This is a genomic window from Planomicrobium soli, assembly GCF_003014655.1.
Taxonomy (GTDB): Bacteria; Bacillota; Bacilli; order Bacillales_A; family Planococcaceae; genus Planococcus; species Planococcus soli_B.
In genome coordinates this window covers 115,344-173,014 of record NZ_PYAT01000004.1, presented here as the reverse complement: position 1 = coordinate 173,014, position 57,671 = coordinate 115,344, and the positions used below count along the sequence as shown (strand labels likewise).

34 protein-coding genes (3 of these 34 running past the window's edge) are annotated in these 57,671 nt (G+C 42.2%); 5 read left to right on the top strand and 29 right to left on the bottom strand.

All coding sequences use genetic code 11. The annotated features are described in order from the left end of the window. Window positions 1-33, bottom strand: partial view of a S8 family serine peptidase gene (locus B0H99_RS06820; protein WP_106532904.1) — the 5' end (the start) only. The gene continues 2,634 nt to the left of window position 1, outside the view; the window shows 33 of its 2,667 coding nt (coding positions 1-33); the start codon lies at window positions 31-33; its stop codon lies beyond the left edge, outside the window. After that, window positions 1-440, bottom strand: partial view of a S8 family serine peptidase gene (locus tag B0H99_RS17665; RefSeq protein ID WP_146137248.1) — the 5' portion only. 73 nt of this gene lie to the left of the window's left edge; the window shows 440 of its 513 coding nt (coding positions 1-440); the start codon lies at window positions 438-440; its stop codon lies beyond the left edge, outside the window. The genes B0H99_RS06820 and B0H99_RS17665 overlap by 106 nt, the downstream gene beginning before the upstream one ends. Before the next feature lie 268 nt (window positions 441-708). Between B0H99_RS17665 and B0H99_RS06810 the strand changes: the two genes are divergently transcribed. After that, on the top strand, window positions 709-1,644 hold the full coding sequence (locus B0H99_RS06810) for a nuclease-related domain-containing protein (RefSeq protein ID WP_106532902.1): 936 nt from the start codon (window positions 709-711) through the stop codon (window positions 1,642-1,644). Between the two features lie 441 nt (window positions 1,645-2,085). On the opposite strand, the gene B0H99_RS06805 is transcribed toward B0H99_RS06810, so the two are convergent. From B0H99_RS06805 to B0H99_RS06785, 5 genes are all read right to left on the bottom strand, one after another. Continuing rightward, a complete protein-coding gene (locus B0H99_RS06805; protein ID WP_106532901.1) occupies window positions 2,086-4,044 on the bottom strand; it encodes a bifunctional 2',3'-cyclic-nucleotide 2'-phosphodiesterase/3'-nucleotidase in 1,959 nt (652 codons plus the stop codon). A gap of 270 nt (window positions 4,045-4,314) precedes the next feature. Continuing rightward, complete coding sequence (locus B0H99_RS06800; protein WP_106532900.1) at window positions 4,315-7,374, bottom strand: S8 family serine peptidase; 3,060 nt, start codon at window positions 7,372-7,374, stop codon at window positions 4,315-4,317. Window positions 7,375-7,555: 181 nt separating this feature from the next. After that, entirely contained in the window at window positions 7,556-8,017 is a 462-nt protein-coding gene (locus B0H99_RS06795) for a hypothetical protein (RefSeq protein WP_106532899.1), read from the bottom strand. 83 nt (window positions 8,018-8,100) lie between these two features. Continuing rightward, window positions 8,101-11,139, bottom strand: coding sequence for a S8 family serine peptidase (locus tag B0H99_RS06790; protein ID WP_106532898.1), 3,039 nt, complete (start codon window positions 11,137-11,139; stop codon window positions 8,101-8,103). A gap of 135 nt (window positions 11,140-11,274) precedes the next feature. Further along, entirely contained in the window at window positions 11,275-12,294 is a 1,020-nt protein-coding gene (locus B0H99_RS06785) for an acyltransferase (protein WP_106532897.1), read from the bottom strand. 1,213 nt (window positions 12,295-13,507) lie between these two features. Here B0H99_RS06785 and B0H99_RS06780 point away from each other — a divergent pair. The 3 genes from B0H99_RS06780 to B0H99_RS06770 all read left to right on the top strand — a co-directional run bounded on the left by B0H99_RS06780 (window position 13,508) and on the right by B0H99_RS06770 (window position 17,252). Further along, window positions 13,508-14,278, top strand: coding sequence for a C40 family peptidase (locus B0H99_RS06780; protein WP_106532896.1), 771 nt, complete (start codon window positions 13,508-13,510; stop codon window positions 14,276-14,278). Between the two features lie 372 nt (window positions 14,279-14,650). Beyond that, on the top strand, window positions 14,651-15,433 hold the full coding sequence (locus B0H99_RS06775; RefSeq protein WP_106532895.1) for a C40 family peptidase: 783 nt from the start codon (window positions 14,651-14,653) through the stop codon (window positions 15,431-15,433). Window positions 15,434-16,238: 805 nt separating this feature from the next. Next, a complete protein-coding gene (locus B0H99_RS06770) occupies window positions 16,239-17,252 on the top strand; it encodes a C40 family peptidase (protein WP_106532894.1) in 1,014 nt (337 codons plus the stop codon). 623 nt (window positions 17,253-17,875) lie between these two features. Here the strand turns inward: B0H99_RS06770 and B0H99_RS06765 are convergent. The 9 genes from B0H99_RS06765 to B0H99_RS06725 form a co-directional block, all read right to left on the bottom strand. After that, window positions 17,876-19,225: a S1C family serine protease gene (locus B0H99_RS06765; protein WP_245894424.1), complete on the bottom strand. Its 1,350-nt coding sequence runs from the start codon at window positions 19,223-19,225 to the stop codon at window positions 17,876-17,878. Between the two features lie 234 nt (window positions 19,226-19,459). Next, on the bottom strand, window positions 19,460-20,119 hold the full coding sequence (locus tag B0H99_RS06760) for a hypothetical protein (RefSeq protein ID WP_106532893.1): 660 nt from the start codon (window positions 20,117-20,119) through the stop codon (window positions 19,460-19,462). A 226-nt stretch (window positions 20,120-20,345) separates the two neighbouring features. Continuing rightward, complete coding sequence (locus B0H99_RS06755) at window positions 20,346-23,669, bottom strand: peptidoglycan recognition protein family protein (protein ID WP_106532892.1); 3,324 nt, start codon at window positions 23,667-23,669, stop codon at window positions 20,346-20,348. A gap of 193 nt (window positions 23,670-23,862) precedes the next feature. Continuing rightward, the gene (locus tag B0H99_RS06750; RefSeq protein WP_106532891.1) at window positions 23,863-27,627 is read right to left on the bottom strand and encodes an N-acetylglucosaminidase; all 3,765 of its coding nucleotides are present in this window, start codon (window positions 27,625-27,627) and stop codon (window positions 23,863-23,865) included. A gap of 369 nt (window positions 27,628-27,996) precedes the next feature. Further along, window positions 27,997-28,785: a teichoic acids export ABC transporter ATP-binding subunit TagH gene (gene tagH, locus B0H99_RS06745; protein WP_106532890.1), complete on the bottom strand. Its 789-nt coding sequence runs from the start codon at window positions 28,783-28,785 to the stop codon at window positions 27,997-27,999. Window positions 28,786-28,812: 27 nt separating this feature from the next. Beyond that, complete coding sequence (locus B0H99_RS06740) at window positions 28,813-29,619, bottom strand: ABC transporter permease (protein WP_106532889.1); 807 nt, start codon at window positions 29,617-29,619, stop codon at window positions 28,813-28,815. A gap of 351 nt (window positions 29,620-29,970) precedes the next feature. After that, window positions 29,971-32,343 (bottom strand): SH3 domain-containing protein, encoded by a 2,373-nt coding sequence (locus B0H99_RS18140; protein WP_281258865.1) that lies wholly within the window; start codon window positions 32,341-32,343, stop codon window positions 29,971-29,973. A gap of 225 nt (window positions 32,344-32,568) precedes the next feature. Next, window positions 32,569-33,357, bottom strand: coding sequence for a glycerophosphodiester phosphodiesterase family protein (locus B0H99_RS06730; RefSeq protein ID WP_181313594.1), 789 nt, complete (start codon window positions 33,355-33,357; stop codon window positions 32,569-32,571). Between the two features lie 112 nt (window positions 33,358-33,469). Next, entirely contained in the window at window positions 33,470-36,841 is a 3,372-nt protein-coding gene (locus B0H99_RS06725) for a CDP-glycerol glycerophosphotransferase family protein (RefSeq protein WP_181313593.1), read from the bottom strand. Window positions 36,842-37,183: 342 nt separating this feature from the next. On the opposite strand from B0H99_RS06725, the gene B0H99_RS06720 reads away from it, so the two are divergent. After that, window positions 37,184-38,719, top strand: coding sequence for a glycosyltransferase family 2 protein (locus tag B0H99_RS06720; RefSeq protein WP_181313592.1), 1,536 nt, complete (start codon window positions 37,184-37,186; stop codon window positions 38,717-38,719). 67 nt (window positions 38,720-38,786) lie between these two features. Here the strand turns inward: B0H99_RS06720 and B0H99_RS06715 are convergent, their stop codons facing one another. From B0H99_RS06715 to B0H99_RS06650, 13 genes are all read right to left on the bottom strand, one after another. Further along, window positions 38,787-39,728 carry a glycosyltransferase family 2 protein gene (locus B0H99_RS06715; RefSeq protein WP_106532885.1) on the bottom strand — a complete coding sequence of 314 codons (942 nt, stop codon included), beginning with the start codon at window positions 39,726-39,728 and terminating at the stop codon, window positions 38,787-38,789. 53 nt (window positions 39,729-39,781) lie between these two features. Next, window positions 39,782-41,308 carry a DUF6056 family protein gene (locus B0H99_RS06710; protein ID WP_146137246.1) on the bottom strand — a complete coding sequence of 509 codons (1,527 nt, stop codon included), beginning with the start codon at window positions 41,306-41,308 and terminating at the stop codon, window positions 39,782-39,784. Between the two features lie 248 nt (window positions 41,309-41,556). Further along, window positions 41,557-43,953 carry an N-acetylmuramoyl-L-alanine amidase family protein gene (locus tag B0H99_RS06705; RefSeq protein ID WP_106532883.1) on the bottom strand — a complete coding sequence of 799 codons (2,397 nt, stop codon included), beginning with the start codon at window positions 43,951-43,953 and terminating at the stop codon, window positions 41,557-41,559. 364 nt (window positions 43,954-44,317) lie between these two features. After that, on the bottom strand, window positions 44,318-45,346 hold the full coding sequence (locus B0H99_RS06700) for an acyltransferase (RefSeq protein WP_106532882.1): 1,029 nt from the start codon (window positions 45,344-45,346) through the stop codon (window positions 44,318-44,320). Window positions 45,347-45,755: 409 nt separating this feature from the next. Beyond that, complete coding sequence (locus B0H99_RS18135) at window positions 45,756-49,436, bottom strand: S8 family serine peptidase (RefSeq protein ID WP_106532881.1); 3,681 nt, start codon at window positions 49,434-49,436, stop codon at window positions 45,756-45,758. A gap of 505 nt (window positions 49,437-49,941) precedes the next feature. Continuing rightward, window positions 49,942-50,427, bottom strand: a complete 486-nt coding sequence (locus B0H99_RS06685; protein ID WP_106532879.1) for a VanZ family protein — start codon at window positions 50,425-50,427, stop codon at window positions 49,942-49,944. An 89-nt stretch (window positions 50,428-50,516) separates the two neighbouring features. Then, complete coding sequence (locus tag B0H99_RS06680; RefSeq protein WP_106532878.1) at window positions 50,517-51,929, bottom strand: alanine/glycine:cation symporter family protein; 1,413 nt, start codon at window positions 51,927-51,929, stop codon at window positions 50,517-50,519. Between the two features lie 117 nt (window positions 51,930-52,046). Beyond that, entirely contained in the window at window positions 52,047-53,138 is a 1,092-nt protein-coding gene (locus tag B0H99_RS06675) for an amidohydrolase (RefSeq protein WP_106532877.1), read from the bottom strand. A gap of 4 nt (window positions 53,139-53,142) precedes the next feature. After that, complete coding sequence (locus B0H99_RS06670) at window positions 53,143-54,264, bottom strand: mandelate racemase/muconate lactonizing enzyme family protein (RefSeq protein WP_106532876.1); 1,122 nt, start codon at window positions 54,262-54,264, stop codon at window positions 53,143-53,145. Between the two features lie 277 nt (window positions 54,265-54,541). After that, complete coding sequence (locus B0H99_RS06665) at window positions 54,542-55,489, bottom strand: nuclease-related domain-containing protein (RefSeq protein ID WP_106532875.1); 948 nt, start codon at window positions 55,487-55,489, stop codon at window positions 54,542-54,544. A gap of 313 nt (window positions 55,490-55,802) precedes the next feature. Then, complete coding sequence (locus B0H99_RS17805; protein WP_181313591.1) at window positions 55,803-55,958, bottom strand: hypothetical protein; 156 nt, start codon at window positions 55,956-55,958, stop codon at window positions 55,803-55,805. A gap of 41 nt (window positions 55,959-55,999) precedes the next feature. Beyond that, complete coding sequence (locus B0H99_RS06655) at window positions 56,000-57,613, bottom strand: M20/M25/M40 family metallo-hydrolase (RefSeq protein WP_106532873.1); 1,614 nt, start codon at window positions 57,611-57,613, stop codon at window positions 56,000-56,002. 13 nt (window positions 57,614-57,626) lie between these two features. Next, on the bottom strand, window positions 57,627-57,671 hold the end of the coding sequence (locus B0H99_RS06650; protein WP_106532872.1) for an aminotransferase class I/II-fold pyridoxal phosphate-dependent enzyme. 1,116 nt of this gene lie beyond the right edge of the window; 45 of the gene's 1,161 nt are visible here — the last part of the coding sequence; its start codon lies beyond the right edge, outside the window; the stop codon is at window positions 57,627-57,629.

The window sequence follows — 57,671 nt, the reverse complement described above, 5'->3', positions numbered from 1 at the left end:
ATCCCAAGCTTTTGGCATTTGGATTTTCGGCAAGTACCACTGTTTCTTATAGCCGGAATCACTCGGTACGTACGTTTTTCCACCCTGTAATTCGGCTGGACAAATTCGATGATCTTTTCTCCAAGCAGTTGGTTTGCAGCTGTCTCTGATTTGGTGCCTTTCGGAAGTGAAACAAGAGAAAATTTGCCGTTCAACATGCTCGCAACTTCTGTTCCTTCTATTAAACTTAAAGCTTTCTGCTTTTCTTTGGCGGTTGCGCCCCTTTTGAATTCCACAATCACTTCGTTGTTGTCGTATTCTTTTTCTTCATCGAATATGGTGGCTATGCTTTCTTTCGTAAATTCCGGCTCAGCTCCACTTTCATCGGCCGCTGCAACAGTTGAAAAAAGAAATACTAGAAAAATGCTTGCAACTATCAAGAAAGAAAATTTCACTTTCACGCTTCAATCACCTTCCTCATGATTTAGAATTTTTCTTCGGTAACGCCCTTAAATCGGAGGCCTAGCGTTCGGTTCTTGAAAAGGCATAAAAATGGTACTTTCAGCGGATTATTACTTCAAATTCCCCTCCTTTCTCACCTGTCTTTTTACTCATTATGTCTTAATTTTCAGAAAATAGATAGTTGATTTTCTTTGCAAGAGTTTGATTAAAGAAAATTTTTTAAATGGAATAAGGGAATTAAATGGTATACTTTTTCCAAAAGGAGGAATGCTATTGTTTATGAAAGAACGGACGGCTCCACATTTGCTGGAGACTCTGCCACGATTAATGTACCGGCTTCCGAAGAGCCATCGGAGCTGGGAAGATGTTTACTCGGATCATTACAAAGTGAAGGCCGGATTTGGCGGCGAGCAGCATGTGGATGAGATTTTGAGGCGGTCGCGAGTCCCTCTTGTCGTGATTGCCGACTTGCAACTTTCGGAACGGTTTTGCCAAATCGACACGGTCGTGCTGACGCCGGCTTTTGCGTTGATTTTAGAAGTGAAGAATTATTCAGGCAAGCTGCTGTTTAACGAGGCAAGCTTCCATATGGAGCAAGAAACGCGCGACGGGAAAAGGTTAGGTTTCAACTCCCCCGCCACGCAAGTATGGAACGCTCGAGAAGAACTGGCATTACTTTTTGAGCGTTTAAATGTAAAGCTGCCGATCCATACCGCAATTGTTCTCCCCTACTCCTCGACACTGGTCGAAGGAGCTCCGAAAGGAATTCCTGTCGTTTACGGCAACTCGTTAAACTATTTTATCTCAATCCTTCCTCAGACCGGCCAATTGATAACCGCTAAAGAATTAGAGGCAGTCGGCCGACTCCTTATCGATCACCACTCACCTTTCCCTAAGACCGATCTTTCCGAAATTTATTCCTATGAAATACATGATCTGAAAAAAGGCGTGCTGTGTGAAAGCTGCGGCAACTCATGTCGGAAGCTGAGCCAGCGGACTATTATCTGTTTGTCGTGTGGCATGAACTCAGTCGATGGCTACAAGCGCGCACTCGATGACTGGTTCGATTTTGCTTCGCCCGAGATCACTAGCGAGCAGGTCCGCCATTATTTGGGGTTGAAAGACAAGCATGCTGTTGGGTACTTGATGAAGAAGATGGGATTTTGTTTAGGTAAAGGGTCGAGGGTTTATGTTAGGGCATGAGTGATATTTTGTTTTGTTAGCATTCGCTTGGGCGAATGCTTTTTTTATGGGCGGGAGCTTGTATGTGAGTTGCGACTTTTTCCGGGCGAGTTCCAACTTATGGGCAGCGAGTTTCGACTTTCTTGTCTTGAGTTACAACTTGTCCCCGACGAGTTCCAACTTCCCCAAGTGAGAGCTAGCTTGATGATCGGCATTCGCGGCTGCGAATGCCTTCTTTTTGGGGTAGGGCTTTTCGCCATTGGCGGAAAGCTTTCAAATTAGTTTTTTGCTCGCTTGGAATGTGGGTTACAACTTTTCTTGGCCGAGTTCCAACTTATGAGCAGTGAGTTAAAACTTTCTTGCCTCGAGTTACAACTTAGCCATGGCGAGTTCCAACTCCCCCGTCTCTCCCCACAAAAAAAGCCATTCACTCCAAAAGTGAATGGCTTTCTTCTATAATACTTATTTAATTTCTAGTTGGAACTTAGCGAAGCCTTCTGCAGCTGGTGCAAGGTATTTGATGCCGCTGTCTGCTGGGATCACATTTTGGGCTTTTGGTGAGCTTTCGAACGTGAGCGTTGGGCTGCCTTCAATAGCAACGAAGTTCCAGTTGCCGTCAGCAGACGGGTTGATTGTTCCCGTTGCTACCATGTAGTCCATGATCGCTTGGCGATTTTCGTAAGCAAAGTCAATGGATTCCTTAGCGTTGCGGACGCCTGGGAAGTTGCCGCTCGCGCGGTAATTGTTTGTCACGACTAGGAATTCTTGATCGTTCGCTACCGCTGTTCCGTTATAAGAAAGGTTCTTGATTCGTTCGGCTGATGCGTTTACCAAGTTGCCGTCTTTGTCGTATTTCGCCGGCTGGGTTACGTCGATGTCGTAAGTGACGCCGTCGATTACGTCAAAGTTGTATGTGCGGAAGTCATTGTTGATCAATGCTTGTTCGCCTGTTGCATTTGGATTGATTTGATTAAATTGACCAGCGGACATTTCAAGCCATTCTTTCACATCCGCTCCTGTCATTTTTAAAGCGAAAAGGGTGTTGTCGAAAACATAAAGGTCGGCGACGTTTTTGATGGCGATGCTGCCTGCTGCGATGTCTGTGTAGTATTCAGCGCCGTTGCGTGACCCCGCTTTGAATGGAGCTGCTGCTGTCAATAGCGGCAAGTCAGCGTTAGCTGTTCCTGCGATTTTATCTTCAACAAACCATTTTTGTGCGTTATTGACGATTTGGACCGATGGATCGTCTTTCACTAATGAGAAGTAGCTGTTGATCGGAGCTGATGTTTCGCCTACCGGTTGGCGGACATATTCAATTGTTGCTTCGTGTGCTTCTTTTACAGCGTCGACAACTTCTTTCGCCACTACGTCGGTCTTTGTGTCGATGGCGCGAAGTTCCGCTTCTTCTTTAACTACTGTCCATTCTTTTCCTTTTGGCAACAGGGTTAGATCAATGACGCCCAAGTGGCTGCCGAATTTCCCTGGCATAACGACTGGCGTGCCGTTGATCGTGCCTTGTTCTTGGTCAACATTCGGCAGGTCTTTGTATGCTCCTGGGAATACTTCATGGTTGTGGCCAGTGATGATGGCATCGATTCCTTCAATTTCAGTAAGCTGATACGTGATGTTTTCTTCGCCAACTTCATGAACCTCATCGCCCATTCCTGAGTGGGAAAGGACAACAACTACGTCAGCACCCGCTTTTTTCACTTCAGGAAGGAATTTCTTCACGGACTCCACTGCATCTTTCGCGACCACTTTGCCTTCTAAGTTCACGCGGTCCCATTTCATGATCTGTGGAGCAACGACACCGATTACGCCGACTTGGATCGTTTGTTTTTTGCCTTTTTTATCGACAACTTCTTTATCGATAACTGTATACGGGGTAAAGCGGTTCTTGCCCGTTTCAGCATCGTAGACGTTTGCGTTCAATACCGGGAACGGAGCATCGTCCATTGTTTCATCCAAGTAATCAAGGCCGAAGTTGAACTCATGGTTTCCAAGAGTTGTTGCATCAAAGTCCAATGACTCGAGTGCCGCATATGCCGGATGCAATTCACCGTCTTCCAGTTTATCGACGGTCGCTTTATAGCCGCCAAGCGGCGTGCCTTGGATCAAGTCGCCGTTGTCAAACAGCAAAGTGTTTTTGTTTTCTGTGCGTGCTTGGTTTATAAGAACCCCTGTTTTTGCTAGTCCGAGGCTGTTTGAAATTTTGTCTTGGTAATAATCATAGTTTACGAAATTCGTGTGCAAATCAGATGTGCCGAGAATGCGAAGCGATACTTCCTGTTTTTCCAGACCTTTACCCGGGTTTTCTGCCGCACCTTTTGTTGCAAGTGCCGTTGTGTCCACCGTTACTAAACCGCTTACAGCAAGCACCAACGCTGAAGCTGTCATCGCCGCTTTCTTCTGAATCGACATTATTCCATCTCCTTAAGAGTGATTTTTCCAACTCTTTTATTATATATAGAATTTATTGAATAATTGCTTTTTGTAATAAAGATGTAATAATTAAGTATTTTCTTAATAGTTTTTACAATCTATTTCCCGGGAAATGATTTTCGAATTGTCAGATTTTATTTCCTGGGAAATAGTTAGATTTTAAGTTTGCATGGATTGAAGGAGACTTCCAACTGCAGTCAATGTAATGAAAATATAAAAAAACGGGAGAAATATTTCCTCCCGCTCCCTTTATTTCTGGTAGATGACTGCTTCGCCCTTATTTCCTGCGGCATCGGTTATTTCAACATTTATAGTGTCGATTGCCTCATCTGTTGGCACCGGTACGGAGAAGGTACCGTCCTGCTCGAGGTTGAATGGCACCGCTTTTTCCTCTTGGCCGTTTCGGGTAATAGTGTAAGTAGCGCGGAGCTTTTCGTTCAAATCAAAATCTTTTTCATAAGAGATCAACTCTTTATTGAAGTCCAGGTATTTGTCCATTACTTTGCCAGTTGCTGTTCCTGCTGAAACAGACCCTGTAATCAATGGTTTGGACGTTTTGACGAAGAAAGGCCAAAAAGAATCAACCAGGTCTGGAAGGCCTTCATCACTACCTGTATTTCTTCCAAGAAACTGAATGCCGTAAAGGCCATCTGGAATGGTGGTTCGCGGGTCTCCGTTCCATGGTCTGTAAGTGCCGTCCATCCGTAAATTGTATTTATCTTTCTTTAAAGCCGGCTCTTCAAACAAGTACCCGATTTCAGTAGCAAGCGCTTGTCCTTCATAAGACTCAGCAGTCAAGTCATATAAGACAACCTCAAAATTGATGACATCCCCCGTTAACGTAAATCTTAATTCCCCTTCATCTTTCACGTTATCTCCATTCGGAGACAAATCCGGTTGGGATATAACCACTTGTTCAACGTCTCTTTCTTCCAATTTTCCGAGGCCCGCCGCAAATGGTAAGGAAATCACCGTATTGCCTTTTGCCAAATGGATATAGCCAAGAACTTCAGCCTCAGGGTCCGCTTCTTCCATTTTAGAAGCCGCCAATTGGATTGTTAACTCCTCTTGCTCCGTTAAGGTGAAAGTCGGTTTGTCGACAGTCACTTTTGCATCCGCGTAGGTTTTTATCATTTCGATTGTCGCTTTGTATTCTCCGCCTGCTCCTGTAATATCTTTTACTAGAATTTTTTTGGAGATAAACAAGTTCTTTTCTTTTAGCGAATGCTCACCGAATGTTATGGTTCCTTTCGGATTATCGACCAGCACTCCTGTTTCGTTTTGCACCGCTTTATCCTGGGCATAGGCCAGCACTGCAGGATGGGCCGCAGCATAGGCTTGGACACGTCCCGCGCCTTGTGCAAAAACATCGTATTTCTGTTTATCCAACCTTTTCGCCGTATTCGATAGGGCAACTTTGATGTCGAACGGCGTCCAGTCCGGATGGGCTTGTTTTAGCAAAGCCACAATGCCGGTCACGTGAGCCGCCGACATGGCAGCTCCAGAGCCGTGTCTGTACGATTTGCTGTAGTCGGCATTTGGAAAATCCGTTTTGTATAACGGCTTTGTCGATAGGATTTGCATGCCAGGGGCAAGAACATCCGGTTTGATATCGTAATCCGGATAGCTCGGTCCCTGTGCACTGGTTTCATCCACTTCATCACCTTTTGTCATTGTTGTTCGGAAAGCACTGAATGTGACGGTTCCTTTCCCCTCTTTCAAGTGGGGACGAAGCGCTTCCCCGTCCGCTTGGGACAAATCGAATGCTGGGATCCAATCAAAAGATTCTCCTAAAAAGAAGCCTGATGGTTCCGGCGCCTTTTCTTCGTTCTTCACGTTATGAAGGAAAATAGCCACTGCCCCTTGCTCTTTGGCAACGCGTATTTTTTCTTCTGGCGCAATCCGGCCCATGGCCACAACAACCACTTTCCCTGTTGCGTCGATGCCTTTATAATCCTTCGGCTGCCCCGCTTCAGGAATCGATACAAGTTCGTATTGCCCGGTTAACTTCTCTGCAGGGCTTTCATTGAACGTCGCAGCCATTAGATTGGCAGTTCTTTCGAATGTGAAATCTCCGATTTTGGCATTTATAGTTGCTCTATGCTTTTCTTCGGGAAGTGTCGTACTTCCGACTGCAATGCCAAGCCGGGAAGTCGCAGGAGTCGCAATTGTCGAGCGGTATGGTCCGTCACTCCCCCCTGCCATTACTGCGATTGTTCCAGCAAGAGTCGCATTATTGATGGCATAAGACAAACTGTTTGACTCGGAAGAATTTAAAAACTCATAAGATAAGTTGATGATATCTATGTCTTGTTCTGCCGCTTCTTCTATTCCCGCAAGGACCCACGACTCTTGAGCAAACCCATATGCCCCTACCACACGATAAGCATACAAATCCACTTTAGGAGCTATTCCTTTAAAGCCGAAAGTGTTAACGCCGTTAGCCGCAATTGTTCCTGCTACAAGCGTTCCGTGCGATGTCGCAAACGGATTCCCATCTTCGTCGAATTCAGGCACGTTGCTCGGCCGTTCCGACGGTTTTGTTTCAGAAGGGTCGTTGTCCGCCCGGGGCTCTGTATATCTGAACGAATGTTTGACAAAGTTTTTTCCACCTTTGTAAACGCCTTTGAATTCCGGATGGTCCGGGTCGATGCCGGTATCGAGAACAGCCACTTTGACGCCTTCCCCTTGGAACCCTTCTGCCCAAAGCTTATCGACACCCAAGAATTCTGGAACGGAAATGGTGCTGCTAGCTGCTTGTGGAGTTGCCTGCGACTGGGTTGCGCCTTCTGCTATTTGAATTGTTTGATCCGGTTCGATTGCTCGGATCGTTGGCACTTCGAGCATTTTCTTTATATCTTCTGCTTTGACAACAGCTGAAAAACCGTTCAGGACAGTGGAATAAGAATGAGTTTCTTCATATAGAATGTTTTTTTCCTGCAGCTCGCTTTTGACTTTCGCTTGTTGGGCTTTGACATTCGCTTCTATGTTAGTTGCTTGTTGCGGTGAAAGTGTCTGGCCTTTCGAAGCTTGAATTCCTTCCTCAAATGCAACGGGCTTTTCGGTCAAATGGACGATAACTGCCACTTTTTCATCGCCGGAAACGTTTTGCAGCTCTTGGTGAAGCCTAGGTCTGCTGGCCGCTAGCTTCATTTGTTCTTCAATGGCTGACATAATAGGCTGGAGGTTTTCTTTTACTCCACTCTCTTGGCCTGCTGCCGCTGATGAGGAAAATGGTGAAAAGAATGACAAGACCAACACCACTGGCAAGATGCTGCTGAAGAATTTGCTCGCTTCCCGTCCTTTCACTTCCAACTCCTCCTTAAAAAGGTATGTATGGAAATCCGAACGTCTGAATATTCTAATTTTATCATATATATTTGATATTTTTATCACTTTATTGCGTTAAAGTGAAATAAAAGTATTAACTTTAAATGTATGTGCTGCTAGTTGGATTGGGAGTTTTTTTTCTAGCGTAGAACGTTTTAGACTATGTGTCTTTTCTTGCGCGGTTGAGTGAGTTCCAAAATTTTAGATGCGAGTTGCAACTTTCTTCTATTAAGTTCCAACTATCTTTGAAAAGGGCTGGATCTTTTCGGCATTCGCGCAGGCGAATGCCTTCTTTTGGGTTGAAGGGCTTTTTGCTTTGGCGAAAAGCTTTCAAATAAATCTTTTTTCTAGCTGGTTTGAGTGAGTTACAACATTTTCGATCCGAGTTACAACTTTCCACCCTCGAGTTACAACTTTCCACCTTCGAGTTCCAACTTTCTTCTTTTAAGTTCCAACTTTTTTTGAAAAGGGCTGGATCTTTTCGGCGTTCGCGCAGGCGAATGCCTTCTTTTGGATTGAAGGGCTTTTCGCTTTGGCGAAAAGCTTTCAAATAAATCTTTTTTCTAGCTGCATTGAGTGAGTTCCAACTTTCAGCTCTCGAGTTACAACTTCCCACCCTCAAGTTCCAACTTCCCCTCCAATTTCCATCTCCCTCTAAACAGCAGTGCAATATAAAAAGCGGGAGGAATACTCCTCCCGCCCCGCTTATTTTTGGTAGATGACTGCTTCGCCTTTATTTCCTGCGGCGTCTGTTACGGCAATGGTTATGGTCTCGATTGCATCATCCATCGCCACCGGCACGGAGAAAGAACCGTCTTGCTCTATATTGAATGGTACTGGTTCTCCCGCTTGGCCGTTTTGGGTGATGATATAGGTAGCGTGGAGCTTGTCGTTCAAGTCATAATCCAGGCCGTACAGTTTTAGGCTTTTATTGTATTCCAAGTAGCGGTCCGTGACGGTTCCTGTTGCGGTTCCGTTCGAGACGGAGCCGGTAATGGCTGGTTTGATCGTTTTGACAAAGAACGGCATGGCAGTTCCGTAGACATATGGGAATTGCACGTCCGGCTTGGCTTCGCCATTAAATTGGATGGCATAGACGCCGTCCGGTATGCGTTTTTTCGGATCTCCGTTCCAAGGATGGTACTGGCCATCGATCGGCAAGCTGTGTTTCCCTTTTTTCAGTTCCGTTCCTTCCATCAGATATCCCATTTCTTCATAAGATGGAACCCCTTCACCCACTGTTGCCCCTATATTGAATAGCGCAATGTCGTACCGGACTAAATCACCGGTCAGGATGAAATCCAATGTTCCCGTATCTTTTACTCCGTCGCCATTCGGGGACAAATCGGTTTCCGACAGTGTGAAGTTTTGCAGTTCCACAACCGGGATGCCGCTGAGGTTCGCGGCAAATGGCAAGGAAAGCTGGACATTGCCTTTGGTGATGTGGATATAACCGAGAACTTCAGCTTCAAATAACTGTTCCGGATTTTTGGACGCTTTCAAGGTGACAACCAGTTCCTGTTGGCCCGATAAAGTGAATGCCGGTTTATCAATCGTCACTTTGGCGTCGCCGAATGTTTTTGTCACTTCAACTGTCGCTTTGTAGTCGCCGCCTTTTCCTGTGATGTCTTTCACAAGAATTTTCTTCGTGACTGATAAATTCTTTTCTTTTAAGGAAAGGTTGCCAAAGGTGACGGTTCCTTTCGGGTTATCGACCAAGGTGCCTGTCTGGTTTTGGACTGCCTGGTCCTCACCATAAGCGAGCGCTTCAGGGTAGGCTGCAAGATGTGCCTGGACACGCCCTGCTCCTTGGGAAAATACATCGAATTTTTCTTTATCCAGCTTTTTCGCGGTGTTCGACAAAGCCACTTTGATGTCGAACGGCGTCCAGTCCGGATGCGCTTGCTTGAGTAATGCTGCTATTCCTGCGACGTGCGGCGCAGCCATGGAAGTTCCGGAGTCCCGCGTATAGGCATTGCGGTAATCAACATCCGGCCGGTCCGATTTATACATTGGCTTGGTTGAAAGAACGCGCGTACCAGGGGCCACTACATCCGGCTTGATATCAAAATTCGGCGTGCTTGGCCCTCGGCTGCTTGTGAAATGCACTTCATCGCCTGGCGTCTTGGACGTTTTAAAAGCATTGAAAGTTGTTGTGCCTTTGTTATCTTTCAGTTGCGCCCGGAGCGCTTCTCCGTCCGCCTGGTTCAAGTCGAACGCTGGAATAAAATCAAAAGAGTCGCCGACAAAGATGCCCGATGGTCCAGGCGCCCCTTCGCCTCTTCTGACACTATGAAGCAATACTGCAACAGCGCCCTGCGCTTTGGCGATCCGGATTTTTTCTTCCGTCAAGATGCGGCCGTGAGCGACCACCGCCACTTTTCCTTTAACATCGATCCCTTCATAATCTCTCGCCTGTCCTGCTTCCGGAACAGATACGAGCTCATACTCGCCGGTCAATTGTTCAGCCGGATCTTCGTTGAATGTCGTAGCGATCAAGTTGGCTGGACGCGTCAATTTGTACGCACCGATTGCGGCATTGACCGTCGCTGAATGCCGTTCTTCCGGAAGCGTCGTATTTCCGACCGCAATGCCCAGGCGTGAAGTTGCCGGCGCGCCAACCGATGTCCGGTAAGGGCCGAAATTTCCTGCCGCCAAGACCGAAGTGGTTCCTGCGAGTGTTGCATTATTGACGGCATACGCCATACTCTCGGATTCAGAAGTATTGTAGAAGCCAAGAGACAAATTGAGGACATCCATGTCCTGCTCTGCGGCTTCTTCAATCCCGGCAAGGACCCACGATACTTGGCCAGTTCCGTATGCCCCCATCACCCGGTAAGCATACAGTTCCACTTTGGGCGCTATTCCTTTAAAGCCGAAAGAGTTTGCCCCGATTGCGGCAATAGTCCCCGATACATGCGTGCCGTGGTACGTAGTATACGGAATACCCCATTCGTTGAATTCAGGCAGATTGCTCGGCCGTTCGGACGGCTTTGTTTCAGAAGGGTCATCATCCGGACGCGGTTTTGTATACATGGCTGAAAATTTAACAAAGTTTTTCCCGCCTTTGTAGACGCCTTTGAATTCCGGGTGATCCGGGTCAATGCCAGTATCGAGTACCGCCACTTTGACACCTTCTCCTTGGAAGCCTTCGTTCCAAAGTTTATCCACTCCTAAAAGTGACGGTATGGGATCAGCCCCAGCGGCAGCTTCCTGCACTGCTTCTGGCTGGCCTCCATCTGCCAGCGCTTTTACCTCATGATCTGGTTCGATAAACTGGACACCTGGCACTTCAAGCATTTTTCTCAGATCAGCAGCTTTTACCGTTGCTGAAAAGCCGTTCAGAACGGTCGTATAGGAATACGTTTCTTCATAAGAGATGTTGTTTGCTTTAAGCTCGGCGCGGACTTCCGTTTGCTGGGCTTCTACTTGCGCCTTAATGCTGGTTTCCTGTTTTTCTGACAGGGACTGGCCCTTTGATGCGCGGATTCCTTCTTCAAGCGCGACCGGCTTTTTTGCCAAATGGACGATGACCGCCACTTTTTTGTCGCCTCTCAGATCTTTCAAGTCCTGGTGGAGCCTCGGCCCTTTTGCCGCTAGTTTCATTTGTTCTTCAATAGCCGCCTGCAATTCATTGCTGCCTTTCGGTTCTTCTGCTGAAACTGAAAACGGTGATAAGAGGGATAAGACCAATACTAGCGGCAACAAGCAACTCAACAATTTATTCCGTTCAACTTTGCCCACTTCCAACTCCTCCTTAAAATGGTATGTATGGAAATCAGAATATTTAAACACATTCAGTTTATCATAAATTTTTGATGTTTAAATAAGTTTCTTCTATATAAATAGAAAAATAAAAAGCACACGCAGAGTGTGCTTTTACGGAACGATGAATTTAACAATAGGTATCTTTTGCAAGATCCATATGATCGCGAAGGAAATAGCGTAAATTAAAATCCAAACTAATGGAATCCCGAGGATAGGATTGATGAAACTTTCATTAATTCCAAACAGCAAGTTCAAGTAAACTTGCACGAGCGGATGAACCACGTAAATTCCGAGTGTGGCGAGGCTAAGTTTCGTGATCAGCGGATTTGGTTTAATCCGCGGAGCCAGGTGCTGGAACAGGACGAATACGAACAATGTAATGGCCATCGAGTTCGGCCGGAAATGCTCATAGAAGAACCCGTCAAATTCGCCCGTTTTATTGGTCAAATAGAGATTTCCAAAGAGCGTGACGAGAACTCCAGCGACTGCAAGCCCACCAAGCGCAGGCAGCCATTTTTTAGGCAGCGGATAAAGGAATAGATAGGCCCCTAACATAAAGTAGCCGATATAAGGCTCGAACATGCCTACGGGAAAGGCCATATTCAAATGGATGAACTTTTGCAGCACCGGGAAAATGCCGGTGAACAAAAACCAAAAACCGAGAAAATAAAGAAACGTTTTTTGGGTCATGTGATGAACGAGGATCCGAAGGAATGGTGCCATCAAGTAAAGGCCGATGATTGTGTAAAGGAACCATAAGTGGAAGTAGATGTCTTCTCCAAAAAATGCTTGAACCGTATCCCATACCGTATACGACCGGTCTTGCTGGAAAATCCGGTACGCAATGTAAACGCCGCTCCAGAAGATCAACGGAACAAAAGCTTTTGCTAACCGCTTTTTCAAGAATTCCCAAACCGGTTCATCCGGTTTTCTCGTAAGCAGCAGCGCTCCGCTTAACATAAAAAAGACCGGTACACACCAGCGGAGAGTCGAACCGAGTGCATGCGCATACTGCCACTGCCATTCAGTCGGCGGAATATGATTGACCACACGTGAAATAACATGAATGCCGACCACCGCAAATATTGACAATACACGGAGCCAGTCCATGTAGTCGTATCTTTTGGCCATCTGCCCTCCTCCTTTCTCTAGGGGTTCAGTATGTATAGGTGTCAAAGCGTCAATTTTCCTTTCCCCTTCTCTTGGAAGAATGAAACTTTCGGGGTCGGATTGCTAGGAGTTGGGGCGAGTTGCAACTTCCTCAATCCAGCGCTGGATCGGTAATCGGCATTCGCCCCTGCGAATGCCTTCTTTCTTGGTTGCTGGGATTGGTGAGTTGCAACTTTTGAGGCGTGAGTTACAACTTTTCTACCTCGAGTTACAACTTAACCTTCCTGGGTTACAACTTTCCTCATTAAAAGCAGAATATCTTCTATATAAGGTTTCGGTTTCTCAGCAACATCAGCTATGTGCTTCATATACACAATCGAGGATTATCAGCAAAGCGCTACAACCATTTATTCAGGCAAAAATTAGTTTAATAATTAACTGCTTGAAAACTTCTATGCAATCTTTTTACTGCCGTCTTAGTTAGCGGCGGTTGAAAAACGAAGAACGATGCTGCGGCAAGTAGATTGTGGCAGCTCTTTTCTTTAGGAAATTTTCATAGGAACAACGTTATTCATTTCATCTTTAACTTATTAAGAATCTAACCTTATAATAAAAAAACATTTATAGATAGTAATATAATATTAATTTTAATAATATTATATTATAAATTTCATTTTTAAAATCATTTTCTATATACTTCTCTTTATTCTTATTATTTTTTGCTTTTATTATTATTTCTACAATAATAAATACTTTCCAGATCTCTTTCTATTAGAAGTTTCTACTGGAACCTTAATGCAACTCTGTATTTTTAAGATGAAATTTAAGGAAATATATAGAAAAATCCACTGGGAGTCCAAGGTAGGTAAAAAGTTTATTTCTGAATATTCAAGATGGGATTTTTCGCTTATTACAAATCAAATAATTAGGATGTTTATGGAATATAAAAAGAAATAATTAACATTTAATTTTTAATTAACCATTTAAAAAAAAGACGCATTTTGAGATGTTTCCCATCTTTTTTAACTTTTAAACATTTTTGCGTGTTTTTTTCACTCTTTGAAAACGTTGATATAACAACGTTTTGGGACAATTTAAAATCTTGTCATACAATTGTAATATAACTGCAATCAAACTAACATTGTTTTTAATACTTCCAGCCCCTATAGTAAGTAGCAGAGAACGAAACACCTAATCCTATTCTTGGATAACATAAAATGTTAGGGGAAAAACAATGAAAAAATTAGTCTTCACTATCTTAGCAGCAGGTTCATTGGTCTTATCTAACTCAGTCACGGATGCAGAAGCGGCAATCAACTCTACTTCAAACGCTAACACAGCGGTCGCATATGAAACTTCAGTAAACACACAAGACGTTGAGCAAGTTGGTTCAAGCACAGCAGTTGCAATGTCTGGAACATATAAATTCAACTACAACACAAACGTCCGCCAAGATGCGGGCACACAATATAAAGTTGTCGTAGTCGCTAAAAAAGGCGCTACTGCTACTGCCACTCACAAAAAGACAGTTAACGGCAAAACTTGGTTCAAAGTAAAAACTGGCACTAAAACTGGTTGGGTCTTAAGCTCACTTGTTACAAAAACAACAGCTGCAAAAACGACAGTTACTCAAGTATCAAACACTACTTCATTAAATTCTAACGTCGTTTCAATCGCTTTATCTTTACAAGGCATTCCTTACGTATTTGGCGGAACTACAACAGCTGGATTTGACTGCAGCGGATATATTCAATACGTATTCAAAAAAGCCGGCAAAAACATTTCACGTACTACACTTACTCAATACGCTGAAACAAAAGCCGCTTCTTCTCCAAAACCTGGGGATCTAGTATTCTTTGCTAACACATACCGCGCTGGTATTTCTCACGTAGGTATCTACATCGGCAATAACCAGTTCGTACACGCTGGCGGTTCTAAATCAGCAGTCGTAAGCTTGAACGATTCTTACTGGGGTTCTAAATTCCACAGCTATAGAAGCTTCTAATAATAAATAATAAAAGCCGACACCTTCCGAGGTGTCGGCTTTTATTGTAGAATTGATATATTTTTGCCCTTTTAATAAAATTATCTTTATATTCAAAACATTAATTTTGTTATATATTTCAAAATTTTACCGGGGAATTTCCTTTTTAATTAGCGCAATTCATATAATTAACCTTTTTGACACCTTTTTAAACATTTTTTATTTCACTGAAAACGTTGATATATCAACGTTTCTTGACTTCGTAATAAAACTGTAATACGAAAGAAATACTTTTGACATTGTCTTTACTGCCCAAAGTCCCTATAGTGAATACCTGAGAGCAGAACACCTCGTCCTTATTCTTGGATAACAAAAAAACGTTAGGGGAAAACAATGAAAAAATTAGTCTTTACAATCTTAGCAGCAGGTTCATTGGTCTTATCTAACTCAGCCACGGATGTAGAAGCAGCGATCAACTCTAATACAAACTCTGTCACTCAAGCAGCCACGAATCAGTCGGTAACTATCGGGTACAACTTGGACGTTGAACAAGTTGCCTCAAGCAAAGCGACAAAAATTTCTGGTACTTATAAATTTAAACACACTTCGAATGTCCGCCAAGATGCGGGCACAAAATATAAAAAAGTAGCACTTGCTAAAAAAGGCGCTAAAGCCACTGTTTCTCATAAAAAGAAAGTTGGCAGCCAAACTTGGTATAAAGTGAAAGTCGGCTCGAAATCCGGTTGGGTTTTAAGCACGTTGGTGACTAAATCCACTACTAAAAAAGCTTCATCTAAAGTAAAAAAAGCGTCTAATTCATCTTCCAACTCTAAAATTGTTTCTGAAGCATTAGCATTAAAAGGAACACCATACGTTTTCGGCGGCACGACAACTAGAGGATTCGACTGCAGCGGCTTTATCCAATACGCTTACAAGCAAGCCGGCAAATCGATTTCCCGTACAACGCTTTCCATATACTCAGAAACAAAGAAAGTTTCATCTCCACAGCCAGGAGATCTAGTCTTCTTCGCAAACACTTACCGCCCTGGAATTTCTCACGCCGGTATTTACATTGGAAACAACCAATTCATCCACGCTGGCGGCTCTAAAGCAGCTGTCGTAAGCTTGAACGATTCTTACTGGGGTCCAAAATTCCACAGCTTCAGAAGCTTTTAATAACACGAACAAAAGCCAACACCGAAAATTCGGTGTTGGCTTTTTTATTTGTCAGAGTTAACTGAAGGTATAGACTGTCAATTTCTTCATGAGGTATTTAGGTGCTTATATCAACTTGCAAGGGTTTAACATGAACTCTAGAACCTCTTACATGATCAACTAAAGTTTTTATACCCCTTCCCTATTTTCATCTTTATACCGGACACTATTTATATAGAAGAAACTCACAGCAATTTCTTGAACCTACAACCCCCAAAGGTTAACGCTTTCTTTTTTTGTTAATAATCAATTCTTTTAATAATAATGTCTTATAGTTACTTTGAAATAACTTTTTTGAGAATTAAAGGTAGACATACCAGCAGCTTATTTATCCTTTTAGTTTTCACGCTAAGTTTCAAGTAGTTATAACTACCTGTTTTTAAAATTCGTACTTATCTTATTACTCAACACACCTGTTGGATCTAACATCCAGTTGGTAAACGCATTTAATGAATTGTTTTTAGAAAATATGGCTCTTATTTTACAAATAATCAGCAAAAAACTCCCCTTAAATTAGAATTTAATTACATAATTTGTTCGTAAATCTCTTTATATAACCGTTTTTTTCATTTTTTAAACATATTTCTTTGTTTCTTAAATCCTATTATACCGGCATTTGTAAGCGTTTTTTTAGCATGTAATACAATTGTAATACTTTCGAAATGCTCCTGACATTGAGTTTTGTATCTATAGTCCCTATAGTAAGTAACAGAGACAGAACACTTAATCCTTATTCTGGGATAACAAAAAATGTTAGGGGAAAACAATGAGAAAATTAGTTTTTACATTATTAGCAGCGGGTTCATTGATCTTATCTAACTCGGCCACAGATGCAGAAGCGGCGATCAACTCTAAAAACAATGCAGTCGCATACGAGTCAGTAAATAACGAGTACAACTTGGATATCGAACAAGTTTCCTCAGGCAGCGCGACAAAACTTTCTGGAACTTACAAATTCAAATACAACACGAATGTCCGCCAAGATGCGGGCACGAAATATAAAGTAGTAACACTTGCAAAAAAAGGCGCTACAGCTACTGCCACTCACCAAAAGAAAGTTGGCAGCCAGACTTGGTATAAAGTGAAAGTCGGCTCGAAAAGCGGTTGGGTATTGAACACTCTTGTATCTAAAACAACTGTGAAAAAAGCTGCTCCTGCTGCAAGCAAGGCAACAGCTAAATCAGGCACTTTTAAGATGAAAAGCAATACAAATGTCCGCACTGATGCGGGTACGAAATACAAAATAGTAACTGTCGCTAAAAAAGGTGCTACAGCTACTGCCACTCACCAAAAGAAAGTCGGCAGCCAGACTTGGTATAAAGTGAAAGTCGGTTCAAAAACCGGTTGGGTGTTAAGCACGTTAGTTACTCCTGCTACTGCTGCAAAAGCTTCAAGCACTGTGAAAAAAGCATCCAGTTCTTCGTCTATCGACTCTAAGGTCGTTTCTGAAGCATTGGCGCTAAGAGGAACACCTTACGTATTCGGCGGCACGACAACTAGAGGATTTGACTGCAGCGGATTCATTCAATATGTATTCAAACAGGCAGGCAAAAACATTTCACGCACTACACTTACGCAGTACGCAGAAACGACAGCTGTTTCATCTCCGAAACCTGGGGATCTGGTATTCTTCGCTAACACTTACCGCGCTGGGATCTCGCACGTCGGGATCTACATCGGCAACAACCAGTTCGTACACGCTGGCGGATCTAAAGCAGCAGTTGTAAGCTTGAACGATTCATACTGGGGTCCAAAATTCCATAGCTTCAGAAGCTACTAAGAAGCTTTTAAGAGGCCGCCTATCAGTTTTTCGATAGGCGGCTTTTTTATGTTTTAAAAGGACGCTTTGTTTTTTTTGAAGAAAATTTAATAAATCATGTAGAGCCCCTGAAACGTCATGTAAAAGTTAGAAAACTTCATGAAGCAAATTTTGGCAATCCATCCCTTCTTTCTATTGATATGGTGAGCGAGGATTGTGGGTGCTTACCTAAGCTTTGATCTTGGAGAGGTTCATGTAGAAAGCTGCATTTGTAATGTTAAAGCATCGCCTGCTCATGTAGAACGTGTAAAATGTCATTTAAAACTTTTCTAAGTTTATGTTAAAATCCAAAAACTTCATGAAGCAATAGTTTCCAGCCACTCTTCTTTTTTAACCACCAACCCTACACCTCAAAATTGCAGCAACTTATAAAATGAGTCCACGTTATGCTTACTTCATAATAGAATCACTGGTCGTCATGTTAAAACTCAGATAGTTCATGTAGAACTCGCAAGATGTCATGTAGAACACTTCTTAGTTCATGTTAAAACCCCAAAACTTCATGAAGCAATAGTTTCCAGCCACCCCTCCTCTCTTCAAAACCACAAACAAAAAGCCCGAGAACCAGTCTCGAGCTTTTTTGCTTAGTAATTTTCAGCTGTTTTAATCATGTAATCACCGAATTCATCGATGACTACCGTATATCGCTTGTTATGGGTGATTGTAGCGGTTTCGTCGTCTTCCGGGCTGTGGAATGTAAAAACAGCTTCCGCTTCGACAATGGCCTCTTCCTCGCCAATTTCAATGTTCTTGATGGTTGGTTTGACGACATCGAAGATTCGGTTCTCGATGGCAAGTTCATCTACCAGTTTTTTGCCTTCTGCTTCTCCTTCGCTTCCTGGAAGCAGGTAGGATTGATAGTAAGCAACTTGCTTATCGTTCAACGAGTATGGAAGCAACTCGTAATACGCTGCTATAAAGCTTCTCAATAGCTCTTCATCAAAATGGGCATCTTTAACGTCTGGCAGAACGACTTCGTCTTCTTCGTACTGGATCGGGTTTTTCACCCATTCGTTCAATTGGCCGATGACCGTGTAGATTGGAATCGCATAGCCGATTTTCGGATCTTCCTGCAGAATGATCGAGTTGATGCCTAAAATACGTTCGCTTTCTGCAGCAATCAATGGGCCGCCGCTTGAACCTTTTTTGATCGTTGCGTTCATTTCGTATAAATCTTTGTATTCATAGTCATCCGAGAAGTTTTTATTAACTCCAGTAATCTGGCCTTCAGTTGCGGTGTTGCTGATGTTTTCAGGGCTTCCTAGGGCGAATACTTCGGTTCCTACTGCCACTTGGGACATTTCAATCCCCATCGGCTCTTTCCCAGCCAGATCTTCGACACGTACAAGCGCGACATCCGTTGTTTCCGATATGCCGATTACTTGTCCGGTAAACTCCTGGCCATCGCTATTTGTCAGAATGACATAAGACGCGTCTTTGACAACGTGGGCGTTTGTCAGAATATCTCCATTGGTATTGAATAGGAACCCGGAGCCTTGCTCCAAATCAGTGTAGATGGTGTACACGTATGATTTTGCATTGGCTATTGTAGTTGATAAATCTTTCTTGGGAGCCACTACCGGCTCAGCGCTTTCAATAACCTCAGGAACTGGCTCTGCAGCTGGTTCTTCTGCTGGCGGCTCTTCCGAAGACGGCTCTACCGTTTCTACTGGCCTAGCATCTTCCACTTTGCCTTCTGCAGGAGCTTCAGGCGGCTTCAAGGCTGCGATGTCTTCTTCTGCTATTTCAAAGCCGGGGTATGTTTTTCCGGCAAATAGATCTTGTTTGCTGACTAGTTGAGCCGACGAATCAGGTGTTGCGACTAAAAAGTAACCGCCTAACCCGATGGCTGCTAATAACACAAAAGACCAAATGGCCATGAGCACGCGTTTTCTTGTTTGAGCAGATTTTCTGTTTTCCAATCGCTTGTTCATATGTTCAACTCTTTTCATCTTTTATGGTCATTTAGTAGACGTTCCAAAATGCTGATAGTTTCAAAATAAAAATGGTATTTTATAACTTGCGGCATTGTTATTATTGACTAGAGAAATTTACAACACTCCGAATCAATATAACAAATAGCCTAAGGATAATCAATGCTAATGTATTTCTATATAAAAAGGCCGGAGCCTCATAATAAGAGGTCCTGCCTTTTTCAACGGGTTATTTTAATTAGAAACAACTGTGTACTCTCCAAGATCCTTTACAGAAACCGTAAAAGTGTTGCCGCTTTTACTGCCGGCCACATTTTTCCATTGGCCATTGGCCGCTTTTTTAGCGCCTTTCAAATTTTTAGCGCTGCTGCTCACTTTGAAAGCCAACTTTGCAGCAGGAGAAAAGGTGACCGCTTTATTGTTTCCTCCTACGTTTTTCACGCCGATTGAAATCTGCTTGGTTACAGCTGTACGGTTGCCGATTTTACTGGCACTGCCGTATCCAATCTGCAAAGTGAAGACGTCTCCTGCAGCAGTCACAATTTCTCTGACATTTTTAGCAGAGAACACCAGATCTGCCGCCGGCATGTCTATTTTTAGCGGTTTTTTGCTGACCAAAATTTTTGCAACTGTTACATCACTAAAGTGGATAGCCAGGTTGCCGTTATCATCTGCTAATCCTGCCACTACGACTGCAGCATTCCCTGAGAAATTAGGATCAGCTTCTTGCTTGCCTGGAGTAGAAGGTCCCCCAGGGCCGACTACCACAAAAACAGGGTCTTCTTCCGTTTTCGGGACTTCTCCTGCTGCCAGTGACGGTGCAGCAGACGACAAAATGACAGCTATCAATAATAAACAGCTTATTAGAAATTTGCATGCTACGTGTTTCTCCACTGATTTCACCTCTTTAGTATTGTTAGGTCTATCAACAATTATACAAGATTCTGGAAGTAATAGTGAATTGTAATCAGAATTATTAAAAAACTGATATTTAGTACTAATTATATTGAAATTTTTTCTTAAAAATAAAAAATTATACCTTTTTTCTCTCATCTATTATATTTTTTCTTCCTATTAAAAAGAGCATCCCGAAAGAAAGGATGCTCTTTTTTACTCTCTGTTATTTGCTTGTAAGTGATGAATAACGGATCCACATTGTCTTGCCATCCAATGTTCCATAATACCAAAGGGAAGTTCCGACTTTTTCCGTCTTTGTCACTTTGAAAGCTTTGTTTTTATGAGAAGTTAAGCTTTTTAGGCTGATTTCTTTTGTTCCGCCCCATGCTCTTGTATAAGAACTTCCTACACCATTGATGTACAAAGTTTTTGCAAGGCTGTCAACAGAAACATGATTGTGGGCCGTTATGTCGCCCACTTTCACCCAACCGACTAAGCCGGTTGTGCTGCTCGGGTTGTTGCTCACCAAGTAGTAAGTGACGCCGTTCATTACCGCTTGTTGCTTAATGAAATAAGTGGTATTTGTATAAGTTGTTCCAGCTGTTAGCGTTGATGATAAGTTGGCAAGGTCTTTATAAATTTTTACTGTGCTGCTTTTAATTTGACCCACTTTGCTTGTGGCTGTTTTTGGAATAGCTGGAATTGAAACTTTTGTTGCTGGAGCTTGAGTCGTCAGAGAAGAATAACGGATCCACATTGCCTTGCCATCCAAAGTTCCGTAGTACCAAAGGGAAGTTCCGACTTTTTCCGTCTTTGTCACTTTGAAAGCTTTGTTTTTATGAGAAGTTAAGCTTTTTAGGCTGATTTCTTTTGTTCCGCCCCATGCTCTTGTATAAGAACTTCCTACACCATTGATGTACAAAGTTTTTGCAAGGCTGTCAACAGAAACATGATTGTGGGCCGTTATGTCGCCCACTTTCACCCAACCGACTAAGCCGGTTGTGCTGCTCGGGTTGTTGCTCACCAAGTAGTAAGTGACGCCGTTCATTACCGCTTGTTGCTTAATGAAATAAGTGGTATTTGTATAAGTTGTTCCAGCAGTAAGCGTTGAAGATAAGTTGGTAAGGTCTTTATAAATCTTTACTGTACTGCTTTTGATTTGACCCACTTTGCTTGTCGCTGTTTTTGGAATAACTGGAACTGAAACTTTTGTTGCTGGTGCTTTAGTTGTTAGAGAAGAATAACGGATCCACATCGCTTTGCCATCTAATGTTCCGTAATACCAAAGGGAAGTTCCGACTTTCTCAGTCTTTGTTACTTTGAATGCTTTGTTTTTATGTGAAGTCAAACTCTTCAGATTGACCTCTTTTGCGCCGCCCCATGCTCTCGTATAAGAACTTTCTGTTCCAGAGACGTATAAAGTTTTTGCAAGGCTGTCAACAGAAACATGATTGTGGGCCGTTATGTCGCCCACTTTCACCCAACCCACAACTCCTGTTGTGCTGCTTGGGTTGTTGCTCACCAAGTAGTAAGTAACACCGTTCAATACCGCTTGTTGTTTGATGAAGTAAGTGGTATTTGTGTACGTTGTTCCAGCAGTAAGCGTTGAAGATAAGTTAGAAAGGTCTTTATAGATCTTTACCGTACTGCTTTTGATTTGTCCCACTTTGCTGATGTTGGTCTTTTGGATAGTAGAAGCTGTAACGTCTTTTTCTTCGACCCAGATTGTGCGGTCGTTCGCCACACCTTGGTACCAAATTGTGCTTCCGACTTTTTCAGTCATGTTAACTTTGAATTCAACGCCTGTACTCGCCAATAGACTCTTGAAAAAGTAATCGTTTGTGCCGCCCCATGGTTTTTTATAGGCGCTGCCTGTTCCTTTGATATAAAAGGTTTTTGCTTGTTTGTCGACTGTCATATGATTCTGCACCGACAGGTCAACTGCTTTTGCCCATCCGATAACACCTGTCGTACTGCTCGGGTTGTTGCTTAGAAGATAATATGTCTCGCCGTTCAACGCAGCTTCTTTTTTGATGTAATATACTTTGTTTGTATAAGTTGTACCAGCTGTAATTGTTGAACCTAATTTACTCAGGTCTGGATAAAGTTTTACCGTGCTGCTCTTGATATGCCCCAATTTGCTTGTTTCTTTTTCGATTGATGCCGCAACATTTTTCTCTTCGATCCAGATCGTCCGGTCGTTCGCTACGCCACGGTACCAAACGGTGCTTCCGACTTTTTCAGTCAGATTGACTTTGAATTCAGCACCAGTGCTTGCCGCAAGGCTCTTGAAGTAGTAATCGCTTGTGCCGCCCCAAGGTTTTGTAAACGCACTGCCTGTTCCTTTGATATAGAACGTTTTTGCTTTTGTATCAACAGTCGCATGGGTCTGGACAGTGATGTCAGTGTCTTTCACCCAGCCGATTACTCCTGTAGTAGCGCTTGGCTGCTTGCTGATTAAATAGTATTTAGAGTTGCCCATAGTCGCTTCTTTTTTAATATAAAAAGTTGTGTTCATGTTTTCAGTTCCAGCAACTGTTGAAACTGTTGATGTAAGTTTAGAAAAGATTTTTGCGCTTGAAGTTTTTAATTGCCCTAACTTGCTCGTTGTTATTTCAGTTGGAGCTGATACCGGCGTTACCGGTGCCACTGGTGTAGCAGTCCCTGCCATTTGCTTGTATTTCAAGGTTACTAATGCAGTAAATTGGCTCCAGTTATAGCCGTATTTCGCAAAATAGCCATGTGGGTCTGAATGGTTAGTACCGCCTAAGAATTTACTTACAGCGGCATGTGACCATAATGTCCCCGTTCCTGTTGTTTCAGAACTGCTTACACCCAATTTGTACTTGTATAATACAGAAGCGATGTAAGTAGAATAGTTGTCGATCGATCTTGCAAAGTTATCAAATGTGTGAACACGTACTAGTTCTACTTGTGCATAACGTTGGTTGCCGGTGCGTCCCGCACCCCAGACACTGTACCCTGTCGGGTGGATTTCAATGATGCGCTGATGATCTACAAACGCATGGACAAACGCATTTTGATAGTTTCTTGTCATGTAAGAAATTTCACCAGTAATTGTAGAAGAGTCGTTTGCCGTTTCATGTGCAACAACGCCTTCCACTTTTCCATATCCATTCCGGTAGTTCATTTTCGGGAAAACCGATTTATAGTCGTATTCCATTTTAGCTGGTGTAAACTTTTTAGAAGCGATGTAATCATTCACATTCGGATAAGTTGATGCCCGTGACATTGTGCCAGCTGGCGCTTCATGATCATGCCCATCGCCTTCTGCATGGCTGTGGACGTCTTCAACTACGCCATCGCGCCATCCTTCGGGGATATACTGAAGTTCTTCTTCACTCAATTTACTGATATCTTCACCATGGACCATTGTACCTTTTTTGATGCCGAATTCGTTGTATTCGCCATCAGTTGCCGTAGTTTTTTGAGTAGTAGTACTAACCGTGTCTGCTGCTAGAAATTGGGCCGGGAACAAAGAGCTGCAAAGTAAAAATAACGTTATTATGATGATTAATTTCTTCATTATTTCCTCCAAGTTTCAAATATGAGATATATTTATGTGCACTGTAAGTTTTCTGCTGGGTGTTTCACTAATGGTTAAAACGCTTAGTTTCTATTGAGGAATTTTGAAGAAAATGCTTCCGGCAAACGCCTTCTACCCTTTCTTCAAAATTCAAATTAAAATTTAAAAAACTTTTTTACATTTTAGGTTTAACCTACTTATATTTGGGAATATCTAAAGTAATAGTGTAAGAATCTAACATATTATACAAAGCATTCATCCGTGAGGTTTGCTTGGCAGCCCAACCGATATCGGATGCATACTGGTGTGTGGCAGGATTTGCCGGATTCCAGCGCATTTTGTAAAGCGTGTCCTGGCCTCTGTTCAGGTAATTTGTTCCGACAAACTGTGCACCGCCGATAATAGCAGCTTCAGGTGTAAACCATCCAGAGTTATAGGCTCTAATAGCACCTGCCGCAAGAGCATTTCCGTCAATTGCACCTATCCCGAACATGTTATGGGTTGTTTTGATTGCCGTTAAGCTTGAACGGTTTGCTGTAGTAACCAGTACTGGCGTGCCTGTTGCATTTTTCCCGACTTCTACGCCCGTTGCTAATTGAGACGAACCTTGACCGGTTTCTAGCAAAGCATGTGAGATCAGGTAAATTTCGTTCACTCCGTACTGCTTACCGCCATTAATAAATGCTTGGCCAAGGCCTGTGAGGATACCTTTGCCAACCAAAATTTTGTTCAAATCCGCAGCAGATACTCCGGCACTTGAAGTCAACAACAAGTGTTGGAATTTGTCGTTATTGTTTGGCTCTAAATACATAGCTACATCACTTTGTGTCGGATTTCTCCAAGCGCCATAACTGATTTCATGCCATCCTGTGCCTTGGTTTTTGATCGTGACTGTTGTTCCTGCAGCAAGAGCTCCATACACATGGCTTGTTGCACTTTCAGCACTCATGACATTTGTTCTAACAGCCAGAGTCGCTGTTGTGGTGCCAGTATTGACTATAGATGAATGAACATATAATGTTTCGCCCGCGTAACTGATTTTGTACCACTTCGTGCTGCCGGAAGACAAAGCTCCGGTTACGGTGCTGATGATATTGATTTTTGTGCCTTTATTAACGGTATAAGAAATATTGTCCGAAAAATCCGCTGATTTACGCAGTCTTGCACCATCTGTTGTGATGGTTGAGGATGAGTTAATAGCACCCACTGCCGAACTGGCGACGTACGCTTTGCTGTTGGCATATTTGTCTGTTTGCTGCAAAACTTTCATTTGTCTTGCTAATGCTTCATCAAATGTGTAGTTGTATTGAGTAGTTTTCATTTCCACTTTGATCAAATCCGCTTCTTGGATCCAGACTGTTTTGCCGCTAAGTGTTCCTTGATGCCATACTTGGCCGCCTGCTGTTTCCGTCAAAGTGATGTTGAAGACAGCGCCTTTCAAAGAGCTTAAATCCGGGAAGACGATGTTTTTCGTGCCGCCCCATGGAGCTGAGTAAGCTGTGCCTGTACCTTTAACGTTGTAGGTTTTAGCAATATTATCTACAGTTACATGATTTACTGTTTCAATATCCGTCGACTTAACCCAGCCTGCTGCACCTGTAGTGCTGCTCGGACTGCGGCTGATCAAGTAATAAGTAGCATTATTGAATGCTGCTTGTTTTTTGATGTAAAACACTTCATCGGTATTTGCTGTTCCCGCTTCCGAAAAAGCTGCCTGTTTCAAGTAATCAGGATAAATGCGAACAGTTAGAGCGTTGATTTTACCAAGCAAACTTACTGGGTTTTCCAAAGATGGCGATAAATGAGCCGCTTGGATCCAAACGGTTTTGCCGCTTACTATTCCTTGATGCCAAATTGCATTTCCTGCTTTTTCAGTTGCGTTCACTTGGAACACTGAGCCTTTTAATAAAGTCATATCCTGTATTGAAAGGTTTTTCGTGCCGCCCCAAATTTTTGTAAAAGCACTGCCTGTTCCTTTTAGATAAAAAGTTTTGGCATCTGTATCTACTTTTGTATGTGTTTGAGTAGCGATATCACTTGCTTTCACCCAGCCGACAAGATCTGTTCCGCTTTCGCTTCGGCTAAGCTGATAGTAAAGAATGTTATTGAACAAACCTTGCTTTTTGATATAAAATAATTCGTTTGTATTGGTTGCGCCTGCTTCTGTATATGCTGTTTGTTTTGTGTAATCAGCATAAATCCGAACAGTTAGAGCTCCTATTTTCCCTATTAAGCTTACTGGGCTTTCTTCTTTCACTACAGGCGCCGGTGTTGGTGCTACTGGTGCTGGTGCCGGCGTTGGCGCTACTGGTGCTGGTGCCGGTGTTGGTGCTACTGGTGCTGGTGCCGGTGTTGGTGCTACTGGTGCTGGTGCCGGCGTTGGTGCTACTGGTGCTGGTGCCGGTGTTGGTGCTACTGGTGTTGACTGAAGCGGTTTTGTTGATGTTACATATTTCGCTTCGATCCATACCGTCTTGCCGTTTAAAACACCTCTGTACCAAATTGTGCTTCCCACTTTTTCTGTCAAATTGACTAGAAATTCGCGATCTTTGCTGCTGCTAAGTTTTTCAAAGTAATAATCTTTTGTGCCGCCCCATTGTTTGTTGTAGGCACTGCCAGTTCCTAAGATATAAAAGGTTTTGGTGTTTTTATCTACCGATGAATGCGCTTGTGCATTCACGTCCTCTGCTTTTGCCCACCCGATAATTCCCGTTGTTATGCTTGCAGTTTTTCCTAACAGATAATATTTCTGTCCGTTTACTGCCGCTTCTTTCTTGATATAAAGAACAGTATTTGTATAAGTTGTGCCCGCAGTAATAGAGGAGGACAACTTGTCGATATCTGGATAGATTTTTACAGCATTTGTTTTTACGTGCCCTAATTTGCTTGTGGCCGTCTTTTTCACAACTGAAACGTGTTGCGCTTCGATCCACACTGTTTTTCCGTTTACAACGCCTCTGTACCAAACTGCGCTTCCCACTTTTTCTGTCACGTTCACTTTAAACTCGTTATCCGTGCTTGCAGCAAGGCTCTTGTAATAGTAATTCCTTGTTCCGCCCCACGGTTTCGTATAAGCGCTGCCGGTTCCTTTTACGTAGAACGTTTTCGCCTTTTTATCTACTTCTAGATGCTTCTGGGTAGTAAGGTCTTTCGCTTTTACCCAGCCGACCACACCGCTTGTTGCGCTATTATTGCGGCTAATTTGGTAATAAAGCACATTATTGAAAGTGGCTTGTTTCTTGATATAGTAAACTTCGTCAAAGTTTGCTGCTCCTGCTTTGGTAAACACAGCAGTTTTTTTGTAATCCTTGTAGATGTAGTTGCTGGTACTTTTTAGGTGCCCCAGCAAGTTTACTGAGCTGACCACTCCGGTCGTTGAGGCTGGACTAGCTGTTGGAGCAGAAACATGCTGCGCTTCGATCCACACTGTTTTTCCGTTTACAACGCCTCTGTACCAGACCACACTTCCCGCTTTTTCCGTCAAGTTCACTTTAAACTCACGGCCCTTGCTTGCTGCGAGGCTTTGATAATAATAATTCCTTGTTCCGCCCCATGGTTTCGTATAAGCACTGCCGGTTCCTTTAACGATGAACGTCTTTGCCTTTTTATCTACTACCGTGTGTTTCTGTACAGTAAGGTCTTTCGCTTTTACCCAGCCGACCACACCGCTTGTCGCGCTCGGGTTACGGCTGACCAAGTAATAAAGCACATTGTTATACGTGGCTTGTTTCTTGATATAGAACACTTCGTTGAAATTTCCTGTTCCTGCCTTAGTAAAGGCGGAAGTTTTTTTGTAGTCCTTGTATATGTAGTTGTTCGTGCTTTTGAACTTCCCTAACAAACTGATGGAACTAACCACCTCTTTTGTTGCGGTCGTACTTCCAGCTGCCGACACAGTTGAAGGTAATATTAATGAAAGTACGAGAAATAATGCTATGAGCAGTTTTACTTGTTTCATTCTTCTTTTCCCCCCTGTTTTATCTTGTATTCAACGTAGATGAGCCATACACCTTTATTTGACCCATACTTTTAACATAATTTGTAATGTAATCACTCATATGGATTCGAGCTTTTATAACTCTATCATAGAGTATCATTTTTTTGATTGTGCAAAATATCCTGACTTTTTTTCTTATATTACAAAAAAATTAAAAGTTCATAGGCTAAAATACCCGTTAATTGTAATTATTGAAATTTGTTAATTTGTCTGAATATCAATCTTTTAGCACAAAAAAAGAGTTCAGACCAAATTTTGGTCTGAACTCTTCTTCGATTTTTCCTTTTATTATGGGCCGGAAAGATCCGATTGGCCGGCTCTATCAAAAACTTATCCTTCTCTTCTTTTGGCAGTTTCCTGGCGAAACGCTTCTTGCTCTTTTTTGGAAAGCTTCTTGTACTGGTCAATGAACTCTTCATATTCTTTCATGATTTCTTGTGTCGGTCCGTACTTTTTTAACTTGCCGCCTTCAAGCCAAGCAACTTTCTGGCAGAATTTTTTTACTTGTCCAAGATTATGGCTGACGAAAAAAATAGTTTTGCCTTTATCTTTGAATTCGTTCATGCGATCCAAACTTTTATTGGTAAAGGTTTGGTCTCCCACCGATAAAGCTTCATCAATCACCAGAATATCGGGATCAGCAGAGACGCTGATGGCAAAGCCTAATTTCGACTTCATCCCGCTCGAATACTTTTTAACCGGTTGATAGATAAAATCGCCAAGTTCGGAGAAAGCGACAATTTCCGGTGTCAAACGTCTAATCTTCTCCTTACTGAAACCCATCAATAAACATTTGAACTCAATATTTTCCATACCGGTCAGTTCATTGTTAAGCCCAGCATTGATCGCAATAACATGCGTATTGCCTTGTTTAATGATTTCCCCTGTTGTTGGCGGCACGATTCCTCCGATCATATTGCTGAGGGTCGATTTTCCAGAGCCGTTGATGCCCACTAAACCGATAACATCCCCTTCATATGCAGTCAGCGAAACATCGTCTACGGCGTTAAAATTTTTGCCGGCTTTTCCAGGAAGAAGCAAATCTTTTAATTGCTCTTTTTTCGAGCGGTACATGCGGTATTTTTTGGATACATTTTTTACTACTACAGCTTCTTTCATATTAACACCTTTCCCACTAGCGTCTTTTTAAATAAAGTCTGAAAAACGGTTTCTGAATTTAAAGTGAGCTGCCGATCCTACTAGCAATAAGAAGAAAATCAACCCAAGGTTATATAGGGTCATTTCCCATTGCTCTGTGATATACCATTCGTTGTATAGAAGCGACGCGCGGTAGCCATTTGCCAAATAATAGAACGGGTTTAGCATCATGAATGGTTGTATGACATCGGGCAAACGTTCAGTTTGCCAAAGAATCGGTGACATGAAAAACATGATGCGCAGCGTTGACTGGACGACCATCTGGATGTCCCGCACTACTACGGCAAGCGTCGATGTCAAAAGCGTAACCGCAAAAGTGAACAAATACGAGATGCCAATAAAATAAATCAATTGAATATAGTAAATCGATGGCAAATAGCCATTAAGCCAAAAGACGATCATCAATAGTGACAATAAGAATAGATGTCCATAAAGCTTGCTCGTGATGATATAACTAGGCAGCGTTGATAACGGAAAATTCATCTTCGCAACAAGGTTGAATTTTTGATGGATCGATTTTGTGCCATCCAGAATTCCTTGGTTCATGAAGAACCACATGGATATACCTGCCAGCATCCAAAAAACAAACGGAACACCATCTATCGGTTCATTCCCTCTTAAACCTAAACCGAAGACAAACCAATACATCGCCATCTGAATACCTGGATTCAATATTTCCCAAGCAAATCCCAATACATTGTTGCGGTTTTCTATTCTAATATGGAATGTCGCTAAACGCTGGATCAAATAGATTGATTCTATTTGTTCTTTCAAGATTTTAAACAATGGCTTCATATTTTTCCTTCCTCAATTCCAAATAGCTTAGCAGAGAATAAGTTAAGGAACTTTCTCGTTCTAAACTTTCACTAAGTTTCTTATCATTTGTGTTATTTTCTATTTTTGACTGCTAAATTTAACGGTTTTGATCCTCTTTACTTCCTCAAGTATTATAGCATATAAGAGAATTGGAGGCTTTCTGGAACTTGTCGATTCTGCGATAATTTAGCAAAACAACTGTTTTTTTAACAAGCAATCTAATGAATTACTATAACAAACCAAGTGGTCAGTGGCAATCTGATTCTTGAATAACAAAAAAGGAAACCTGGTGCTGTGACTGCCCACCGGGTTTCCTTTAAATTAATCGTATTATTTCACTGTAATATATTCCGTTCCATTTTTGCCGCCGCTAACCCAGGCAGCCTTGCCATTATAAGTGATTTTGTACCACTCGTTGCTTCTGATCAGTTGGTTGCTGCTATCAATAGCAGCTGGCAGCAATGTTCCGGTATCCACCTTTCCTAAAGAAGCTGATGTAGCTTTAGAGTCAGTCCGAACGTTCAAGCCATTCGTCTTCACTTCCAACAAGTTCAGTAAATCTACATAGTCAGCGCTGGCCCAGCCCATCGTGCCGCTGTACTTCACTTGATACCAATTGCCGTCTTTTTGAAGAACATCAAATTTAGCTTTAACTGGAATCGTTTTAAGTATTTTTGAGTTGCTCGTAGTTGGTTTATCTCTTAAATTCAATTCTATTGTTGCGGTATTGATGCCGTAAATCCCCGCTGGATACGTTGTAGGTTTCACCACTAAATAAGCGGCAGGATCGCCCGAAGAAGCAGGCTGGCTTCCGTACTGGGGCACATCAAAGATTAAAACAAAGTTGTCCACTAATTTATAAAGCTGTTCAATTCGTGCAGTTTGTTTGATTGACCAGCCTATATCTGTCGCGTATTGTTGAGTTCCCGTCTTCGCTGGATTCCAACGCATTTTATACAGCGTGTCTTGCCCCCGCGCGATGTAAGTCCGGATAAAATCTGCTCCTCCAACGATAGCCGCTTCCGGTGTGAACCAGCCTTCATCAAAAGCTCGCTTGGCTCCACAAGATTCCGGACAATCGTCAGTGGCGCCAATTCCATACATATTGTAGACCGTATAAGCCGCGTCTTTCTCACTTACCATTTTTCCAGTTATATCTACTGGGATTCCCTTAGCCAATACTGAACTGCCGTTTCCGGTTTCCAGCAACGCATGGGAGATCAAATAAGCTTCGTTCACATTGTATTTTTTCCCTGCGTCGATGAACGCCTGGGCTTTTCCAGTCAAGATGCCATGATTAAATAATATTTTTTGGTTTACCTCGTTTGCATTAAGGCCAGCCGGCTGCGATAACACCAGGAATTGATAATAGTTGGTTGTATTTTCCTTGAAGTTTGCCGGATTCGCGTAATATTCCACTTGGCTTCTTGAAGCATTCATCCATCCTCCGGTTGTTCGGGAAACTTGTGGAGGGTCCGACAAGTTCATCTGAATATCAACGACATTCTTGAAATTTGTTGGATATGAAGTTACTGTAGTCAAAATACGGTCTTTGCTTATATCGTCATTATGGACATAAGCTGTAACTTCTTTTCCGTTTACTGTCACTTTTGTTTTAAACCAGTTAGGTGAGAATGTTTCCAGAGCGAACTGGTTTGGTTTTGAGTAGGTTGTCAGAACTTTTGCGTTTCTAGAAGCCAATGCATAAACGTTTGTCGGAGTTTTTAATGCAACACCGTTTAAGGACTCGCTTCCGTTATTTATCCCTTCGGTATGGCTTGTATGGATATATCCGATAGTTTTTACTCCATTTAGATAAATAGTCGCTTGATACCATTGGCTCGTAAACGTTTTATAACTTAAAATCGCGCCCGCCGCATATGTTTTTAATTGCTTTGAATTAATAGAAGCGCGCGAGTAAATTGCGGTTGGACTTTTTAAGCCGATACCTTTTAAACTGGTTTGCTGTTCTAGTGCATCTTCAACATGTGAGCTATGAATATAACCTATTGTTTCCTTGCCGCTTAAATAAATTTTTGCTTCATACCAATTTTCGCTGAAGGTTTTGTATTTCAATATTGTTCCTTCGCTATATGTTCTTAAAATATTTGAACTGGTTGCAGCTTTGGAATAAATTGCTGTCGCAGATTTCAACGCCACACCGCTTAAACTTTTTTGCTGCACAAAGCGATTTTCCACGGAGTTTTTAGGCAGATAAACTGTGGTTCTCTTTCCGCTCAGGATAACCGTTGCGCTATACCAGTTTTCACTGTACGTCTGATATTTAAGGATCGACCCTCCGCTGTACGTTTTTACTTTCTTGGAGCTTAGTGAAACAAAAGAATAGACGGCCGTTGGGTTTTTCAAAGCGATTCCGCTTAATGACTGTTGGACACTATCTAAGTTTTCAACATCCGCTTTACTGATAAACCCTCTTTTGCTTTGCCCATTGACTATAACTGTGGCTCTGTACCATTCATTGGAATAAGACGTATACTTTAAAACTGATCCTTGTCGGTAAGATTTGAGGACAGTCGAACTGCTGGATGTAGAACTGTAGATGTTGGTCGGATTTTTTAAAGCAATTCCCTTATAGGAGTCAGCTGCATAGCCAGTGTCAGCGTTAAAAAATACTGCACCTAGGCCAAGCAGCAACACCAAAATTATTGCCAAAATTTTTCTGTTTTCAATTATATTCTTCAAAAACACTTTCTCCTCCTTATCCCTTATATTCTTACCTATTTTTCTCTGTATCATAGGCACTAAATATTATGGTATTAAAAATAGGCGGATGTAAAGGGCATATAAGAACAAAGTCCGATTGCTGTCATATAATTACCAACTTACAAGAAATATTAAAAAACACTTGAATATTTATGCTTTCATACCTATCCTTTCCCTATCATTCTTTATCAAAAAAAAAACGCCTTATTCGGCGCTTTTCCTTTTTCCAGGCGAGAGCATATCAGTAAAAAATCCCCTTACTCCCATGTCCATATACGGTTCCATTTTTTCCATATCATTGAATGTGTACATGTATACATCGATTTGATTGGTTTTTAATGTTTTTACAAATTCTTCGTTTGTCCTGCTCCTTGATAAACTTACAACCCTGATATCGTGCTCCTTGCAAAAAACAGCTACGGATTCAGGTGTGTAGTCTTCACGCCCCACCACATAGATAAGGTCTTGAAAACCGAGTTGCCGAAAAACTTCAATATCACCTTCATAAAACAATTGAGGAATCAGCCGATCCATTAGCCCTTTTTTTGTTTTTTCAAGTGCTGCCTCCACCTTCCTGTATAACTCCCGGGTTTCCGCCACTGAAGAAACTTTTCCGTCCAGAATGAGATAGGCATCTTGATGCCGCTCCATCAATTCAAGCACTGCATTAAAATCCAAGGGAGTGTACTGTTCAAAGTAGAGGCTTTTCATAAAGTGATCATAGCTTAAGGGGCCTTCTTCAGGATTGAAATGTTGTCCGTATGTATTTTCCCATCCATGCCTGGCTATTAATTCGCCATCAGCTGTAATTGCTAAATCGATTTCAAAAAGGCGGTGGCCCTTTTGATAGCTTGCTTCAAAAGCTTCTAAACTATTTGTGTAAACCATTCCATCAATCCCGCCGGCAGCATGCGCTATAAGTGAATGCTGGGTCCAATTGTATGGCAGCCGATTTGAAATTTTCTTATTACCTTCATCAATTGCAAAAGACAATGTTCTCCTCATTCCTCTCTCTATTTTCTACACATTTACACAATAGCACACACATAAAACAGGCTGTTTGGCTCCTTTTGACCAGGAACCAAACAGCCTTTTTTAACTGCGTTTATTTGAAAACTCGTTCTACAACGCGTTTTGCTGCCTTTCCATCGTCCAGGTAACAAAAACGGTTTTTAGCTTCTTGATAAGTTTCTTTAAATTCTTCTTTTACTTGCTCGATATTTGCGATAGCATCATACAGCCTATCTTCTTCCAGACAAAGCGGCCCTGGTGCCTCTTGTTCAAAATCAAGATAAAAGCCTCTAAGCTTATCACGGTATTCTTCCAAGTCATACGTGTAGAATAAGATCGGCTTATCGGTATTCAGAAAATCAAAGAATACGGAAGAATAATCGGTAATCAGTATATCTGACATCAGCATCAATTCCTGAATGTCCGGATAAGCGGAAACATTCTTGATGGATTCCTTATAATCAACAGGGATTTTAAGTTTTTTGCTTATTACAACATGCAGCCGAACAAGCAATACATACTCATCTCCAAACCGCTCATGGAATTTTTGGAAATCCAGCGGAATATCGAGTGTAAACCTCTTCCCATTTGTTTGATTGTCACGGAACGTCATTGCGTAAAGAATAACCTTTTTATTTGGATCAATATTAAGTCTCGCTTTTAACTCTTCCGCTTTTAACGCCGAATCTTCCCGATAAAAAATATCGTTGCGCGGATAGCCTTCTTCAATGATTGAACCGGTATACTGGAATGCTGTCTTAAAGTTATCTGACGCATATTTGGATGGAGAAACTAAATAATCCCAGCTTTTTACTGCTTCTGAAACACGGTCTAAGTAGGTTTCATCTCTTCCCTGTATTTCTTCTATATCGTGCAGCATTCTCTTTAACGGTGTTCCGTGCCATGTCTGCAAATAGTCGGTCCCTTTTCTCTTCTTGATGTAAGTCGGAAAATTTTGGTTGTTGACCCAATACCTGGATGTAGCCAAATGGTAATAATAACTTGGGCTTAACCGTTTAATCACTTTGGTATTGTTGTAGTTTTTACCAAGCACTTTGTTATATGACCAAACATAATGCAAATCGCGGTTTTCTTCCTGCAAAGTTTCAAAAATCTCTTTCGGGCTGTCAGCAAAGTTTTTGCCGATTCCGCTTTCGAAAAACACTTTGTTCTTATCGATCGGCAGGAACGTTTTCATTAAAGAATACGCTTGTTTCATCACCGGGAAATAGTATTTGGATTTTCTGAATTTCCGGTAAACATCCAACAGCAATTCATTGTCTTTGATCACTTTGACGATATCCGTCTTTTTCTTAAAGTTAGTAGCTGCTTCAAAAATCCGCTTTGAGGCGTTTTGATCTTTATAGGCAATAAATTTATTCGCTTTTTCTTTATACACATCTTTCATGACAAAATTAGCATCGACATAGTTTTTTAGCGTATTGATCAGTGCATCTTCTTCATGGACAATATCGCCCGGCAAATCGTTATACATATCAATATGCGAGCCTCTTCTGCCAATAAACCGCAACATATCAAATTGATAGTAAATGACCGGCTTGTGCAGGAAACTGAAATCGAAAGCGACGCTGGAATAATCTGTTATCATCAAGATGCTTTCTTTAATAAGCCTTTGCACATCAACTTCGCCTTGGTAAATGATTTTGACATTCGGATTATCGAAATATGAAGAAAACATCTGCATGTTCGGATGCAGGCAAAAGACAACTTCGTACCCGTTTTCTTTGGAATGCCGCAGAAGTTCTTCGTTGTTGATCAGACTGTTATAGCGGGCAAAGTACTCACTTTCAAGAAATGATTCGATGTTTTGGATCCAGTCTCTCCAAGTCGGAATGATTAACACTTGTCTTTTCACTGGGACATCTTTAGCAAATAAGGCATCGAAACGTGAAAGCCCTGTTACAGCCACTTCACTTTTCTTATAGCCAAAATCCTTTGTAATGTACCCTTTTTCATAATCGGAACTTGTGATAAATAGGTCTGCATTGAACGTAGAAGAATCGACACCATATATATTATTCATGTTCTTTACACCCATGACGCCATGTTGCAGGAAAACACGTGTTGCACGGACAATGTTGCTAAAGGATTTTGTGCGCAGCGGGAACAAATAATTTGCATGATGTGATGACAAGATTTTAGTAGCAATAATTACATTTTTTATATGTTCTTTGGAGCCGAATTCTAAGACATTGCCCAGCGGCGCTACATTTGCACGCTCTGGAGAATCTTTTTGGATCACATAGTAAACATTTTTTTCAGGATGATTCTCTCTCATATATTTAAAGAAATGGAATCCTGTATCTTGCGCTTTATAAGGGCGTTCTCCTACTAACCAAATATCTTTTTTACGGTTCACCAATTGTTTCAGCCATGAGAATTTCCGGGCTTTTTTCAAATACTGGTAATTCTCTTCGAGAAACGGAAAGACTTCAAAAGATAAATTGGCTTTATAAAGTGTGTAATACGGATTCACAAGAAGAATGCCTTGTTCACTTTTACCAGCCAGCTCGCCAAAAAAGTGCTTAGCTCTAAAAGTCGGTCTGCCGACACGAATCCGCACTGGTTCTTGCGAAAACGGAATGGTCGCTTCGATAAACAAGTCGTAAATATCTTCTTGATAAGCTAAAAGATGATTAAAATCAATGTCCATATTAAACAGATAGATATTCTTTCCAAACTTTGTCCGGAAAGTACTTTCGTCACGCTCCAAGGCAACATCCGCAAAATACTCATTGACAGTAGTCCGTGATTTAAGAACAGCTCTGCAGTTGGTGATAGCGAAATAGCCCGTGTTCAAGCGCCCTTCAACTCTTACAGTATGTTTGGTTGTTTTAAGTTGTTCGACTTGTATTCTGGTTTTGCCAGAAACTTTTTCATCAAAGGCTGTAACAAAATAACCATGGCTGTTGATATACGTCAGCAACGAATGGCCATCAATTGAAACTTTTTGCAAGCCTTCGATGTCTGTATTCTTGAACTTGCCTAACCGCAAATCGCGTCTATAGGTATCGCCGTCTTGGACCCAACCAGTTTTGCTGTTTGCTTCTAGCTGTTCTTCTACATTTTTGGCAATGCGGCTTTGAAGCCCTTCAGAAGCCCGTTCCGTATCAACCAGCACCTCTGCGTACCAATGCCAGATGCCTACTCGTTCAGCTACTTCTTCTTCCGGCTCTATAATTGTTTCTAAAGCATCTTCAGATATAATCGGGTCCAATTCTGGAGTTTGTACAGAAATAAGATCTTCATTTTTTAAATCGGACAAAAAATGATTCTGGTATATTTCGAACAAAAAGTGGGATCCCGATTTGGTAACCGGGTATATTTTTTTCTCATTTGAATATGTATTTTCAAGGACAATATTGCGAATGGAGTATGCTTCAGTCAATTCCATCATGACTGATAGCTTATCGGCTGTTTGAGCAATCTTAATACCGGTTTTCATTATCATATTTCCTTTCTCTTGCCTTATATTTCTTAAACTTTTCTAATGGAATAAATTGAGTCTATAAGAAATTCAACCTTTATATTATAGCATAAATATAATATTCTGCAGCGAGCTAACAGAACTTCTTTCTTGTAATTCCCATTTTTAAAATAGTGAACCAAGCTTTACAAAACTTTAACCTTCTCGTCATATACTTTTGTTAGATTAGATAGATATGCAGCATACTATAACCTTTCCATTAAAAATTCTTCCTGCTGCTCTATTTCTTGTTTGAGCTAGCTAAAGAAAAGGGTAGTTATGCATAGTAGATATATAAAGCAAGTTTTAGGGGGCAAATTCATGGATCAAACACTTAGGCAAAAAGCCGCAAACTACATAACCAGCAATAAAGTGACCATTGTAAATAATCCAAACTCATTTAAAAACAAGTTTTTTAAGCCAAAAGCCAATAAAATGATAACCGTAGTTACACCAGCTTATAATGCAGAACAATTTATTGAAAAAACAATGGACTCTGTACTTGCTCAAACGCTAAACAAAGATCAAATTCAATATATTATCGTGGACGATTGTTCTTCTGACCATACTTCGAGCATCATCCGGGAATATGCTTCAAAATACGATCATATTTGCTTTGTGCAACTGCATGAAAACAGCGGATCTGCTGGATTGCCAAGAAACATCGGGATCGAATTAGCAACATCAAAGTATATTACGTTTTTAGACGCTGATGATTGGCTGGAAGAGGATGGGCTTGAGCGTTTATGCAAAATTTTAGAGGAAACCGGCGATGACTATGTTGTCGGAAAAACCATCAAATATGAGAATAGTGGACAAAGCATTATCGGCGAATTCGAATCCATAAGTGAACGCCGAAATGTTTCTCCGTTTGCTATCCCTTATTTTTTCTACCATATGGGCCCAAGAGCGAGAGCAGTAAGATTATCACTGTTGAATGAACACAATATCAGATTTCCTGAAATGAAATTTGGAGAAGATAAATCGTTTTTCATTGAAGTATTTCTGCATGCCAATTCCGTGTCTACCACTACCGCGCCCATTTATTACGTAAATCGGACTGCTGAAAACGACAGCTCGTTGACAAAAGTGACCACGGCCTTGGATAAACGTAAATTGGACCTTAAAATAGTCCACTATATCAAATCCTTGAATTTGGAAGTAGAAAAGGAAAAAATTATATTAAACCGAATTTACGAATATGATATCTTAAGGACCTTTGACAGCATGCTTTTTGCACGCTCCAAAGATAAAAAACCGTTTCTTGAATTCCTGAAAGAGACTGTGGCTACTACTACGGATTTAAGATACAACTTCAGAGAAGAGTTTAAAGTGCCACTGTACCGGACTGCTATCGATCTGTTCATGGAAGGCCGTGAAGATGACTTTATCAAACTCTTTGAATGGTACAAGTTTGATAAAACTAAAAAGCATGTGATTAAAGATTCCTTGGCTTATTATGAAGTTCCGTTTTTGCAAGATGCTTATCGTTTTATCCGTATTCCCATGCATGCAAGAGCATTGGATTCCTATATCATCAATAACCAATACGTTCAAACTTTCGAAATTTATGGCGATGATATAAACCATATTGATTCTGTATTGATTCGCGATCGGGCTGACTATAAAAATGAGCTTTTGTGTGATTTTCACATTCAAGGAAATTTCGGACAGTTTTCTGTAGATTTTGCGGAATTAAGCAAGTTGAACAAATCTTTCTGTACCGTCTTTGTAAGATTCAACGGGCATCAATTAATCAATATAAAGCGTATTGCTTCAGTGGAATTTAAAAATGAAGATAAATTGTTTAACTTCTATACTTCGAAAACAAATAATTTGAGCCTTTCGGTAAAATAAGAAAACGTTCTTAGGGTGAATTCCCTAAGAACGTTTTTTATATGGAGAGTTTACTTTTCTTTATTTATTACTTTAACGGAATATTGGTTTTATCGATAATAAAAGCCGGACGGCGTTTAACTTCGTAGAAAATTCTTCCCACGTATTCACCAATGACGCCTAAAGAAGTTAATTGGATTCCTCCCAAAAGCAAAATAGCAGAAATCATTGTAAAATATCCCGGCAAATCAATGCCAAAAAGCACAATGTTGACAAAAGAAAAGCCAATATAAAGCAAGTTTAAAAACATAATCAACAAACCTAGATAAATGAGCATGCGCAATGGTTTACTATTGAACGAAATCAATCCATCTATAGCGTAATTTAATAAGCTTAAAAAACTCCACTTGCTTTCCCCTGATATTCTCTCTTGGTTTTCATATTCAATTACTTTCTTTTCAAACCCGATCCAAGAAAAAAGACCTTTGGAAAACCGGTTATATTCAGGCATAGCCAGCAAAGAATCCACTGCACGCCGGCTTAACAAACGAAAATCTCCCATACCGTCGCCAAGCTCCACTTCCATAAGTGTATTAATTAAGCGATAGTAGGTTTTTGTAATCCATTTACGGGAAAATTTTTCACCTTTCCTGGATCGCCTTGCAATGACTTGATCGTAACCTTGTTCATAGTGATGAACCATTTCAAGGATTAGGTGCGGAGGATGTTGAAGATCGGCATCAATAATAATGACAATATCGCCATTACAATGCTTTAGCCCTGCAAGCATGCCTGCTTCTTTCCCGAAATTCCTAGTAAAAGAAATATATTTTACGGTTTCATCAATTGCCGCTAAATCATTGATTACACTTAACGTATTATCTACACTGCCGTCATCAATGAAAAGTATTTCATACGAGTATTTCTTTTTAAGCTCTTGATCATTCAATACTCTTTTTACTTCATTATAAGTATCAATCAAGGGGGAACTTTCGTTATAGCAAGGAATAATTAACGTTAGTTTTTTCATTTCGCATCTCCATTATTGAATTTCCTAATTTACTATTCTATAAAGCTTTAGCTTCATTCTTTTTTATCCCACTTCTCAAATGGAATAATGTTCAGCTCTGTTTCTTTTGGAATGTCATAGAACATTTTAAATGTTTTAGTATGATACATCTTTGGTTTCGGTGATGGCATCCAATGAAATTGCGGGAAAGGCAATTCCACTAAATCTATTTTTTGTTCCCCTTCGGCTACTTTTTCTTGTAAATTCACCAACCGTTCTCTACTAGTAATACCGTTCATCGAAAAAACAAATGCCAGAAAAATTACAGCTACCGCAACTAAAGGAACCAAAGAATACCTTACGTAAGATGAAATAACTTGTTTTTCTTGCAACAAGTAAGCAAGCAATTCCAGACTTAGCAATATCATGAATATATACGAAGCAAAAACGCATCTTGGACCAAACGGTGTGATAAAAACAAATGGCGCTACTAGAAATACTATAGCCGCTAAATAATATATGAGCCTAGTTTTATAGGAATGGTCTTTGACAAATAAAACGATAGCTCCGAAAACTGAAATCACAAATAGTATAGACAGTATAGCTTCAAAATCATTTGTATACTGACCTAAAAAATTCGGTTTTAGCGATCGTGTGATTACAAGCAGGTAAGCCATAGTAAGTGCATTCACAAATATCAGCAAAGGTTTCGCCACATATCTAATGGAAGTTTTCTCCGTTTTGAACCTTAGAATTAGAATTAATAGCAAGAGGCTTATAATAATAATTAAAAAACTGTTTTGCAAAAAAAGAAACTTGTAGATACTTTCAGAATAAACATAATAGATTTTTTCAAATAACCCCATGTTGGCAGTTGCTTCATTTTCTACAGTTCGATAGGCGTCACTGCCAGTTAATACTTTCAGATAAGCACTATTCGTGAACATAACGATGCTTCCCAGTAACACTGAAATCATATAACTGATATGTACCAGATAGACTTTCTTATGTTTTAAATAGGTGTAGATAATGACCCACACAGCCGTTACCACTGCAAAGATGGTTACATGTTCTACAATCAATTGCGTGCTTAGCCCTAATGGAATCATTAAAATCCAAAGTTTTTTCGAAAAAACTGGAGCTTCTTCACCATAGATATTTCTATTAAGGTATAGATAAACAAGCAATAAAGCAACTGATGGAACATAATTGATGAACCCAGCTGCCCAACCTAATGTTTGGGCAAATATTTTAACAGGCATTAGGGTAATTAGAAGAAATGAAAACAATAGCGAAACAATATTGCCATTATGATTAGTGATTTTACCGATTAAAATCACTAATAGTGTAGAAAAGAACGCAATGGTCAAATATCGAATTGCATCAAATCGAACAAGTATTAATTCGAAAATATTGCTTAAATACCGACCATTATAATCATTGAAATTATTGATAAAACGTTGTTTTCCAATATCTGTTCCCCAGGTCCAATCATCGCCTGTTAACGGAGTATTGAAGGAGATAAAGAGAAAAAACACGTATACGGCAAAAAAGGACAACCAGTGTTTCTTCCTAATTCTATTTTTTTGCAATCTTTCCACTAACTACACCTCGAATAAGTCTTATTTAATTTTAGCCTTCAGATACTTTAGCACAGGGGTCTTACTAATAACAACTACATTTCCACTAACTTCAATTTTAAAAGTTGCTTTTTATTGAAAACCCCAAAAAAAGGACAGATTATATTTCTGTATTCCCCATTTTCAAGTTAATACACACCAATTAATCATTAAAATTTACAAAAAAACGTTCCTGGAATTAGATTAATCCAATTCCAAGAACGTTTTTCCTATGTGAAAAATTTTAATATTCCAGCAAAAATCCCTTCTGCTGCACGTTGTTTATATTCCGCTAATTTTAATTTAGCGGCATCAATTGCATTATCGATAAAGCCAACCTCTACTAAAGCACTAGGTGCCTCTGTTTCGCGGATTACATGATAATTTCCTTGCGCTACGCGCCGGTCAGATAATCCCGTTTGTTCTACAAGGTTTTTTTGGATCTCGTTTGCTAACCGTTTACTTTCTTCCGCTTCGTGTTTATCGTACCAGAAAGTTTCGATCCCCTTAGCTGAACCATTAAAGGCGTTGGCGTGGATGCTTACAAATAGATCCGCATTTGAAGCGTTCGCTAACCGTGTGCGCTCTGCCAGTTCAAGGAAAATATCCGTTCTTCGAGTCATTAACACTGTGAACCCAGCATTTTGCAATAATTGTTCTACACGCAAACTGATATCCAATACTAAATCCTTTTCAACGATGCCATTTGCTGCAGCTCCTCCATCTTTGCCGCCATGGCCAGGATCTAGATAGACAACTTTTCCGTTAAGCATCGCGACATCGGCTTTATTGATATAACCAATGTGTGGTGTACCGTTGATGTAAAAAGTAGCCTGATACCAATTTGTTGTATAAGTTTTAAATATTAACTTTGAACCATATAAGTAAGTTCTTAAGACTGTTGATCCTGTTGAAGCTCTGGAATAAATCTTTGTCGGACTTTTAATCCCTATCCCATTCAATTTTACAGGCTTAGTGGTAATTTCCTCCACATCATCTTTATGAATGTATCCGACCTGCGCTTTTCCATTTACATATACAGTGGCTTCGTACCAGCTTGCTGTATATGTCTTATAGACAAGCTTTGTACCAAGACTATACGATTTCAAAATTGAAGCTTCGGTTGCTGCTTTGGAATAAATATTGGTCAGGTTGTTAAGGCCTATACCTTCAATTTTTTGAGGATTTGTTGTAATCAGCTCAACATCTTTTTTGTTAATATAGCCTGTCTGCGCTTTGCTGCTTACATATACTGTCGCTTTATACCATTGATCATTGTGTAGCGTAAAAGTCAGTATATGTCCCATTTTATAGGATTTTAACTTTGAAGCATTTTGGGATGTGGCATTGTAAACCGATACAGTGGGCGCGGCCGCTATCCCTTTCAGGGAAACTACATTTGCTTTTGAAGCCGGAGGGTCTTCAAGCTTTTTTGTATTTACATTTGCCGCCTTGATATATCCTGTTTGTGCTGCACCATTCAGAATGATCGTCACCTTATGCCAGTTGGAAGAGAAAGTCCTGTAAACCATCGCTTGGCCAAACTTATATGTTTTTAGAACTTTCGCTGCTGATGAGGGGGTTTCATGAACTTGCACGAGATCAACTACTGCGAAGCCATTGATCCTTTGCTCCGGCTTAAGCAAGTCAATATCATCTTTATTAATGAAACCTTTTTGAGCTTTTCCTGCAATATAAACGGTAGCGCTATACCATTCACTGTTGTATTGCTGGAATTTCATAATTTGTCCTTGCTTATAGGTCTTCAGCACAGAAGAACTTTTGCTGTTCTCTTTGTAAACGTTCGTAGTCTGATTAAGGCCAATTCCTTGTAAGGTCTGATTAACAGCAGTTGCGGTTGAAAATAGTGAAAAGGCTTGCTTGCTTACCGTCTGTGCCTCTTGAACTTTTTCAGTTTCTAACTTCTCATCTGCCTTAAGTGCTTCAGTTTCTTCCTGAGCCGCCTTTGGTTCTTCGGCTTCTTCGGTTTTTAAGGGTTCTGCCGAATCTTGCGCTTCTTCTGGTACTTCAATAATTTCTGCCGCCTTTTGTTCTAAAGCAGTATTTTCTTGAGACAATTCTTGTGTCAAAGAATCTTCAATCATTTCAGGAGTTGCGATTTCTTGAGTCAAAATCGCTTTTTTGCTTTCTTCAGATTCGACGATACTTGAATCTGTATTATCCGCACTTTCAACGGGCCCAGTTACCGAAGATTCTTCTTCAGGTATGTCTATATGATCCTCTGTTTCTGCAGCTTCTTCTGAAATCAGTGCATTTTCTGATTCTTTATCTGTATCACTATGTACTATAGTCGAAGTCCGGACAAAACCAGTCCATACAAGAGGTTCTTCATCGGGGGTTATTTGGATGTATCGAATCAGGGAAACAAGCTCTTTCTCTTCGATGAGTTCAACTGAAGTTTCATTTGGAATAGTAGTTGAAACTGTTTCTGCCGATTCGTCCTCAAAGAGTTCAATTTCATTGGTTTTTGATGAAGAGAGACTTACTTCAGGGTATGTAGTTTCCAGAAGTTCTTCTGATTCAGTTGCCAAAGCTTGGTTTGGCAATAGTTGCAACACCAGGAGCACAATTAACAAATGTACATTCACTTTAATATAAGCTGTCATTAAATCCTCCGTCTTTTTTATATTATTAGTCTTATTAATTAAATTTAAGTAAAATTTTTACACTAAATTAAGACTAATTATTCTAATCGTATCATATGTTTATTCAAGGCTAAAGAGGAAATTTTATTTTCCCTGCGGAATAGCTCCTAGTGTGAATACGTAATTTTCGTTACATAAATTCAATTTATTTGTTTTTTTTCTTGCCTTAAATGTTGAATTACCTAAGCGTCATCCATCTTTTTAAACAACAAAAAAAGCATCCAATATTGGATGCCTTTTTGTTAAGAAAATCTTTTTACATTATTTTTCCTGTCGTACGAATGTTATTTCGGTAACATCATTTACTTATAGTTATTTCCACAGCTTACGGCACCAGTTTTCTTAATAAAACCACTTTTTTCATGAGTTTCACTAACAGTATGCTAACAAATACGGTGAGAAGAACTTTATAAGGTATTTCTATAAAAGTGTTCATATCTAGCCATAGAAAAGGCAGATAAGTAGCAAGAATCTTCATTACAAGAATATGAGCTAAATAAATCCCAAAGCTGGTTTCATTAATTAATTTAGCTAAAAATTGAGAAGGTGCAATAGAATTAGCAGCACTATATTTCATAAATACAAACAACCCTACGCTTGCTGCTAATACAGTTATCGAATGGTAATCATACCAAAAGGCTTTAAACTTTCCATCTGCTTCAATAGTCAAAGAATAAGTTAAAAAGAACGTCGCAAGAACTCCTATAAGTCCACTAATATACATTGCTTTTCGCCAATTCAAGCTTATTTCGTATTTCATTAAATAATACCCAAGTAAATAATAGCCAATAAAACTTGTAGCAAAATAAAGCTCAACATTGAATGAAAAGCCAAAATAGAAATTCAATAAGCGAACCATTATGGAAGCATAAAACCAGAGCAGTAAGAAATATTTGATGTCTCTCTTAGTTGCGTTTTGGACAAGAATTTTCAGAAGAGGAGTGATCAAATAAAGACCAAGCAGCATATAAATAAACCAAAAATGATTGGAGATCTTGTTTGTAGAAAAATTTTGTGCAAACTCCAATAAAGAAAAACTATAACGTCCTTGAAAAACAAAATAACCATAATAAATGATGCTCCATCCAAGTAAAGGCACTAAAACTTTACTAAGGCGCTTAGATAAAAAAGATTTATATGTATTGGTTTTAACATCGTTCAATAATAATGCTCCGCTTATCATTACAAATACCGGAACACACCAACGGGTTATAGACTCATAGAAATTCCCGACCAGCCATGAAAATGAATCTTCATGAAAATTAGTTAAAACAAAACTAGTGGAGCTGTGAAGTGTTACAACAGCAAGTGTTGCTAAAATTCTTAACCAATCCAGAAACAAAAAGCGATTCAATTAGTAAACCTTCTTTCTCCCGTTAGAATAAAAACTCGACAGCAACAATGATAAGTCGTTACTCATTCATATTCATCTTTTCATTAAACCCAAAAATTCATTATTGTATAAAAGTTTTTAAATGTCAATCTTATAAGGCGGCAGCCTTCTCTTCTAAAACCCTACCCGTACATAGAAGCTTCCGAATGGGCAAGAAAACGATTTCAAGTTTTACTACTCACTGCAAAAACATTAAAGGTATTGGTATCCAAGAATCCCAACCTCTACTGAAGATTGGCTGGTTATAGATGAATATAAAAAGGCACGTGCCGAGTAGAATACCGGACACATGCCTTTGAGGCAAGATAAGTTTTATTTTAAATCAATTGATCGGGGAATTCTTTTTTGAATGTTTATGATGTTTAAGTTTCTATTCTTCCTTCGTAATCGAAAACTCCACTTCGGTCGGATTGCCAGCCAAATCCATTGCGATCAGTTTGTATTGGTTTACTCCTTCTTCCTTTACCGGAATTTTGGCTGTTACGGTTTCGTTGAAATTTTTCACTTCATATGGTGTAGAAATACTGTGGGCATAAATCTCGCTGTCATAGACGTATACCCGGATTTCATCAAAATTGTCTTTGACGTTGAACGTAATTTCCGCTTCATTTTGATCTTTTGGAATGCTTTTTGGCACGTTGACCAGCGTCAGCTCGGCTGGTGTGGTATCGACAAAAATGCGCCGGCGAATCTGCAGGTCATTGCCGCTTTCGTCGACCGCAGCTACATCGATTTCCCGGAAGCCGTCTTCTAGCGTCAAGGTGTGGTTAAAGTTCCGGCCGTCAAACTGCAGTGCGGGTTCGCCGTTTACTGTGACCGAGGCCACTGTCGTTTTATGTTCCACCCGCCCAGCCACAATGATTTTTTCCGTGTTGTGGATCGAGAGCATCGCCGGTGAGTCAATATAAATTGTCGGTTGGGTTGCCGCAGTTGTTGCTGGCGGTTCCGCAAGTTTGACTATTTGGCGGTTGCCGGCGACATCGTAGAAGACTGCGATAAGGTCATCGCCTGCTTTCAGTGGCGCTGGCAGCTTGAAGTTTCGGGTTGCCGGTGCCAACGACTCGTCGGTTGCGGTATTCGGATCTTCCGTCAATTCCGTGCCATTCAAGAACACTTCCCAGCGGTCCGGGCCTGACCCTTCTTCCGTATCTGTAAAACTTGCAACTTCTACAGTGTTTGTATCCCGATTGACTGCCGCTTGCGCTTGCGGCGCTACTGTATCTACGATGACCGGAAATTCAACCGATTGCCACTCGGCATCCTCGTAGTCAATGACCGCACGCAATTGGATCTGATAATTTCCGTCCTCTACTCTTTTGCCAAGCACTTGGCCATTCCAGCCATAGGCCGTATTGGCAACGAACGGCGCGAGCGGACTGTAGTTTTTCATCAATTTCTTATCGGACCGGATCGTCCGCAGCTTTTTGCCTTCCGCATCCAGAACGTTCACTTCCAGCTCTTTTGCGTTCCGGAGAAGCGAGAAATACGGATAAATCTCATCCCATAACCCGTCACCGTTCGGCGAGAATGCAAATTTTTCCGGCACGAAATTCGCTTCATGCGTTCCGCCTTTCATGATGGCTCCCTGGTTGTTAACAAGCACCGTGGTTCTGTAATAAGACATAGGATCCCAGGCGAATTCGTCAAAAATATCGGCAGCGTTCCAATTTCCGTTAAAACCGAAATACGGGACGACAAGGGCCGGGTTTCCGGTCACTTCTTCATTCGCATCGGTCAATGTGACAAAGCCGTCCACGAAAAAGCCGTTTGTAAAGACCGTTTTCAGCTGGTCACTGACAGCGGACAAATCGATGGAAACCGGAATTTCCACTTCACCGTTTGCCGGAATGGACACCGCTTGCGGTGCTGTTATGGATACTGCCCCGGTGATATTATCCGAACCAAGAGTGTTCGGGTTGGTAACAAAACGGGTGCCGCCTCCGTTCATCGTTTTATCTACTTGGACATTAAGTGCAACGTTATAGGTGGCCGCGTCAGCCGAGAAATTTTTAGCGACCAGTGTAAATGACAACCGGTTATCGGCAATTTCTTTTAACGCCACTTTCGCTTCGCCGGTTGCTTTGTCGCTAACCATGGCTTTAGCTTCTAATGCATCGTGCAACTGCATGAGGCCTGCTCCTTGGCGCCTTGGCGATACCAATTGGCCTTCTGCAAATTCAATTGGATTTGCTGTGTTCATCATCAGATTTTTTGCGTATTGCACGCGCTCTACTCCATCCGTCTTCAGTTCATCCTGCAAACGCTGGAATAGCAGCGCCGCGCCTCCGGAAACATGCGGAGCCGCCATCGACGTTCCGCTCATGAGCCCGTACCGGTTATCATTCAGCGTCGAGAAAATGTTGCCGCCTGGAGCGGTGATTTCCGGCTTAAAGTCCAGATTCGGTGTCGGCCCCCAGGATGTGAAATCGCTCATCTTGCCGGCTGTCGGGCTCGGCACATCCAAATACTCGCCATCAAACGCAACTGCCACTTCGCTTCCGGCAGTCAGCGCTGCTTTCATTTCCAATCCATCGTTCTGCAAAATTGACAGAAATGGAATCCGGATTGCCGGATCGCCAGCCATACCGATTACCCCTGGCACGTTATTGTAGATGATGACGCCGATTGCACCGGCCGCTTGCGCATTCAATGCTTTTTGTGCGAATGTAATCTCGCCGCGAGAGATCAGCGCGAATTTATTAACAAAATCCTTGCCTTGGAATTCCTCGGTTTTGCCGAGTCCTGCATCCAAAACCGGGTAAGAGTCTTGCGGAAGCCCTTCAGGATCAACATCGTTAGCCAGAAAATAAATGCTGCGCCCCGCATCCCCCCCGTTTATGGTTTTCGCGAAGCTTTTTGCGGTAATCCGGCTGTTTTCAAACGAAGCCACACCGAATGAATCGTAGGAAACGCTCGGTGAACCGGTCAATCCGTAATCCTGGTTGGCAGCGAGCGGCGGTGCAAAGCCTGCACCGAACATATTCGAGTTCCCGGCAGAGACGGAAACAAGTATGCCATTGTCCGTTGCGCGTTCGACTGCCTGCTGCTCTGGGTCTGATGAATCAACAAAGCCGGCTGTCGCACCAATCGACATATTGACGACGTCTGCTCCAAGTTTGATGGCATCATCGACCGCTTTGATGTAAATGTCACCGTATGTGGAATTGTATAGTGGATCGTCAGAGAAAACTTTCAGGGCCAGCAACTGTGTTTCAGGCGCTACACCTTTGACGCCGCCAGTTTCTTCGTTGCCGTTCGCACCGACAGTTCCAGCGACGTGCATGCCATGCATCGTTGCGCCTTGTCCGCTGTCACGGATTTCATTATTGCCATCCATGTAGTTATAGCCAAATGGCACTTTTTCTGTAAAAAACTTGCCGTTTGTGAGTGTATTATCGGCTAAAAGACCTTCCACTTCCGCTTGGGTCAGTTCCGGTGTCGTGCTATCGCTCAGAATCATGTCTTTATGTGTCGGATCGATTCCGGTATCGATGATGCCGACAACCGTCCCTTCGCCCCGCACATCATAATCATTCCAAACTCTTTGAGCTTGGACAAGTTCCTTGGAGTGGATCATTTCAGGCTCCACTTCGGGCCGTTTGTATTCAGTGGCCTTGTAGATAGCTTTAACCCCTTTTTGCTGGGCGATTTTTTCTACTTGCTTTGCTTCAAGTTCTGCTGAAAATCCGTTAAAGACCGCAGAAAAACTTTCTAGATACGTGGTGCCCGGTGCCGCTTTTGTGATGGCGGCTTTGACGGTTTTTTGCTTAGCTGCGATGGCCGCTTCCAGATTTTCTTTGGTGGAATCAGGCATCGCTTTGTAAAGCACACCTTGTTTTGTCGCACTGCTGATTGCCGGTGCTCCTTCAAGCTCGACGATGACCCGGACTTTTTCATTCGGATCTTCCGGTTTCAGCAACTCCTGCGAAATTGTCGCCTTTGGTTCCTTTGTTTCCGACGCCGCAGACTTCACCGAAATTCCTGTCAGCCCAGCACCTACTACGAGTAAAAATACTAAAGTTATCAATAAAAACGTCCGCCACACTCTCACTGTGAGACCCCCTCAATATTGGATTACTGCGAGCATAAAAGTATCATTAACCGCATAATAACACAAAATTAGGAAAGTTATTAGTAATAATTTGATAATTTCGAATTTAATGATGGAGAGGAGATTTTTATATGAGGATTGCAAATTTCTGTAGAAAGTTGCGCTTTGCCTGTTAGGGCTCAAGTAGTTCATGATGGAGTTCGGAAAGTTCATGCAGGAAGCTTGCTTCGTCATGATAGAAACGAAATAGTTCATGTAGAAACCGTAAAACTTCATGAAGCAAATTTTGGCAACGGGGGTTGTCACTTTTCGGCCTGGCGAAAAGCATCCATTCGAGCTTTTGATCTTGAGGCTTGGAGTAGTTCATGATGGCGTTCGGAAAATTCATGTAGGAAGCTTGCTTCGTCATGATAGAAGTGAAATAGTTCATGTAGAAACCGTAAAACTTCATGAAGCAAATATTTCCAGCCCCCATCGACGACAAAAAAGCGGTCCACTATCGTTTTTAACGAAGGTGGACCGCTTTTTCCCGGTGCTTTGGACGATGTTTTATTTTGGTGAACAGTTTCCAGAGACTTAGCGCAATAAAAGCTCCGATGGAATCGAGTAGCACGTCTTGCGCTGCCGGCGTACGGCCGCCTGTCAGCGATTGACGGTATTCATCCAATACGGCAAGTCCGACGGTGATCACAAATGCCACCCAGAATTTTGGTTTTGGCAATAGGACAACGACCGCAATCGCGACCGCTCCGAACATGAAAAGATGCGCGCCTTTTCTTAATAAAAATTCGATAAACGCAAAATAACCTCTTTCTTCGACTGAAACATGGATCCCGTAATACGGAATGTGTATGTAACTGAGCAAGCCTTCTAGGGGCTTGGACGCCAAGTATTTTTCCAATGTCGGAATGAGCGTTTGCTGTTCATACGTCTGGCCAGAGGAAATGAATAAGATGCTAAGCAGTAATAAGAGCAGGAGTAAGTTTTTCATTTGAAAATTATAACATATGCCAGTTCTTTTCTGTAGTTCGGATTTTATTCATAAAAAAACCCTTTTGCTCGGAAGCAAAAGGGGAAAGATTAGTCTCGATTGGTTTCTTGCCAGCATTCGGCATTTTTCAGGCCAGGAATGTCTTTCGCATAGAAAACAGGATTTTTTCCCGCTTTCCGTTGGGAAGTATAGTTTGCAAGCACCTGGAACGCTGTTTTTCCGAGTATGGTAATGACAACCAAGTTGAGGATTGCCATCGTGCCCATGAACAAATCGGCCAAATTCCAAACAAGTGCAACTTGAGCAAGCGAACCGAACATTACCATTGCCAGCACAACAAAACGATAAGCTGTCAGCCATGAGCGGTGCGTATTGATAAATTCAATATTCGTTTCACCGTAATAGTAATTTCCGATGATCGAACTGAAAGCGAAGAACAAAATCGCAATCGCCACAAAATATGGAGCCCAGCTGCCGACATGGACATTAAGCGACGCCTGTGTCAGCAAGACGCCTTCTGCTTCTGTCGTTCTGTAGATGTCGGCAAGGATAATGATAAAAGCAGTCGCCGAACAGATGATGATTGTATCAAAAAATACACCTAAGCTTTGCACAAGCCCTTGCTTAGCTGGATGCGAAATATTCGCAGTTGCAGCGGCGTTTGGCACAGAACCCATCCCCGCTTCATTCGAGAATAGTCCACGGCGCACACCTTGCATGATAGCAGCACCGATTCCGCCGCCTACCGCCTGTTCAAGGCCGAATGCGCTTTGGATGATCAACATAAAGACTGCTGGAATTTCGCTGAAGTTCATCACAACAACGTAAAGAGCAACGGCCAGGTATAAGATTGCCATAACAGGCACAAGCACTTGCGTCACATGGGCAATGCGGCGTACGCCTCCGAAGATAACCATAGCTGTTAAAATCACCAATGCAACCCCTACAGTCCAATCCGGAATACTGAAGACGTCTCCGAATGATTGGGCGATTGTGTTTGACTGCACCGCATTAAAGATAAATCCGAAAACAATAGTCAATAAAACCGCAAAAACAATTCCCAGTTTCCGGTTGCCGAGCGCTTTTTCCATGTAATACGCCGGACCACCGCGGAATTGGTCGCCATCACGCACTTTGTACACTTGTGCGAGCGTGCTTTCGATAAATGCTGTTGCCATCCCGATCAACGCAACCATCCACATCCAGAAAATTGCTCCCGGACCACCAATTGCAATAGCCAGTGCCACACCGGTAATATTCCCGGTACCAACACGTGACGCGGTAGAGATAGTAAACGCCTGGAATGCGGATACCCCGCTCGTTCCGTCTTTTTTCTCAGTAATGACGCGGAACATCTCCCCAAACAATCGAACCTGAACAAATTTCGTGCGGATTGTAAAATAAATTCCCAATCCAAGAAGTAATCCTATTAAAATATAAGACCATAATAAGTTGTTGCCTGTGTCGACGAGCGACGATAATCCTTCTAAAAATGCGTTCATATCCTTTGCTCCTTCATTCATATTTTCTCTGCAACTCTATACCCTATTCTGTGTAAAAAAGAAACTTTTGTCTTTCCTGCTAAAGAACTATTAATCAAGAATGTTCCCTATATCCGTTCAAGTTGCCTTGAGTGTTGCCGCCAATACCCGTGCCCCGATGCCGAGGGCGGCGTGGTTGAACGCCATATCAGGATGGTGGAGCCCCGGAGACAGATCGGCACCGACGCCAATCATTGCAGCTTTCAACTCCGGTTTTTCAATCGTGTAAAAATGAAAATCATCCGCCCCTGTAGTTATGACTGCCGGGACAGTAGCAGCATCTCCGATAACCGAACGAATCGCCGAGTCAGCAATCGCAAGCGCTTCTTCCGATACTTCTGCTGCCGGGGTGAAGTCGCACCATTCCCACGAGATTGCCACACCGTAAAGTTTTTGAATCGAATCCAAGCCTTCCTCTACGCGCTGCTGCAATTCTTTCATCAAATGATTGGATTGCGAACGCAAATCGAGAGCAAATGTGGCGCTGCCCGGAATGATGTTCAAACTATCTCCCCCCGCCTGAATATTTGTCAATTTGACCGAGTATGACTCAAACGGCGAAAAGTAGATAGACTTGATAAACTGATGGATCGCCGCAATGGCGTCAATGGCGTTTTTCCCTTGCTGCGGACGGGCGCCGTGCGCATCGACACCGGTGATTTTCCCTTGAAGAAAAATGGCGGAACCATGATAAATCGCCGGTGCCACTTTGCCGAACGGCATTTCCTCGATCGGCCGCAGATGGACGCCGTACAAATGCGTGACATCTTTAGCCGCTCCCCGTTCGATCATCGCTAGCGCACCATTGCCTTTTTCCTCAGCCGGCTGAAAAATAAAGCGGATGCGTTTTGACAAGGCTTCGTCTTTCAAGTACAAGAGTGCCCCGAGCACCATCGCCATATTGGCATCGTGCCCACAAGAATGATTTGCCTGAAACTTGCCATCCACTTCCTGCCATAGCGCGTCCATATCAGCACGGATTGCGACCACTTCCGTCCCTTCTCCGATCTCGGCAATCAAACCGGTCACATCGTCAAACGTATGATACGCGATACCCATTTCGCTCATAATGCTCGCCAATTTTTTTGTTGTTTCAACTTCTTGCCAGCTAACTTCCGGATGGGTGTGGAAGTGGTCAAAAAATTCCTGTATTCTTTTTTGATGATTCATCTTGTTATCCGCTCCCGTCCAGCACTGCTGTTTTTATCGCGAGTTTATCCAATTGGGATTCGTCCACTGTAACCCCGAGCCCCGGTTTTTCAGACAAGTGGACAAATGGCGGTTCGAATCGCAAGTCCCCGATTTCTTCTTGGAATAAGAGCGGCCCCGTGAGTTCCGCCGACCCGATGTTTCGCCGCGCCATGACGGCATGATAGCCTGCGGCCGATCCGATGGACGATTCGACCATCGAGCCGATTTGAGCTGCAAGCCCCGCGTTTTCCGCAGCTTTCGCCATCTGCACTGCAGGATAGATGCCACCGGACTTCATCAGTTTGATGTTGATGAAATCAGCAGCTTCCAATCGGATAATTTCAAGCACATCTTCCATTGAGTGGACACTTTCATCTGCCATGATCGGCGTTGCTGTTTTTCTGCGTATTTCAGCAAGGCCACGGATATCGCCCATGCGGATTGGCTGCTCAACCCACGACAGGTTCGCATCTTCCAGTTCATTGATCGTTCGAACTGCTTGGCTCACAGTTTTCCATCCTTGGTTAACATCGATCCGGATCGGCATCGCTTCGCCGACCGCTTTCCTTACCGCATAAACACGAGCGATGTCCATCGCCGGATCCCCAAGTCCAACTTTCAGTTTCAAACTGCTAAAACCTGAGTTTTTGGCAGCCAGCGCTTTTTCCGCCATAATATCCGCCGCTTCAATGCTCAGCACTTTCGGGTATTGGAGGTTTTTGTGTGCACGCCCTCCGATCAAGTTGTAGACCGGCTGGTTTGCGGCTTTCCCCATCAAATCAAAGCACGCAATGTCGATTGCCGCTTTTGCAGCCGGATTGCGGGCAATCGAAGCGTCCATCAAATGATGGATCTGTTCGATATCAAATGGGTTTTTGTTGAGAATTCGAGGCAACAAGACATGCTTTAGAATTTCAAAAGATCCATGCACCTGCTCGCCGGTCACATGTTCATCCGGCACCGCTTCCCCGTAGCCGGTTAACCCAGTATTGGTTTCCAGCTTTAAAATAATTGCCGGCATCACAGGGTAGGAAGCATATGAAATGATGAAAGGTTCTTTCAACGGGAATTCCACCAGGTAAAGGCAGGCTTGCGTGATTTTCATCGGGCTACTCACTTCCCTCATTTATGTATAAAAACAATTGTACCTCAGATGACGGACGGGGTGAAGAGGCGGATAAACTTACTCCTGTGGCTGCCAAAATTTGCTTTACGAAGTTTTGACGTTTTATCATGTCTTATTTTAGTTTCTACATGACTTATTCGCTTTTTGTCCTGACAACTCTAAGTGCCTACATGAAGTTTGCAATCTTTAACATAACATACGCAACTTCCTCATAAGAAAAAGGCTTTTTGCGTGTGCGCAAAAAGCCTTTCATCTGTTAATTCTTCATTAGCTTCACATATTGGCGATGGCGTCTTCCGCCCCTTTCCTCGAGCCCCATCCGCTTCAACAGGCGTTTCGCGGCATCCCGGTCGGGAAGATCCAAAAATTCCTGGCATTCGGCAGTCGTGATTGTCGGTTTATAGAGCATGAACCATTCGTCAAGCGCTTCGAAATGCGCGTCGCTGCTTAGCAGGTAACAGCTTTTGCACTCCCATTTCCGCACCAGGCGATCCATTTTTTTCAGGAGGCAGCGCGGACAAAAGACGCCGCTTTCAATTTCTTCTAGCGAAATATTGAATTTTGGAGCGAGTGGAAACGGATTGTAGTGTTCTTGGATGGAGAGAAAATGGTCGCCAAGCATTTTCATTTGATCGATGGAAATAGAAGGAGCCGCCATTTGCAGGCGATTTAACTGGAGAAGCACTTCATCTGCGCTCCACACTTTTGTGCCAAGTGGAACACTCTCCACAATTTGCGAAGGATAAGCGACGACAATGGCGCTCTGGATACGCAGCGGATAGTCGATGAGTTTCAGTAATTTAGCCACTTTCATTTCAGCCGTCTCGATCTGGACAACCGGACTTTTGTATCCTTTGGTTTCTCCGGCCGGCGTCAGTTGATGCAACGCGCTTGGATTTTCTGTGAACCGAAGCCGGCCCGCCATGTTTTTCACTTCCAGCAACACGATTTGACTCGGTGTAATCACCAATAAATCGATTTGGCATTTGCCGGGCAGCTCGACATCTTGGAGCAACAAATACGGATACGACGGATCGAACGATTCCAATAGCTGATCCAGACGTTCTTCGCCTCCAATCCCCGCTCGCGCTCCATTTAACTTTTCCTGTATCAGCCCTCGTTTCGTGTGATGGGCCGGCAATCTTTTCAACAGCGCTTCGTAGCCGGCAATTTTTGCCGGCTTGTTCCGATATTTGATAATCAAATCAACACCCCTCTTTTATCATAGCAAACCTTTTAGATATTTTCCATAAATATCCAAATTTCATTTTTAATTGCCCTATAGGGGGCAAAAATGAGTTTTGAGGCGGTTTTTCAATTTCAAGAATCTCCACTTTTAGATTTTGTTTTATAGTTGGAGCTCTATATCTTTTCAAAAAAATAAGCTGCCAATATTTTCTTCATGAAGTTTTCTCATTTCATCATGAACTAATCCGGCTCTAACAGGCACTTTTGCGATTTTATCATGACGAACCACGCTCTCTTTATGAACTCTTTCCGCTTCAACAAAAAAATCCCTATTGGATGCTTTTCGCCAAAGCGAAAAGAGGCAAAACCTGTCTGCCAATTTTTTCTTCATGAAGTTTTACGATTTTTACATGAACTTTCAATGCTTTTACATGACAAACCGGACCTCTTACCTGAAATTCCAGGCTTTTAACATGAAACCCCAAGTCCCATCCCCCTCCCAAAAGCCAAACAAAAAAAAGCCGCATCAACTGCGGCTTTTCACTAATATCGATAGAATCATATCTTCTAACAGCACAGGCATTTCTTCAAAAGTATTCTTGATGTGCAGGCGCTCGGTGCGCTTATGCGCGTCTTTGCCGAATGGTCCGACGTTCAGGACAGGTGCTTTGAGCAGTTTCATCGCTTCAAACGGGATGCTGTAGGAATCGCCGTAAATCGGCGTATTGTTTTCGTAGACGAGGAAGCTGTCGCTGCTGTCGTCATAATTGACGTAGCTCAAGTCAGAGATGCCGTTAAAATAATGGACCTGCTTGATTTCCAACCCGAATTTATTTCTGGCATTTTCGCCTACTTGGCTGACACACCGTTTTACTAGTTCATCTTCAGATGAATTGACGGCCGGGTAATACGGCGGCGCGTACATGAGAACGATGGCCGGCGTCAGTTCCTGGCAATTGATCAGCAAGATGTCGGTCATGTGCATCGATTTTTCGCGCACGTCCCACTCTGGATGCATCATTGTTTCATGAAACAACTCGTTAACATAGTCCACGCCGAATTTCCCGATGGCATAGCGCATGAGTTCTTCATAGCGCATTACTCGGATGTCGCCGACCGGTTCCACGTTTTCGCGTTCACACATTGCACGATAATCGCGCGTGCAATGCTCAGCCGCCTCGATCGCCACTTGCTCGAAAATGTCGAATACTTCTTCGGCATTGCGTTCCATTAAGAATACATTGTACATCGCGGATGTCCGGTATGGCGTTTGCGCGGAATACCCTTGTTTAATATCACGCTGTGTCAATGTTACCGGCAACGGTGTTTTTTCACCATAAACGGTTTCCGTGAAACTGGTATTCCACTCCATGCGATGCGTCAAATACGTCGAGATGTAACTTGACGTAATGCCGGAAAGCGGTTCGCCGACATGGGTTTCTTTGCCGTAGAAGAACGCCGCCGGCATGATCTTCCCAATCGTTCCGGTGTAAAAATAATGCGATTGGTCACCGGGCGTTTGCGCAAAGGCAGGTTCCCCGTTCAGGAATAAAATATAATTCAAATCGTACTCACGCTCAAGGTCAAGCAATTTGGAAACGCCGTATCGCATGCCGGCAGAATTGACTTCTTCGTCCGGCACAGTCATAAGCAGCAGATTAATCGGCCAGTTTTCTGTTGACGCTTTTTCAATGAGCGCCATATGTAAAGCGAGTCCCGCTTTCATATCCATCGTTCCACGGCCGAACAAATAGTCGCCTGATTTCAAATCGGCCTGAGCGTCCGGGTCCAGTTCGTCGCTGACCGCTTTGAAAGCTTCTGTCAGTTCGCGCGGCAGGCAGCTGAGCGGCTCCAAGTCGCCATACTCCTCGGTTTGCACCGTATCATAATGGCTGATCAAAACAATCGTGTCCGCTGCTTCCGGATTTTTATAAAGCGCGGTAACATACTGCCGCCCCCAATTGACTTCCCCAAGCGCCACGTGTTCAGGATGTTCGTTAAAATAGGGCAATAAATTCAGTTTCTCTTGCAATTTATAAGCAAAGTCGACTTCGCCTTCGGATAATGTGATGCTATTCCAGCTGACAAGTTCACATAAAAGTTCTTGCAGTTTTTCTGGGGTGCCCCATAATGTTGTCACTTGTAGCCCTCCTTTACGCTTCTAAGTTCTTGATCCATTCGCCCATCCGTTCCATTGC

What these genes read in the sequence shown, in the direction of transcription:
- B0H99_RS06810 (WP_106532902.1), top strand. Translation starts at nt 709, where the DNA reads ATGCTATTGTTTATGAAAGAACGGACGGCTCCACATTTGCTGGAGACT.
- B0H99_RS06805 (WP_106532901.1), bottom strand. Translation starts at nt 4,044, where the DNA reads ATGTCGATTCAGAAGAAAGCGGCGATGACAGCTTCAGCGTTGGTGCTT.
- B0H99_RS06785 (WP_106532897.1), bottom strand. Translation starts at nt 12,294, where the DNA reads ATGGCCAAAAGATACGACTACATGGACTGGCTCCGTGTATTGTCAATA.
- B0H99_RS06780 (WP_106532896.1), top strand. Translation starts at nt 13,508, where the DNA reads ATGAAAAAATTAGTCTTCACTATCTTAGCAGCAGGTTCATTGGTCTTA.
- B0H99_RS06775 (WP_106532895.1), top strand. Translation starts at nt 14,651, where the DNA reads ATGAAAAAATTAGTCTTTACAATCTTAGCAGCAGGTTCATTGGTCTTA.
- B0H99_RS06770 (WP_106532894.1), top strand. Translation starts at nt 16,239, where the DNA reads ATGAGAAAATTAGTTTTTACATTATTAGCAGCGGGTTCATTGATCTTA.
- B0H99_RS06765 (WP_245894424.1), bottom strand. Translation starts at nt 19,225, where the DNA reads ATGAACAAGCGATTGGAAAACAGAAAATCTGCTCAAACAAGAAAACGC.
- B0H99_RS06755 (WP_106532892.1), bottom strand. Translation starts at nt 23,669, where the DNA reads ATGAAGAAATTAATCATCATAATAACGTTATTTTTACTTTGCAGCTCT.
- B0H99_RS06750 (WP_106532891.1), bottom strand. Translation starts at nt 27,627, where the DNA reads ATGAAACAAGTAAAACTGCTCATAGCATTATTTCTCGTACTTTCATTA.
- tagH (WP_106532890.1), bottom strand. Translation starts at nt 28,785, where the DNA reads ATGAAAGAAGCTGTAGTAGTAAAAAATGTATCCAAAAAATACCGCATG.
- B0H99_RS06740 (WP_106532889.1), bottom strand. Translation starts at nt 29,619, where the DNA reads ATGAAGCCATTGTTTAAAATCTTGAAAGAACAAATAGAATCAATCTAT.
- B0H99_RS06725 (WP_181313593.1), bottom strand. Translation starts at nt 36,841, where the DNA reads ATGAAAACCGGTATTAAGATTGCTCAAACAGCCGATAAGCTATCAGTC.
- B0H99_RS06720 (WP_181313592.1), top strand. Translation starts at nt 37,184, where the DNA reads ATGGATCAAACACTTAGGCAAAAAGCCGCAAACTACATAACCAGCAAT.
- B0H99_RS06715 (WP_106532885.1), bottom strand. Translation starts at nt 39,728, where the DNA reads ATGAAAAAACTAACGTTAATTATTCCTTGCTATAACGAAAGTTCCCCC.
- B0H99_RS06705 (WP_106532883.1), bottom strand. Translation starts at nt 43,953, where the DNA reads ATGACAGCTTATATTAAAGTGAATGTACATTTGTTAATTGTGCTCCTG.
- B0H99_RS06685 (WP_106532879.1), bottom strand. Translation starts at nt 50,427, where the DNA reads ATGAAAAACTTACTCCTGCTCTTATTACTGCTTAGCATCTTATTCATT.
- B0H99_RS06680 (WP_106532878.1), bottom strand. Translation starts at nt 51,929, where the DNA reads ATGAACGCATTTTTAGAAGGATTATCGTCGCTCGTCGACACAGGCAAC.
- B0H99_RS06675 (WP_106532877.1), bottom strand. Translation starts at nt 53,138, where the DNA reads ATGAATCATCAAAAAAGAATACAGGAATTTTTTGACCACTTCCACACC.
- B0H99_RS06670 (WP_106532876.1), bottom strand. Translation starts at nt 54,264, where the DNA reads ATGAAAATCACGCAAGCCTGCCTTTACCTGGTGGAATTCCCGTTGAAA.